Annotated in this window: 41 protein-coding genes, 3 tRNA genes and 1 pseudogene (1 of these 45 running past the window's edge); 26 read left to right on the plus strand and 19 right to left on the minus strand. The window is 71.0% G+C overall.

The features are described 5' to 3' along the window. Positions 1-84: 84 nt before the first annotated feature. Entirely contained in the window at positions 85-1,737 is a 1,653-nt protein-coding gene (locus ACT4N7_RS03965) for an ABC transporter ATP-binding protein (RefSeq protein ID WP_444827190.1), read from the plus strand. Further along, the gene (locus tag ACT4N7_RS03970) at positions 1,734-3,437 is read left to right on the plus strand and encodes an ATP-binding cassette domain-containing protein (RefSeq protein WP_444827191.1); all 1,704 of its coding nucleotides are present in this window, start codon (positions 1,734-1,736) and stop codon (positions 3,435-3,437) included. The genes ACT4N7_RS03965 and ACT4N7_RS03970 overlap by 4 nt, the downstream gene beginning before the upstream one ends. Position 3,438: 1 nt before the next feature. Here the strand turns inward: ACT4N7_RS03970 and ACT4N7_RS03975 are convergent, their stop codons facing one another. From ACT4N7_RS03975 to ACT4N7_RS03995, 5 genes are all read right to left on the minus strand, one after another. After that, complete coding sequence (locus ACT4N7_RS03975; RefSeq protein WP_444827192.1) at positions 3,439-3,687, minus strand: hypothetical protein; 249 nt, start codon at positions 3,685-3,687, stop codon at positions 3,439-3,441. Continuing rightward, positions 3,677-3,919 (minus strand): DUF6400 family protein, encoded by a 243-nt coding sequence (locus tag ACT4N7_RS03980; RefSeq protein WP_444827193.1) that lies wholly within the window; start codon positions 3,917-3,919, stop codon positions 3,677-3,679. Before ACT4N7_RS03980 ends, ACT4N7_RS03975 begins: the two co-directional genes overlap by 11 nt. Positions 3,920-4,116: 197 nt before the next feature. Next, positions 4,117-4,614, minus strand: a complete 498-nt coding sequence (locus ACT4N7_RS03985; protein ID WP_444827194.1) for a peptidylprolyl isomerase — start codon at positions 4,612-4,614, stop codon at positions 4,117-4,119. A gap of 73 nt (positions 4,615-4,687) precedes the next feature. Continuing rightward, the gene (locus tag ACT4N7_RS03990) at positions 4,688-5,527 is read right to left on the minus strand and encodes a hypothetical protein (RefSeq protein ID WP_444827195.1); all 840 of its coding nucleotides are present in this window, start codon (positions 5,525-5,527) and stop codon (positions 4,688-4,690) included. Then, a complete protein-coding gene (locus tag ACT4N7_RS03995) occupies positions 5,524-14,070 on the minus strand; it encodes a SpvB/TcaC N-terminal domain-containing protein (protein ID WP_444827196.1) in 8,547 nt (2,848 codons plus the stop codon). The genes ACT4N7_RS03990 and ACT4N7_RS03995 overlap by 4 nt, the downstream gene beginning before the upstream one ends. Before the next feature lie 390 nt (positions 14,071-14,460). On the opposite strand from ACT4N7_RS03995, the gene ACT4N7_RS04000 reads away from it, so the two are divergent. The 8 genes from ACT4N7_RS04000 to ACT4N7_RS04035 all read left to right on the plus strand — a co-directional run bounded on the left by ACT4N7_RS04000 (position 14,461) and on the right by ACT4N7_RS04035 (position 21,553). Next, on the plus strand, positions 14,461-14,664 hold the full coding sequence (locus ACT4N7_RS04000) for a cold-shock protein (RefSeq protein WP_444827197.1): 204 nt from the start codon (positions 14,461-14,463) through the stop codon (positions 14,662-14,664). A 111-nt stretch (positions 14,665-14,775) separates the two neighbouring features. Beyond that, positions 14,776-15,354, plus strand: coding sequence for a dihydrofolate reductase family protein (locus ACT4N7_RS04005; protein WP_444827198.1), 579 nt, complete (start codon positions 14,776-14,778; stop codon positions 15,352-15,354). 175 nt (positions 15,355-15,529) lie between these two features. Continuing rightward, on the plus strand, positions 15,530-15,979 hold the full coding sequence (locus tag ACT4N7_RS04010) for a hypothetical protein (protein WP_444827199.1): 450 nt from the start codon (positions 15,530-15,532) through the stop codon (positions 15,977-15,979). A gap of 203 nt (positions 15,980-16,182) precedes the next feature. Continuing rightward, positions 16,183-17,148, plus strand: coding sequence for a penicillin-insensitive murein endopeptidase (locus ACT4N7_RS04015; RefSeq protein WP_444827200.1), 966 nt, complete (start codon positions 16,183-16,185; stop codon positions 17,146-17,148). Between the two features lie 65 nt (positions 17,149-17,213). Next, positions 17,214-18,071 carry a hypothetical protein gene (locus ACT4N7_RS04020; RefSeq protein WP_444827201.1) on the plus strand — a complete coding sequence of 286 codons (858 nt, stop codon included), beginning with the start codon at positions 17,214-17,216 and terminating at the stop codon, positions 18,069-18,071. 11 nt (positions 18,072-18,082) lie between these two features. After that, entirely contained in the window at positions 18,083-18,748 is a 666-nt protein-coding gene (locus ACT4N7_RS04025) for an extensin family protein (RefSeq protein ID WP_444827202.1), read from the plus strand. Positions 18,749-18,820: 72 nt separating this feature from the next. Then, positions 18,821-20,281: a PhoX family protein gene (locus ACT4N7_RS04030; protein WP_444827203.1), complete on the plus strand. Its 1,461-nt coding sequence runs from the start codon at positions 18,821-18,823 to the stop codon at positions 20,279-20,281. A 105-nt stretch (positions 20,282-20,386) separates the two neighbouring features. Further along, complete coding sequence (locus ACT4N7_RS04035; RefSeq protein ID WP_444827204.1) at positions 20,387-21,553, plus strand: lytic transglycosylase domain-containing protein; 1,167 nt, start codon at positions 20,387-20,389, stop codon at positions 21,551-21,553. Positions 21,554-21,762: 209 nt separating this feature from the next. Here the strand turns inward: ACT4N7_RS04035 and ACT4N7_RS04040 are convergent, their stop codons facing one another. Together ACT4N7_RS04040 and ACT4N7_RS04045 are read right to left on the minus strand one after the other, a co-directional pair. Beyond that, positions 21,763-21,981 (minus strand): DUF397 domain-containing protein, encoded by a 219-nt coding sequence (locus ACT4N7_RS04040; RefSeq protein WP_444827205.1) that lies wholly within the window; start codon positions 21,979-21,981, stop codon positions 21,763-21,765. Beyond that, positions 21,978-22,835 carry a helix-turn-helix domain-containing protein gene (locus ACT4N7_RS04045; RefSeq protein WP_444827206.1) on the minus strand — a complete coding sequence of 286 codons (858 nt, stop codon included), beginning with the start codon at positions 22,833-22,835 and terminating at the stop codon, positions 21,978-21,980. Before ACT4N7_RS04045 ends, ACT4N7_RS04040 begins: the two co-directional genes overlap by 4 nt. Before the next feature lie 479 nt (positions 22,836-23,314). Between ACT4N7_RS04045 and tgmA the strand changes: the two genes are divergently transcribed. From tgmA to ACT4N7_RS04105, 12 genes are all read left to right on the plus strand, one after another. Continuing rightward, positions 23,315-23,659 carry a putative ATP-grasp-modified RiPP gene (gene tgmA / locus ACT4N7_RS04050; RefSeq protein WP_444827207.1) on the plus strand — a complete coding sequence of 115 codons (345 nt, stop codon included), beginning with the start codon at positions 23,315-23,317 and terminating at the stop codon, positions 23,657-23,659. Then, on the plus strand, positions 23,660-24,613 hold the full coding sequence (tgmB, locus tag ACT4N7_RS04055; protein WP_444827208.1) for an ATP-grasp ribosomal peptide maturase: 954 nt from the start codon (positions 23,660-23,662) through the stop codon (positions 24,611-24,613). Beyond that, the gene (locus tag ACT4N7_RS04060; protein WP_444827209.1) at positions 24,610-25,740 is read left to right on the plus strand and encodes a methyltransferase domain-containing protein; all 1,131 of its coding nucleotides are present in this window, start codon (positions 24,610-24,612) and stop codon (positions 25,738-25,740) included. Before tgmB ends, ACT4N7_RS04060 begins: the two co-directional genes overlap by 4 nt. Before the next feature lie 408 nt (positions 25,741-26,148). Then, a tRNA-Tyr gene (locus ACT4N7_RS04065) sits at positions 26,149-26,229 on the plus strand. 15 nt (positions 26,230-26,244) lie between these two features. Beyond that, positions 26,245-26,321 (plus strand) — tRNA-Arg (locus tag ACT4N7_RS04070). Positions 26,322-26,331: 10 nt separating this feature from the next. Continuing rightward, positions 26,332-26,405 (plus strand) — tRNA-Gln (locus ACT4N7_RS04075). Between the two features lie 302 nt (positions 26,406-26,707). Next, entirely contained in the window at positions 26,708-28,048 is a 1,341-nt protein-coding gene (locus ACT4N7_RS04080; RefSeq protein ID WP_444827280.1) for an FAD-dependent oxidoreductase, read from the plus strand. Then, positions 28,042-28,743 (plus strand): DUF6875 domain-containing protein, encoded by a 702-nt coding sequence (locus ACT4N7_RS04085; RefSeq protein WP_444827210.1) that lies wholly within the window; start codon positions 28,042-28,044, stop codon positions 28,741-28,743. The genes ACT4N7_RS04080 and ACT4N7_RS04085 overlap by 7 nt, the downstream gene beginning before the upstream one ends. Further along, the gene (locus ACT4N7_RS04090) at positions 28,740-31,949 is read left to right on the plus strand and encodes an amino acid adenylation domain-containing protein (RefSeq protein ID WP_444827211.1); all 3,210 of its coding nucleotides are present in this window, start codon (positions 28,740-28,742) and stop codon (positions 31,947-31,949) included. Before ACT4N7_RS04085 ends, ACT4N7_RS04090 begins: the two co-directional genes overlap by 4 nt. Continuing rightward, positions 31,946-36,358, plus strand: a complete 4,413-nt coding sequence (locus ACT4N7_RS04095; protein ID WP_444827212.1) for a non-ribosomal peptide synthetase — start codon at positions 31,946-31,948, stop codon at positions 36,356-36,358. Before ACT4N7_RS04090 ends, ACT4N7_RS04095 begins: the two co-directional genes overlap by 4 nt. After that, on the plus strand, positions 36,355-37,686 hold the full coding sequence (locus ACT4N7_RS04100) for an MFS transporter (protein WP_444827213.1): 1,332 nt from the start codon (positions 36,355-36,357) through the stop codon (positions 37,684-37,686). Before ACT4N7_RS04095 ends, ACT4N7_RS04100 begins: the two co-directional genes overlap by 4 nt. Continuing rightward, a complete protein-coding gene (locus ACT4N7_RS04105) occupies positions 37,661-41,818 on the plus strand; it encodes an amino acid adenylation domain-containing protein (protein WP_444827214.1) in 4,158 nt (1,385 codons plus the stop codon). The genes ACT4N7_RS04100 and ACT4N7_RS04105 overlap by 26 nt, the downstream gene beginning before the upstream one ends. A gap of 42 nt (positions 41,819-41,860) precedes the next feature. Here the strand turns inward: ACT4N7_RS04105 and ACT4N7_RS04110 are convergent, their stop codons facing one another. From ACT4N7_RS04110 to ACT4N7_RS04125, 4 genes are all read right to left on the minus strand, one after another. Next, positions 41,861-44,161 (minus strand): ATP-binding protein, encoded by a 2,301-nt coding sequence (locus ACT4N7_RS04110; RefSeq protein ID WP_444827215.1) that lies wholly within the window; start codon positions 44,159-44,161, stop codon positions 41,861-41,863. A 140-nt stretch (positions 44,162-44,301) separates the two neighbouring features. Continuing rightward, a complete protein-coding gene (locus tag ACT4N7_RS04115) occupies positions 44,302-44,496 on the minus strand; it encodes a hypothetical protein (protein WP_444827216.1) in 195 nt (64 codons plus the stop codon). 260 nt (positions 44,497-44,756) lie between these two features. Then, positions 44,757-45,272, minus strand: a complete 516-nt coding sequence (locus ACT4N7_RS04120; protein WP_444827217.1) for a hypothetical protein — start codon at positions 45,270-45,272, stop codon at positions 44,757-44,759. Between the two features lie 552 nt (positions 45,273-45,824). Beyond that, positions 45,825-45,965: a hypothetical protein gene (locus ACT4N7_RS04125; protein ID WP_444827285.1), complete on the minus strand. Its 141-nt coding sequence runs from the start codon at positions 45,963-45,965 to the stop codon at positions 45,825-45,827. Positions 45,966-46,142: 177 nt separating this feature from the next. Between ACT4N7_RS04125 and ACT4N7_RS04130 the strand changes: the two are divergent. The 3 genes and pseudogenes from ACT4N7_RS04130 to ACT4N7_RS04140 all read left to right on the plus strand — a co-directional run. Continuing rightward, positions 46,143-46,313, plus strand: a pseudogene (locus tag ACT4N7_RS04130) (helix-turn-helix domain-containing protein); the annotation flags it as partial. Positions 46,314-46,456: 143 nt separating this feature from the next. Further along, positions 46,457-46,627, plus strand: coding sequence for a hypothetical protein (locus tag ACT4N7_RS04135; RefSeq protein WP_444827286.1), 171 nt, complete (start codon positions 46,457-46,459; stop codon positions 46,625-46,627). A 67-nt stretch (positions 46,628-46,694) separates the two neighbouring features. Beyond that, a complete protein-coding gene (locus tag ACT4N7_RS04140) occupies positions 46,695-47,027 on the plus strand; it encodes a hypothetical protein (protein WP_444827218.1) in 333 nt (110 codons plus the stop codon). A gap of 244 nt (positions 47,028-47,271) precedes the next feature. Here the strand turns inward: ACT4N7_RS04140 and ACT4N7_RS04145 are convergent, their stop codons facing one another. The 8 genes from ACT4N7_RS04145 to ACT4N7_RS04180 form a co-directional block, all read right to left on the minus strand. Further along, complete coding sequence (locus ACT4N7_RS04145; protein ID WP_444827219.1) at positions 47,272-47,451, minus strand: hypothetical protein; 180 nt, start codon at positions 47,449-47,451, stop codon at positions 47,272-47,274. Positions 47,452-47,485: 34 nt separating this feature from the next. Next, a complete protein-coding gene (locus tag ACT4N7_RS04150; RefSeq protein WP_444827220.1) occupies positions 47,486-48,106 on the minus strand; it encodes a GTP-binding protein in 621 nt (206 codons plus the stop codon). After that, the gene (locus ACT4N7_RS04155; protein WP_444827221.1) at positions 48,084-48,530 is read right to left on the minus strand and encodes a DUF742 domain-containing protein; all 447 of its coding nucleotides are present in this window, start codon (positions 48,528-48,530) and stop codon (positions 48,084-48,086) included. Before ACT4N7_RS04155 ends, ACT4N7_RS04150 begins: the two co-directional genes overlap by 23 nt. Before the next feature lie 5 nt (positions 48,531-48,535). Beyond that, positions 48,536-48,973, minus strand: a complete 438-nt coding sequence (locus tag ACT4N7_RS04160) for a roadblock/LC7 domain-containing protein (RefSeq protein WP_444827222.1) — start codon at positions 48,971-48,973, stop codon at positions 48,536-48,538. Continuing rightward, positions 48,970-51,738 (minus strand): nitrate- and nitrite sensing domain-containing protein, encoded by a 2,769-nt coding sequence (locus tag ACT4N7_RS04165; RefSeq protein ID WP_444827223.1) that lies wholly within the window; start codon positions 51,736-51,738, stop codon positions 48,970-48,972. Before ACT4N7_RS04165 ends, ACT4N7_RS04160 begins: the two co-directional genes overlap by 4 nt. Next, on the minus strand, positions 51,725-52,909 hold the full coding sequence (locus ACT4N7_RS04170) for a hypothetical protein (protein WP_444827224.1): 1,185 nt from the start codon (positions 52,907-52,909) through the stop codon (positions 51,725-51,727). Before ACT4N7_RS04170 ends, ACT4N7_RS04165 begins: the two co-directional genes overlap by 14 nt. Continuing rightward, entirely contained in the window at positions 52,906-54,336 is a 1,431-nt protein-coding gene (locus ACT4N7_RS04175) for an ammonium transporter (RefSeq protein ID WP_444827225.1), read from the minus strand. The genes ACT4N7_RS04170 and ACT4N7_RS04175 overlap by 4 nt, the downstream gene beginning before the upstream one ends. Before the next feature lie 190 nt (positions 54,337-54,526). Beyond that, complete coding sequence (locus ACT4N7_RS04180) at positions 54,527-57,145, minus strand: CHAT domain-containing protein (protein ID WP_444827226.1); 2,619 nt, start codon at positions 57,143-57,145, stop codon at positions 54,527-54,529. Positions 57,146-57,275: 130 nt separating this feature from the next. On the opposite strand from ACT4N7_RS04180, the gene ACT4N7_RS04185 reads away from it, so the two are divergent. After that, positions 57,276-57,671 carry the start of a trypsin-like serine peptidase gene (locus ACT4N7_RS04185; RefSeq protein ID WP_444827227.1) on the plus strand. The gene runs 573 nt beyond the window's last position, so the window shows 396 of its 969 coding nt (coding positions 1-396); its start codon is at positions 57,276-57,278; its stop codon lies beyond the right edge, outside the window.

Consider the following 57,671-nt stretch of genomic DNA (forward strand, 5'->3'; position numbering starts at 1 on the left):
GGGGGGGGGGCCTCCGCGGGGCCCGGGGCGGTGGGGGGGGGCCGGGCCCCCGCGGCCCTGCCAGTGTCCCATCAGGAGTCCATAGTGACGACGTTCGGCGCGATCGCCCGACACGGGGGCGGCTGGCTGCCAGTGATCGGCGTCGCCGCGCTCGCGGGAACCGCGGGCACACTGGCCCTGCCGACCGTGCTCGGCCGCGCCGTCGACGCGATCGTGGCCGGTGCCGACAGCGGCGGCTGGCTCGTCGCGGCGGCCTGCCTGATCCTGCTCGGCATCCTCTGCGACCTGGTCGACACGTTCGCGGGCACGGCCTGCGTCGCGGCCACCACCGCGTGGCTGCGGACCAAAGTCATCCGCCATGTGCTCGCGATCGGCGCCCAGGGCGCGCGCCGGTTCGACACCGGCGACCTGGTGAGCCGGGTCTCGGGCAACGCGGTCGAGGCCGCGAACGCCGGACCCAGCGCGGTGACCATCGGCACCGCCCTGCTCCCGCCCGTCGGCAGCCTCGTGCTGCTCGGCTACATCGATGTCTGGCTCGCGGTCGCGTTCCTCGCCGGGCTCCTGCTCGTCGCGTTGGTGCTGCGGGCTTTCACCCGGCAGACGGCCGAGGTCGTCTCCGCCTACCAGCGGACCCAGGGCCGCATCGCCACCCGGCTCACCGAGTCGCTCGCGGGCGCCCGGACGATCGCCGCCGCGGGCACCCTCGACCTGGAGCGGCACCGGGTCCTCGAACCCCTGCCCGACCTGCGCGCCCAGGGCGAGCGGACCTGGCGGGTGCTCTCGCGCACCGTGGCCCAGGCCGCCGTGGTCGGACCGCTGGTGCTGGTCGCGGTGCTGACCGCGGGCGGGCTCGCCCTGCTCGACGGCCGGATCAGCGCGGGCGAGCTGTTCGCGGCGAGCCAGTACGCGGTGATCGGCGCCGGGCTCGGCGGCCTGACCGGCGTGTTCGGCAGGCTGGCCAGGGCGCGCGCCGGTGTCCAGCGGACCGGGGAGGTGCTCGCGGTCGAGCCGGTCGGCTACGGCGTGCGCGCGCTGCCCGCCGGTCCGGGCTGCCTGGAGCTGCGCGGGGTCACCGTGCGCGCGGGCGACGTCGTGCTGCTCGACGGCGTCGACCTGACCGTGCCCGGCGGCGCCGCGGTCGCGGTCGTCGGCCGCTCCGGCGCGGGCAAGTCGGTGCTCGCCGCGCTCGCCGCCCGGCTGCGCGAGCCCGACGAGGGGCAGGTGCTGCTCGACGGCGTGCCGCTCGCCGAGCTGAGCCACCGGGACCTGCGCGCGGCCGTGGGCTGCGCGTTCGAGCGGCCGCTGCTGGTCGGTACCACCGTGGCCGACGCGATCGCGCTGGGCCGCGGCCAGGATCGGGTGCGGGACGCGGCCACCGCCACCCACGCGCACGAGTTCGTCAGCAGACTCCCGCTGGGCTACGACACCGCGCTGGCCGAGGCGCCGATGTCCGGCGGCGAGGCGCAGCGGCTCGGCCTGGCCAGGGCCTGGCACGCCGACCGGCTGCTCGTGCTCGACGACGCCACCTCCAGCCTGGACATGGTGACCGAGATGCAGATCAGCCACACCCTCACCGAGGACGGCCCGCGGCGCACCACCCGGCTGATCGTCACCCACCGCGCGGCCACCGCCGCGCGCGCCGATCTCGTCGTCTGGCTGGCCGACGGCCGGGTGCGGGCGGTCGGACCGCACGACCGGCTGTGCGGGGACCCGGCCTACCGGGAGGTGTTCGCGTGAGGCGGGAGATCCGCTACGGGGTCGCCGCGCTGCGCCGCAAGCCGCTGCTCACCCTCGCCGCGTGGTCGCTGCCCGAGGCGCTGCCCGCCGCGATCTCCGGGCTCGCGATCGCCAAGGCCGTGGACGACGGGTTCCTCGCCGGGCGCGCGGACGTCGGACTCGCCTGGCTGGCGGGGTTCATGCTGGCCTCGGTCATCGGCGCGGCCGGGTCCCGGATGGTGTACCGGACGCTGGGCGAGCTGGTGGAGCCGTTCCGCGACGACCTGGTCCGCCGGGTCGTCGGCGACGCGCTGGCGCACGGGGTCGCCGGTCACCGCGACGAGGGCGCCATCGCGCGGCTGACCCGCCAGGTGGAGATCGTGCGGGACACCTACGCCGGGCTGATCGTGGTGCTGCGCGGGTTCGTCGTCACGGTGGTCGGCGTGGTCATCGGCCTGCTGTCGATCGCCCCGGTGATCGTGGTGCTGATCGCGCCGCCGTTCCTGCTCGGCTTCGCCGCGTTCGTCGCCACCCTCGGCATGTCCGCCGCCCGGCAGCGGGCCGCGGTGCTGGCCGACGAGAAGCTGGCGAGCACCGCGGGCGAGGTGCTCGCGGCGGGCCGGGACGTGGTCGCCTGCGGCGCCGAGGAGCACGCCGCCGCCATGGTGGGCGGGCCGATCGCCGAGCAGGCGGCCGCCGAGCGCGCGCTGGCCTGGGTCGCGGCGCTGCGCACCCTCTGCTTCGCCGTCGGCGGCTGGGTTCCCTTGCTGGTACTGCTGTTCGCGGGGCCGTGGCTAGTCGGCCATGGGCTGTCCGCAGGCGCGATCCTGGGCGGCCTGACGTATGTCCTCTTCGGACTCCAGCCCGCGTTCCAGACCCTGATCGCCGGGCTGGGCGGCAGCGGGCTGCGCTTCGTGGTGACCCTGGGCCGCATCCTCGACGTGGCCCCACCGCCCGAGGCCGCCACGCCGCGGGCGGCGACCCCGATGGCGGGCCACGAGCTGACCCTCACGCGCGTGACCTTCGCCTACGGGCCGCACGCCGAGCCGGTGCTGAGCGAACTCGACCTGACCGTGCCCGAGGGCGACCACCTGGCGATCGTCGGGCCAAGCGGCATCGGCAAGTCCACCCTCGCGGGCCTGCTGTGCGGGCTGCTCCGGCCGGACGCGGGCACCGTCCGGTTCGGCGGCGCGCCCGCCGCCGACCTGTCCACAGTGGAGCTTGCCAGGGCCAGAGTGCTGATCCCGCAGGAGGCATACGTCTTCGCGGGGTCCGTCGCGGACAACCTCCGCTACCTGCGCCCGGACGCCACCGCGAAGGAGCTGGACCGCGCGGTGGACGCGGTCGGCACCGAGGCGCTGCTGGCCCGGCTCGGCGGCTACTCGGCCGAGCTGGTCCCCGCCGAGCTGTCCGCCGGGGAGCGCCAGCTCGTCGCGCTGACGCGGGCCTACCTGTCCAGCGCGCGGGTGGTCGTGCTCGACGAGGCCACCTGCCACCTCGACCCGATCGCCGAACGGCGCGCCGAGCTGGCCTTCGCCGACCGGGGCGACACCCTGATCGTGATCGCGCACCGGATCAGCTCCGCCCTGCGGGCGCGGCGCATCCTGGTGCTCAACGGCACCGAGGCGGTCGTCGGCGACAACCTGACGCTGCTCGCGACCTCGCCGCTGTACCGGGACCTGCTCGGCCACTGGCACGTCGGAGTGCGACAGGTCCAGTAGGTCAGCGGCCCCGGCCGGGACGGCGGCCGTGCGGCCTCGACCGGCCCGGGCCGCGGGTGTCGACGGTCCACACGTGGGTGCAGCCGGGACACTGCATCGACACCCGGGTCGCCTGGTTGCTCAGCAGGTACTGCCAGTGGCTGGCGCAGTTGCGCCCGGCAAGGCAGTGCGCGCACGCGCCGCCGTGGTCGCAGTTCGGGCAGGGCAGCCAGGCGCGGCGGCCGATGTCGGCGGTGGGGTCAAGCGGCATCATCGCGCACCTGCCGATCGGGCAGGACACCCGCTCGGACCAGGAGGTCGTAGCTGCGCTGCTGGCCGGGGTCGAGCCCCGCGTAGAGCAGCTCGTAGGCCAGCTCCTCGTCGGCGAGCACGGCGGCCGGGTCCCAGGTGTCGCCGTACGCCTCGACGACGGCGGCGCGCCGCCGCAGTTCGTCGACCGTGAGATCGACGGAGAACTCGAATTCGTTCGGTTCACCGCTCACCGGATCACCCCTTCGCCGCACCCGACCGGAGAAGGTCAGGGTCGGCAACGAGGTCCCGAGATCACAATGACCCAGGTCACGTTCGGCGGGCGAACTTCGTCACTTCGGCGGCGTTGTCAGCGCGCGGTCAGCGAAATTACGGCAAACGGCCCCGACGGTGCCATCGAACGCCTTCGGGGCCGGTCCGCGAGAAACCCTCAGGCGACCTTGGCGCTGAGGATGGTGATGGCCTCGACCGGCACGTCCGACATCCCGGACTTCGTCCCGGTGCGCGCCTTCGCCATCTCGTCCACGACCTCGAAACCCTCGATCACCTTGCCGAACACGGCGTAGCCCCAGCCCCGCGGGGTGGGCGAGGTGTGGTTGAGGAAGTCGTTGTCGGCGACATTGACGAAGAACTGCGCGGACGCCGAGTGCGGGTCCGACGTGCGGGCCATGGCCACGCTGTAGCGCACGTTGAGCAGGCCGTTGGCGGCCTCGTTCTGGATCGGCGACTTGGCGGGCTTCTGCGCCATGTCCGCGGTGAAACCGCCGCCCTGCACCATGAAGCCGGCAATCACCCGGTGGAAGATCGTGTTGTCGTAGTGCCCCGCCTCGACGTACTGCACGAAGTTGTCGACAGTCTGGGGAGCCTTGTCCCGATCGAGTTCGAGCGTGATCGGGCCGTGGCTGGTGGTCAGGGCGACCAGGGTCATTTCCGTCCTCCGAGAACCTGTGGATTGTGGCCACACGGTAGCCGATGCGCCTGCCGCGGACCGGCCGCGGCGCTCACGGGGTCCAGTCGGGTGCGCGGGTCGGGCGGTCGGGCTCGGCCTTGGCGAAGAACAGTCCATCGCCGAGGTGTTCCCGCAGTCGCCGCTCGACCGCCGCGTACCCGGGAGTGCGCCACGCTATCGGATCGATGCCCAGCGACACCAGAGTCCCGCCGTCGACCGCGACCGCGAGCCCGTCGGGCACCGCCGCGAACCGGTCTCGGCCGACGAGGTCGCGGTAGCGGCGGCCGAAGAAGTTCGACCAGAACAGGCCCGGCAGAAAGCGCCCGAAGTCGCGACCGACCGCCTCGACGCGCGGCCCGTCACTCATCGCCTTCGCCCAGTACTCGCCGGGATGGCAGGCGCAGCCCCACGCGGGCGACAGCGCGCACAGCCGCTCGAACGCCTCGGCCAGCCAGGCGGGCGCGGGCCGCCGCTCGACGGTGGGCCTGCGGACCTGCACGGCGATGCCGTTGCCCAGCAGTCGCCGGGCACCCATCGGGGACAGCACCAGGTCGTCGAGGGAGACGACGACGACGAGTTCGGGTCCGGCACCGCGCAGCTCCGCGGACCCGGACACCCGCTCCAGCGGCGGCGTGCCGTGCGCCTCGACCAGTTCGCGGTATGTCTCGCCGCGCTCCCCCACCGCGTCGAACACCGCGCCGCGCAGCGCACCCGGCCGCGCCACCTCGATCGGCCGCTGGTCGCGCGGGCCCCGCCACAGCCGCAGCTTCGCCGACCACCTCGGGGCCAGTTCGCCCAGCAGGTCCTGCAGGGCGTCGAGCTCTTGGCCACCGAGGCGGCGGTCGAACACGACCTCGCCGTCGAGGTCGTGCTCGCCGAAGTCCGGGGTCATAGTGGACTGATTATCACCTGGCCGGATCTGATCCAGTTCACCAGTTCCCCGGACGCGGGCAGTCTGGCGTTGGTGAAGATCTCCAGCGGCACGCCCTGCCCCCTGGCGTAGGTGACCAGATCGCGTAGCTGCGGGGTCACCGACAGCTCCTGCACCGCCTTGACCTCGACCACGGTGCCGCGCGCGGCGATCGTGGCCGCCGGGTTGAAGTCCGGTATCCGGTAGCCACCCGTCCCGGAGCCCGGCACGGTCACCCGACCGGTGCCGACGTTGCGGGCGACACCGATCCGCGCGGCCACACTCTGTTCGGCGGCGACGCCGGACCTGGCCAACGCGGCACCGGTCTGCGAGCCGGTTCTGGTGGTGACCGCCGCGGCCGCCTGGGGCGCCCTGGCCAGCGCGGACGTGCCCAGCGAACCGACGACGGACACGCCGTTGTCGATCAGGTCCGCGGTCGGTTTGCTCACCCCGGTGGCCTGGATGGCCCTACTGGTCAGCGAACTCTCGTCCTCGCCGGAGATGAGTTGGCGCAGTCCGGTGGCGGCGACGTCCGCGCCGTGCACGAAGACGACCGCGCCCGCGACGGCGCCGACCCCGGTCCACGAGGTGGCCGCGCCGCCCGCCGCGCCCGCCGCCGACTCCAGCACGCCGCCGACCAGCTTGAGCCCGCCCACCACGCGGTTCCACGTACTGGTGCCGTCCGGGTCGGTCAGGCGCACCGGGTTGTTGGACGCGTAGCTGTAGGCGGCCAGGTTGAACGGCTGGAACACGCCGTCGTTGGGGGCGCCGTCGAGGTAGCCGTCCAGGATCGGGTCCGGGCTCTGCCAGAGGTTGTTCCTCGGGTCGTAGTACCGGGCGCCGAAGTAGTAGAGGCCGGTCTCCTCGTCGAGTTCCTTGCCGCTGAACTGATAGGGCACCGGCGTGGGCTGCGCCGGGTGTTCGTCGACCCAACTCTCCCCGAAGGCGAAGTACTCCAGGTGCTCGGTGAGGGCGGCGTGCTCGTCGGTCACGTAACTGGACGAGCCTAGGTGGTCCGCGTGGAAGAAGAAGACGTGGTTCTCGTAGGCGGGCAGCGGTTTCACGATCTTCGTCGCCAGCCGGGTCGCGCCGACGAACACGTGCTTGAACGAGGTGCCGTTGCGATCGCTGAAGTGCTGGTTCGGGTAGATGTGCTTCGGCCCCGCGTCCTTGACCACCCGGTTGCCGTCGGCGTCGTAGAAGTACCGCACCGTCGGCGCCTGACCGGGGGTCGTGCACGTGCTCGGGTTCTGCGGCACGGTGTCGTTGCGGTTGTGGTCCTGGTTGCAGGCCAGCCGGTTCTCCTCGTCCCACACCAGTTGCCTGCGCTTGCCCGGCGGCGCGGAGGTGACCTGGTCGATGAGGTTGCCGTTGGCGTCGTACCGCTGGGTGAGCGGGCCGACCGTGCTCGGCGCGTGCGGTCTCCCGCTCGCGTAGCCGTAGGAGTAGTTGTAGGTGGTGCGCTTCTGCACCTGGGCGTTCCCGCCAGGAGCCGCCGCCGAGGTGTTCACTGTGGACGGTGCGGTGGCCGTGCTCGCCAGCGGTGCCTCTTCCGGCAGCAGGGATTCCTCCACCGGCAGCACCGAGTCCTCCGCGAGCGGCAAGGGCTCGTCGACCGGTGCGGGCGCCACGAGGTCTTCCAGTGGCAGCACGGGCACGTCGAGCGGGACCGCCACCGGCGTGTCCGTGCTCGCCGCCTGCATCGACGCCGTACCGGACGAATTGACCACGACCTCGTGGCGCTGGTTCTTGACCGTGGTGTTGTGGATCGTGTCGTAGGCCAGATCCAACTGGTAGCGGTCGAGTTTGTTGTCCTTGTTGCGGTATTCGCCCGCGGCCGAGGTGAGCCGGTAGATGTCGTCGTAGGTATAGGTCTGGGTACTCGGCCCGCCGATGGGCTTGCCGTGCGGGAGTGCGATGTCGTTGCGCAGCCGGGTGATGTTGCCGACGTTGTCGTAGGTGTAGCTGATGTTCTGGAACTGGTGTCCGTCGGGCAGCCGGGACTTCAGCGTCGCGAGCTGGCGGTCGGCCGCGTCGTAGGCGTAGGTGGTCCGCACGCCGGTGCCGGTGTCCATCAGCAGCCGCTGCTCGAACTTGTCGTAGTCCATCCGGGCCAGGTAGGTGTAGCCGAACTCGCCCTTGACGCCCGCGGCGGAGGTCACCAGGCCGCCGGAGTCGTAGCCGTAGGTGAGCAGTTCCCCGTCGGGGTAGGTCATCTGCAGCACCCGGTTGAACGCGTCGTACCGGTAGGACGTGGTGTAGGTCCGCGCCGGTCCCGCCAGCACGTCGACGGTCCGGGTCTCCCTGGTCAGTTCGCCCAGCGGGCCGTAGGCGCGGCTGACCGCGCCCGCACCGTCGTCCACAGTGGACACCCGGTTGGCGGTGTTGTCGGCGGCACCGGGAGCGCCGTAGGTATAGGTGACGTTGTTGGCCGGGAACACCGGGTAGCGGATCGCCGCCAGCCGGTTGAACTGGTAGTCGTACTCGATCGCCTGGCCCGCGGCCCGCAGCTTCGAGGTGATCTTGGCGGTGACGTTGCCCGCCAGGTCGTAACGGCTCTCCGTGCGACCCGAATCCTGACTGTCCACAATGGTGCGTCGACCGAAGTTGTCGTAGGCCGAGGTCGTGGTGTTGTTCCGGTCGTCGACCACCGAGGTGATCTGGCTCAGCGGGTCGTAGCCGTAGCTGGTCCAGATGACCGGCTGGCCGCCCGCCGGGTTGAACTCCTTGACCGACGTGGTCAGCTTGCGCACGTCGGCGTAGGTGCGGCGCTGCTTGCCGTTCGCGTCCGTGACCACGCTCTCGAACCGGGTGGCGCCTGCGCGGTCCGGGCCGAATCCGAAGGCGACGGTGGACGCCGTGCCGTCCGGGATCTCGGTGCGGGTGGTGCGGTCGAGGACGTCGTAGGCCAGCCGAGTGGGCCGGACCGGGTCGACGGCGGTGTTGAAGGCGGTATTGGCGCCGCCCTTCGGTTCGGTGCTCGGATAGAACTGCTCGACGGTGCGGCCGACGAAGTCGAACACCGTGCGCCCGGACACCGTCATCACCGCCTGCGGGTCCGCCCCCGCGACGGTGGCCACGGTGGCGTCCTTTTTGGTCTGCAGCGTCCGCTTGAGACCGTCGGCGAACAGCACGGTGTCGATGGTGTCGCCGCGCACCTCGGTGGCGGTCCGGTCGACGTGCCTGGTCACCGCGTAGGGCACGGTGGCCTCGGGGTGGTACTCGAAGTCGATCGTCAGCCGGTTCTCGGCCGCCTCGTACGGGCCGGTGACCGAGTCGAGTCTGCCCACGGTGTCGTAGGCCATCCGCAGGCGTTGGCCGTTCTGGTCCGTGGTCGTGTCGGGCAGGCCGTACTTGAGGTTGTGCGTCTCGGTCGAGCGGTAGCCGAAACTGTCCACTATGGACTCGATGTGCACGCCGACGACGGTGTCGTAGCCGTAGGTCAGCCGATAGCGCTGACCGGTCTTGTTGGCGGGGCCGGTGGCGGCCGAGAGGTTGCCGTCGTCGAAGTAGGACAGGTCGGTCACCGCGGTGGCGCCATCGGCCAGGATCTCCCGCGCCTGCACGATGTTCGCCGACACGCAGTCCACCGTGGACTCACGATGCCGCCGGACGGTGCCGGTGCCGAACACCTGGACGAAGTTCGCGATGCCGACGATGTGCCGGTCGCGGCAGACCGGGTCGGCCGAGGAGTACCGCATGCGGGTCTCCAGGTCGTCGCCCGGTCCGTCGTCGGCGGCGTCCAGCGACCTGGTCAGGTTGCCGAACTCGTCGTAGTCCATCTCGACGTGGGTCGACTTGCCCGCCACCGCCTGGCCCTCGAAGAAGCGGCGGTCCGTGCGCGTCGGCGCCGGGAACACCGTGGCCGTGGTGCTGGCCGCGTCGGCGGCGGCACCGGTCGCGGTGTCGCGCAACTGGTAGGCGTTCACCGTCTCCAAGAACGGCCTGCCCGCGCCGTCGGCCATCAGCGTGCGCGTGACGAGCCCGCGCGTGTAGTAGCTGTCGGTGCGGTAGTCGCTGGTCGTGCTCCGATAGACCGCGTCGCCCGCGCCTGCGTCGCGCTGCTCGGTGACGACCCGGCCGTATCCGAAGAAGTCCCGCTCCAGCCGGTTGTACGTGCCGTTCTCGTAGCGGAACGTGGAACGCTGCACATCCTGGCCGTCGCCAGGGTGGCCGTCGAACACCGTCGACCGCGAGAGCACCCAGCGCGACTGCGGCGAGTCGTAGGTGTTGCCGTCGCGGGCGTAGTCCAACTCGATCCGGGCGCCGAGCGGCCGGGACACCGACCGCAGCAGGTTGGTGCGGCCGGTCTTGTTCTCCGCCACCACCAACTCGTCGTCCCGAGTGGACCGGACGTGGTCGACATAGCCGTCGCCGTTGACATCGCGCAGCGCGACCTCCGTGCGGCCGATGCCGGTAGAGACGTCGACCCCGGGGTTGAACACGATGCAGCCGAACAGGAAGCAGAACCCGAAGGTGAAGTACACCCCGCCGCCGAGCGAGGCGTTGACGTCGGAGTTGATCCCGCCGAGGCTGCCGCCGAACGGGGTGGGCGGGGCGAATCCGTTGCCGGTGTTGATGGCCACGGCGATCGGCGCGGAGCCGTTGGCGAAGACCCGGTCCATCAGGCCGTCGCCGTTCATGTCCATCAGCGACGCGTTGGTCTTGGCCGAGCCGACCGCGGCCGAGACACCGCCCGCGAAACCGTAGAAGTCGGTGTTGAAGCCCAGGTTGACCCCGGCGTTCCTGGTATCGCCCGCATTGACCGGGCCGCCCTGCCACGGCTCGCGGGAGGCGAACGAGTAGCCGAGGTTCAGCGCGGCGTCGCCGTTGTCGAACACCCGGTCCGGCAGCGCGTCGCCGTTGATGTCGATCAGGTCGTAGCCGGTGTCGGAGTCGCCGCCGCCGAGGTTGCCGCCCACGCCCAGCGCGGGCATCTCGACGCCGGACTTGGCTGTGTTGTTGGACTTCCCACCGGTCGGCACGTCCTGGCCGCGCGCGGTCGAACTGGTACGCGCCGGGCTGCCCGCGTTCCCCGAGACACTGTAGGACTGGGAGTCGGCCTCCCGAACGTTGCCGCCGACCGATCCACGGGTGTCGCCGAGACCGCCGACCATGTCCGAGTACTGCACGCCCGCCGAGCCCACGACGTCCGGGAAGCGGTCACCGTTGAGGTCGAGGAAATCGACCTGGCCGGTGCTGGCGCCCTTGGCCACGCTCGCCCCGGCGCCGATCGGGATGCCCGGGATGCTGACGCCGAGGGTGGTCGAGACCTGTTGGGTGCGACCCCGCCGGGACACGGCGGTGGCGCCCGCGAAGTCGATGTCGCGCGCGACATCGATGCTGTCCAGGCCCAGCCTCGAACTCGACGCGGAACCCGCCGCGACCCAGGTGTTCTCATCGCTGCCCGCCCAGCGTCCCGGTGCCGGTGCCGGGGCGAACACGACGATCTTCGGCGGAGTCACCCGCGGATCGCCGGTGAACCCGGGCACGTCGGCCTCGGTCGGCCCCTCGGGGAGCTGGTCGCGGTAGCTCTCGTCCAGCACGAGGTCGCTCTGCGCGATGGGGCTCGTCGCGCGAGCGCGGTTGCCCTGGTAGCCGATGGCCGCCCAGCCCCGGTAGGGCTGCGCGAACGCGCCCTGCTCGACCGAGGCGTGCAGCGCGCTGGGCGCCGCGGCGAAGGTGGTGCCGTCCGTGCTCACCGACACCGACTGCGCGGTCAGCCTGCCCAGCAGCGTGGTGTCCACAGTGGAGAAGTCGAAGAACAGCTCGTCGCCCGCCTCGACGCCCACGGTCGTGCGCAGCGCCGAGGGCGTGGGCACCTGGCCGTCCACGATGTCGATCACCCGCTTGGCCAGCAGCGCGCCGCGCTTCTTGACCGTGAACACGACCTTGGTGGTCGGCGTCTGGCCGGCGAAGTTGACCGCCAGGGTCGGCTCGACGACGAGCTGCCCGGTCTGGGTCGCCGTGTGGAACCCTTGCGGCGCAACCAAAGTGTTCGCCGGGTAGAGGTCGAGGTCATACGGCGGACTGATGGTCAGCGTCGGGTCGCCGTTCTCGTCGGTGACCGCGTCGACGCCCTCGGCCGCGGTGTAGTGCGCGCGCGGCACCCAACTCAGCGCGCCGACATCGATCGGCGAGTCGACCCGCAGCCGCCAGGACAGCACGTCGTTGGCCGTGACCGGAATGTCGAGTTCGATCGGCGCGCTGCCCGCCGCGCCGCCAGGCAGCGTCCTGGTGAACACCTCCGCACCGTTGCGGGTGATCACCACGGTGACGTCGTCACTGGTCGGACCGGTCTTCACCGCGTCCCCGGACAGGTGCAGGGTGCCCGTCAGCGGGACGGTCACCAGCGACGGCCTGCCGCCGAGGGTGAAGTCGCGCGCCGCGCGGTAGCGGTAGTGATCCAGGCCGTTGACGTCGGTACCCGCCGGGACGCCGACGTAGTTGACGTCGGGATCCCAGGCGACCTGGTCGTAGTTGCCGTCGAGCACCGACTGGACCCGGAAGTACAGCGCGTCACCGCGCCGGACCTGGACCGCGGCCACCCCGGTCGGCGCGAACTCGACGTAGTCCGCCGGGCCGATCCGCTGCGCCCACAGCTCGTCGTCACCGCGCTGGATCGCCACCCGGACGCCGTCCGCGGCCAGGTACTGGGCCCGCTCCGGGCTGGTGTCCTGCACCAGCCGGACCCGGCCGTCGACCCGTACGGTCCCGTCGTAGGGCGCGACCCAGCGCCGCACGCTGTCCAGCAGCGGGAAAGCGTCGACCTGACGCTCGAACTCGGCGGTCTGGTCGCCGACGATGGTGCCCGATGCGGTACCCGCGCCGACCGGGACCGGGGTGTCGGCGCTGTTGGCGGTGTAGGCGGGATTGCCGTTGGCATCGAGGTAGCCGAAGAGCACGCCGCCGTTGTTGACCAGGTCGGTGATGCCGTCGCCGTTGACGTCGGAGAAGTAGCGGTCGGACACGGTCGTGGTGGACACGTAGTCCAACTGGGCGGCGACACCGAAATACGACTCGATGCCCACGGTGCCCGAGCGGGTGCTCTCGGAGGAGATGGCGGGCAGGTTGGTCAGCCGGACCGGGGTGTCGGCGAAGCGGGTCGGCCCGTCCGGCCCGGACAGGTTGGCGCGGTAGAAGATGCCGCCGCCGGAGCGGAACACCTTGTCCGGCAGGTTGTCGCCGTTGACGTCGGCCAACGCGAGCAGGCCGTCCGACGAGCCCGCGTTGAAGCCCACCTTGAGCCCGGCGGAGTTCGACTTGCGTGGCGCGGTCGGGTTGTAACCGACGTAGAGGTGCCCGCCCGCGCCCTTGGACGTGTTGGCCGACAGCGCGCCCGCCTCACCGTTACCGCGCAGCCCGACCCCGAGATCGTCACCTGGCACGGACCAGCCGGTCGACGAGCCGAACGCCTGGTAGCCGCCGGAGGCGTCGCGGATGTCGTCGAAGTAGTCGAAGGTGTGGGTGTTGAACAGGTTGCCGTCCTCGCCGAACTGCGAGACCGAGCCCAGCAGCGTCTTGAGGAACGCGCCCGTGCGGTAGTTCAGCTCGTAGGCACGCACGAGTTGGTCGCCGAGCTTGACCTCGACCCGGCGCAACAGGTCGGCGGTGACCCGCTTGAACCCGCCGCGGGCGTCGATCAGCACATCGGCGCGACGGGGTTCGCCACGCTCGCGGTCGCGGATGAACGTGACCGAGTACGGGCCCTCGGTGGTGCCGTGGCCGGTGTAGGTGATCCGCCGCAGGTACAGGTTGCGCCCCGGCGCGGAGGCGTTCCGCACGCCGCCGTCGTCGACCCGGACGCTGTGGTAGCGCATGAAGTTGTCGTTGGTGTCGCGCAGTTCGCGCAGCGACCAGGTGGCGATGTTGCCCCGGTCGTCGGTGAGCGTGGCGTTCGGCTGTGGGCCGGTGTCCGGCGCGCCGCCGAAGAACATCCGGCTGCCGCTCTTGTCGGTGACCTCCCACCAGTAGTTCGCCGGGGTGTCGCCGTGCCGAACGATCCGGCGGAACTGGCCCTCGACGCGGGTGTGGAACACCTTCTCCGCCGTGCGGGCCAGCAACTCGGTGCGGTGCGCGACCGGGGTCAACTGCTCCCCGTTGAGCAGGTAGGTCTCGGTCTCCAGGCCGCCGTGGTAGCGCGGGACGCCCCAGCGGGTGTCGATCGTGATCACCGGGACCGGCAGGTCCCAGCCCACCCCGGTCCAGCCGTTGCCGCCCGCGGAGTTGTACTGGACCGCGACCTGTGGCGCGACCTTGGCCCGCCCGGGTGGCACCTCCAGCGGGTAGGTCAGCCGGGCGTCGCCCTGGTTGTTCGCCCCGGGCGCCTCGATCAGGTTGACCGCGGCGCCGGGATCGGCCGCCTTGATGTCCTTGATCAGGTTCGGGTTGAACGACGCGCCCTCGGGGTGCTCCGGCGCGGTGACCGCACCGTCCGCCGTCCCGGCCGCCGCCGTCGCGGGGACGCCGGGCCCCGCCGCGGGCCCCAGCCCGCCCGCGATCATGGCCAGGACGACGGCCAGCACCACCCCGGTGCGTCGAACATGGGACCTGCGACTGCCTGGGCGACCCCAAGACACCATGACGCGACCCTTCCTCACCGGATGGACTGCCGGACTGTGCGTCGCGGGCGGAGCGCCGAGGGTTACTGATAATTTTGCGTGACCGGACTCCGTTACCCGCCGCGACGGGCACCCGTCTCCGTCGGGTCGCCGAGTCCGAGTCGCGATCGATCGGCGGGTGTGGTTGACTGGACTCGGTCGTTGGTTTTGTGTCCGTGTTCATCCACGCTCGCGAAACGATGTTGCGGGCGCGTGAGTTTTCCTCCAGGTTCGGTCGGAGAGGTTCCCGCCGCAGACAGGCCCGGCACGTCGCATCGGCGACGTTCCGCCAGCGTCGTTAGAGGAAAACAGATAATGGCTCAGGGCATCGTGAAGTGGTTCAACGCCGAAAAGGGTTTCGGTTTCATCCAGCCGGAGGACGGCAGCGCCGACGTGTTCGTGCACTACTCGGAGATCCAGGGTGGCGGCTTCAAGTCGCTTGAGGAGAACCAGCGCGTGCAGTTCGACGTGGGTCAGGGCCAGAAGGGCCCGCAGGCCACCGGCGTCACCGTCATCTGATCCGGCCAACCCGGAACGGTTGAGCACCAACCAGCGGGCCCACTCCCCCGGGAGTGGGCCCGCTGGTCTGTGTCAGGCTCCCCGGGCAGCCGACGACAGGGAGCCAGCGCGATGCGAAAGATCTTCTCGTTCATCGGGACGACCCTCGACGGGTACTACGAGGGCCCGAACCAGGAGTTCGACTGGCCGGTCGTCGACGCCGAGTTCGCCGCGTTCAGCGTCGAGCAGCTCGACGAGGTCGACACGATCGTGATGGGGCGAGTCACTTATCAGGGGATGGCGGCCTACTGGCCGACGCCCGAGGCGATCGCCGACGACCCGGCGACCGCGACGAGGATGAACGACACCGCCAAGATCGTCGTCTCACGGACCCTGGACAAGGCCGACTGGACCAACACCCGCATCGTCACCGACGACGTCGCGGGCGAGCTGACCGCGCTCAAGCGGCGGCCGGGCAAGGACATCGCGGTCTTCGGCAGCTCCGACCTGACGGCGGGCCTCATCCACCTGGGACTGGTCGACGAGGTGCGGATCATGGTGAACCCGATCGTGCTGGGCGCGGGCAAGTCGCTGTTCCACACCTCGGACACCAGGATCAGCCTGACCCTGTTGCAGGTCCGGCACTTCAGCTCCGGCAACGTCCTGCTGTACTACCGGCCCGAGACTCCCCAGGGCAGCCCGACAGCGTGATGATCACCCACGGCGGCCGCCGTACCAGCCCGCCCCTGGCGGGGGACGATCCGGCACCCCGGCCCGGGCACCCATCCGGGGTGCCCGGCGCATTGTACGCTGTGCCAACGTTTTCGACGGGTCCCGCAGCCACGCGGGACCCATCCTCGACCGGAGGGAAGTCGAAATCGTGTCGATGACTCGGAAACTGCTGGCCGCGCTCGCAGGCGCCGCACTCGCGTTCGGCGCATTGACCAGCCCGGCGACAGCCACGGAGGCCAAGGGCGCCGACTTCTCGGTGCAGGGCTCGTGGGCATGCACCATTCCGACGGGCAAGACCTACACGCGGGCGCAGAACAACTACAACGTCTGTGCCCCGTTCGGCTGGGCGCACTCCTTCTACGTCGAGACTCCCTACAGTGGCCTGTCGGCGTGCCTCATCCCGTCCGGGTTCACCTACTCCAGAGCCCAGAACAACTACAACCTCTGCGCGCCGAGCGGCTGGGCGCACTCCTACGTCCTCCAAGTCCCCAGAAGCGGACTGTGGGTGTGTTTCGTTCCGGCCGGATTCTCCGCCTCGCGCACGCAGCGCAACTACAACGTGTGTGCTCCCAACGGGTGGGCGGACTCCTACCTGCTGGTCTGAACGGCCGAACGCCCGGCGCTGGTCCGATCGGACGAGCGCCGGGCGTTCCCATCTTTCCGGCCGGGAATTGTTTACACGCCGATGAAGGACATTGTTGACATTCGTCCGCCGGGCGGGTTGCCTACAGGATGTCGGATGCGCACCGCCACCTGCACGGCTCAGCCCCTTGCCCAGCTCATTCCCAGGCATGTCAAGGAGTTCGGATGCGGATTCGGCTCGGCCTCGTCCTCGTCGCGGTGGCCGCGATGGCGACCACCCTGATCACCCCGGCGCACGCCTTCGCGGGTGCGTTCTTCCCCACCCAGAGCGCGGGCAACCGCGGTACCGACGTGCTCGCCATGCAGTATCTGCTGCAGCACCACGGCAGGCAGGTCACCGCGGACGGGATCTTCGGCTCCGGCTCCGCCGCCGCGGTGCGCGACTTCCAGCAGGCCAAGGGATTGGCCGCGGACGGGGTGGTCGGTCCGGGCACCTGGGGCGCGCTGGTCGTGACGATCTCCCAGGGCGCGAGCGGCCCCGCGGTCCGCGCGCTGCAGGTCGAGCTGAATGCCAAGCGCCGCACCAGTTCCGCGGTGACAGGCACGTTCGACTCCGGCACCCGCAGCGCGGTGATCGCCTTCCAGCAGCACGCCGGGATCGGCGCCGACGGCATCGTCGGGCCGACAACGTGGCGCAATCTGCTGTGGCACTACGACTATCCAGACTTCGCCGCGGGGCTGTGCGACCAGAACCCCGACGGCAACGGCACCGCGGGCAACTGGGGCACCGCCGCGGCCGTCGGCCAGGTGGAGGCCGCGGCCCGGCAGTACGCGAGCACCGGGAACGGGCGGATTCCGTTGGGGGACATCGGGTTCGAGCACGGCGGCGACATCCCCGGGCACGGCAGCCACGAGGTGGGCCTCGACGTCGACCTCTGGCCCATTCGGACCGACAGCGCCCAGTGCACCGCGAGCCGGATCACCTGGCAGTCCTCGACCTACGACCGCGCCGCCACCCGGGCGCTCGTGCAGGCGATCCGCTCGACCGCCCCCGGGCACGTCAAGCTGGTCTTCTTCAATGACCCCGTGCTCATCAGCGAGGGGTTGACCACGCAATATCCCAACCACGACAACCACTTGCACGTGCGGTACTGCGAGAACGTGCACCCGAACAGCCTCTACGACTGCTGACACCGGTCCCCACCGAGGAGCTGATCGTGCGTTCATCCCCCTTTGACGACGGCAAAGCCCGTCGAATGACCCGCAGAACGTTCGTCGGCGCGGTCGCGGCAGCCGCAGGCACCGCCGCCCTCGCCTCCCCCGCGCTCGCCGCGCCGGGCAGACCGACACTGGATCGGGCTGTCGGTGTCATCGGCGGGCCGAGAGTCCTTGCCCTGGTAGGCCGAACCTGGGTGCTGGTCGACGAGAACGGCGCCGTCACCCCGACCCGCGGTCTCGGCAACGCCGTCGTCGTCGACGTGACCTCCGGGCCCGCGGGCCATGTGGCGGTCGGGTCGATAACCGTTGGCGCGGAATCGATAGCCGCCGTGTGGGAGTCCGCGGACGGCGTGTCCTGGCGGGAGGCGACGAGGCTCACCGGGGTGGACGCGGAGTTCACCACGGTCGGCGCGGGCCCCACGTCGGTGCTGGCCCTCGGCGCGCTGCTGACCACCGAACGCTCGCCCAGCAGGCGGATCGTGGCCCGGCGGATGCCGCGGGGCTGGGTCACCGTGCCCGTGCGCGGTCTGGAGTGGACAGACGAGCTGGCGGCCACCGCCGTCGCGGGCACCGCGGGCGGCTGGACGGCCGCCGCCGTGGACGCGTCGGGCAGCGTGCTGGCCAACTCGCGCGACGGGGTCACCTGGTCGACGTCCCCGATCGAGGCGCGGCTCACCGAGGTCGCCGTCAAGTCCCTGAGCTACGAGGGCGACCACCGCGTCCGGTGGATCGGCAACGGCATGGGCGGCTCGGCCCCGCTCGCGGGCGTCCTCGGCGCGGGCCGCACCACGGTGGCGGTCCCGGAGCACTCACACGCCGTCGGCGTGGTCCCCGCGGCCCGCCCGATCCGATCCTTCTGGCTGGCCGACGGCCGCCTCGTCGCATCGACCGGCTGAGGAGGCCACCAGTGATCACCTTCAGCAGCATCGACGGCACGCCGGTCTACTACTGGCGGTCCAACCGGGGCAACACCACGCCGCGCAACTGGCAGTGCACCCAGGCGTTCTACGACAAGCTCGTGCTCTGGGTCCGCGACCTGCGCTCGCTGTCGTCGGCCGCGGGCTACGGCAGCGTGACCTACCTGGTGTCGGCGGGTTTCTACGTCAACAAGCCGGGCGAGCACGGCGCCGGGACGGCGATGGACCTGGACTACGTGCGGTGGTCCGGCGGCCAGGTCAGCGCACCGCTGGACGGCCACCACGCCTCGGGCACGCAGTCGACCCGGCGTCGCTATCTTGCCGTCGACGCGGTGTGCCGCCGCCGCTTCCGCTACGTCCTCGACGGCTGGTACAACTCGGCCCACGCCGACCACATCCACGCCGATTTCGGTGGCCTGCCGACGATCTGCGTCAAGGGCTCGTCCAGCGACGCGAAGTTCGTCCAGGCCATGTGCAACAACTTCATGAACTCCGGCCTCGCGGTCGACGGCGTCTGGGGCAGCCTGACGCAGTCGGCGTTCAACACCGCGAAGTCGCGCCTCGGCGTCACCGGCGACCCGCACACCAGCAGCAGCGTCTGGATGGGCATGCTCAGCGGCGTGGCCGCGGACGGCTTCGCCAACCGGGCCTTCTAGCCGGGACACCGAAGCTGAACAAAAGGTGAACGGAAGGTTGCCATCGGCGGCATTCCGGTGTTGGATCTGGCGATGGTTCACCTGGATCGTCGTTCCGTCATGCGCGGCGCGGTCGCGGGAGCACTGCTGGGCGGCCCGTTCGCGGGCTTCGTGAGCCGTGCCGCCGCCGACCCCGCCGCGGCCACCGCGCCCCGCGCCCTCGGCCCCGTCCCCGACCTGCGGGACGGGGCCGTGCGGCTGTGGCTGCCCCCGGGCTTCCAGTACCGGTCCTTTCACGACACCGAGTTCCCCGTGGTGCTCGACGACGGGACCGCGCTGCCCGGCAGACACGACGGCATGGGCGCGTTCCGGGCCCGCAACGGCAACTACGTCCTGGTCCGCAACCACGAGGTGAACAACGCCGGACCGGCGTTCGGCGACGCCGCCAAGGCCTACGACCCGCGGGCCCAGGGCGGCACCACGACAGTCGAGGTGACGCCGTTCGGCGAAGTCGTGCGCTCCCACACCAGCCTCAACGGCACCCAGATGAACTGCTCGGGCGGCGAGATGCCTTGGGGGAGCTGGATCAGCTGCGAGGAGACGGTCAACGGCCCGGACGTCGCCCCCGACTTCACCGGCTCGCCGAACCTCACGCTGACCCAGCGGCACGGGTTCGTCTTCGAGGTGCCCGTGCGCGGCGAGTCCGACCGGGAGCCGATCACCGCGGCGGGCCGGTTCGCCCACGAGTCCGTCGCGTTCGACCCGAGGGGCGGCCACCTCTACCTCACCGAGGACAACTTCGGCTACCCGTCGGGCTTCTACCGCTACACCCCGCGCCACAATCCGATGCACACCGGCAGCCTCGACAACCGCGGGCGGCTGCAGATGCTCGCCGTGCGCGGCGTGCCGAACGCGAACCTCGCCGCCGAGCAGCGCGCCCACGCCACCTACCGCGTGCGGTGGGTGGACATCGACGACCCCGCGCCGACGTTCCCCTACACGCCGGGCCAGACCGCGCCGACCACCAACGACCAGGCGCTCAACCATGTCGGCAACCAGGGCAGGGCGCAGGGCGCGGCGTACTTCTCCCGGCTGGAGGGCTCGGCCTACGACGACGGCGTGGTGTACTTCTGCGCCACCCAGGGCGGCGGTCCCGCCGAGGCCGGGCTCGGGCCGATCGCGAACGGCTACGGCAACGGCTCCGGCCAGATCTGGGCGTACCACATCCGCAGTGCGACGCTGCGGCTCGTGTACCAGTCGCCGGGTCCTGATGTGCTCGACTTCCCGGACAACGTCACCACCAGCCCGCGCGGCACGCTCGTCGTGTGCGAGGACAACACCAACAACAACTACCTGCGTGGCCTGAGCCGGGGCGGCAGGCTGTTCGACATCGCCCTCAATCGGCTGGTGAGCAGCACCGGCACACCGCGCTTCGACGACGAGTTCGCGGGGTCGACGTTCAGCCCCGACGGGCACACCCTGTTCGTCAACATCCAGGCGAGCCGGGGCATGTCGTTCGCCATCTGGGGGCCGTGGCGCAAGATCGGCGTGTAGCCGACCCGGCCGCGGTTATCCGAACGGGCGGGATCCGTTGCCTTGGCGGGCACTGTGCGGTCGGGCCGGTCCCCCCGGGCCGCGCCCGGTGCTCTACTCGACGCCATGGCGCGCACCGACGATTCGACCGCTGTCCCGACCGGAACCGCACCGCGACGCGACTCCTCGGTCCTGAACCGCACCGCCGGGCTGGCGGGCGTGCTGCTGATGGCGTCCGCGATCGCGACACTGGGCACGCCCGCGCCCGCGCGGTCGACCGGGCCGGACGCCTCGGTGCAGGCCATCGTCGACGCACCGACGGTGGAAACCCGACCGGAGCCGGTGACCGGCGCGGACGGTGACACCGCGCCGACCGCGCCGCCGCCCCCGGCGCCGGGCCGGATCGAGCGCACGGCCGCCGCACCGGGCGAGCAGGCGCCTGCCGTGACGTCGAACGGCGTGCCGGAGTCGGTGCTCACCGCGTACCGGTTCTCGACGGTGGTGATGGGCCGCGCCCAGCCGGACTGCCACCTGCCGATGACCTTGCTCGCCGCGATCGGCAAAGTCGAGTCAGGACACGCCCGGGGCGGACAGGTCGACGCGCTGGGCACGACTCTGCGGCCGATCTTGGGCCCCGTGCTGGCGGGCGGTTCCGTCGCGGCCATCCGGGACACCGACGGCGGCAGGCTCGACGGCGACCGGTCGTGGGACCGCGCGGTCGGGCCGATGCAGTTCATCCCCGGCACGTGGGTGCGCTGGGCAACCGACGGCAACGGCGACGGCCGCGCCGACCCACACAACATCTGGGACGCGAGTCTGGCCAGTGGCCGCTACCTGTGCGCCAACGGCCGCGACCTGGCCACGGCCGCCGGGATGACCGCCGCAATCCTGAGCTACAACCGATCCACGTCCTACCTGCGGCTCGTGCAGGCGTGGATGGCCGCCTACAACCTCGACACCTCGACCGTGCCCGACAGCCAGACCCCCACGCCGCCCGGCGATCCCGCCGCCGCGCCGCCGCCGCCCGCGGCACCCGTCGCGCCCGCGCCGGAACCCGGCCCGCCGTCGGCACCGCCGAGCGCCGCACCGCCCAGCAGCACTCCCCCGCCGACGTCACCACCCACGGCCGAGCCGGGTCTCCCCCTGCCGCTGCCCATCCTCACCGACCCGATGACCGGCCTCACCTGCACCGTGGACAACATTCTCGACCTCGGTCTCGGGTTGATCGGCGGCCTACTCGGCCTGGCGCCCGCTCCGCCGCTGCCGATCTGCCCGGTCCCACCGCCCGCGTGAGTACTCGAAAAATACGAAGTGTTATTCAATGACATGGTCCTGCGATGGGTGATGCGCTCCGACTCATTGGGACGCTGACCAAGGCACGGCGGATTGAGGTCCGTGCGGCGCGCGACGGCGTGGAAAGGACGCTTGGACATTTCCGGGCCGGACATCGAATGAAGCGGGGCGGCTCGTGTAAGCCGCCCAAATCTGCCCGCATACCGGCGTCACTGAGCCATGTCAACGGTGCCAGCCTTGACAATTGCTCGGAACCCCGCCCACGTTGTCCCGGTGATCATCAACGCGTCGCCGTCCGGGTTTTTCGAGTCGCGAATTGCGACCCAGCGCGGCGTGGTGCCCAGTTCCACACATTCCGAACCCGTCTCGCTGCGGCTGCTCTTGCGCCACCGCACGGGCAGGTCGGAGGCGCGGTCTACGTGGTTCACGCCAGCTCCTTTGCGATCTTCCGAATGAACAACAGTGATTTTTCAGGGGTGAGTGCCGAACTGGTCAAATGGTGGAATTTGGTCTTCATTCTCCGAACCTGCGCAGGCTTCTCGGGGTAGACGTTACCAGCGGCGCAATCGACATAGCCGATCTCCGGGTCGGTTGGTTCCGCGAACTCCACAAGGGTGAACGGTCCGCTGGCCGCCGCATGTGCGCCTGCTTCGAACGGCAGTATCTGGATGGTGATGTTGGGGCGTTCGCTCATGGCCAACAGGTGCTCGACCTGCGTCCGCATCGTGTCTGCCGCCCCGATCCTCCTACGCAACACTGCCTCATCGAAGATCGCCCAGAGTGACAGCGGATCGGTCTCGCGGGACAGCAATTCCTGGCGCTTCATTCGGAGGCTCACGAGCCGTTCCAACTCCGCGTTCGGGCTCCCGGGGTCGGCAGCTCGAATCCACGCGCGGGTGTAGTCCTCGGTTTGCAGCAGGCCGTGGACGACCGACGTCCCGAACACCAGCAAGGACGCGGCGGCTTGCTCGATGCTCAGGTAGAGGTCGAGGCCTGCGGGTAGAACGTCGTCGAACTCCTCCCACCAGCCGTGCTCTTCAGCGAGCGCGGCGAGTTGGAGCACTTTGTGTCGGACTTCGGGCGGGGCGTCGTAGGCATCGAGCAACGCGCGCACGTCCTTCGCGTACACCACGTTGTGCCCGGTCTCCAGACGCGACAGCTTGCCTGTGGACACCCCGGACTTCTTCCTGGCTTGATCGTTGGTGAGACTCGCCTTCTCGCGCAACGCCTTCAGCACACCGCCCAGGCGTCGCCGCCCCATCGTCGGGGTGACTCCAGGCATGTCGCCTCCATCGGTCCGTGATCGCGGCAAGTCTGCTGTCTGAGCCCACTAAACGCTAGCCCGTGACAGTCACAGACCGTGTTCATGCTTGTCCATCAGAAAATCTGGTGTAAGTTCCACAGTAGAATATACATCGCGAATGCGGGTCGCGACGGAAGCCGATCAGCTCTCGGGAGGCATGGTGCGAGACGCAGAGTGCTCACATCGAGCACCCAGTGGTCTGGCTGCCGGGGTTCTTCACCGACCGATTGCACAACGTAGTTCCGCAGCAACCGGACCTGGTGTTTCACCACATCCCGATCCTGTGACCGCCGCGCACCCGTTGCGGTGTTCGACCACGACGGGGTCGCGCGGACGGTGCGAGGGGCACCGCGCGGCTCGCCAGGCAGTGGACAGATGGAGGGGTGGTCAGTGACCGATCCGAGTTGAGCGAAGCAGCCTAGTTCTTGATCGAAATTGCCTGGACGAGAGGATCGCAGATGTCTACCGCTGTCATGGAACGATTCGCCGACGACCCCGTAGCGTCGCACAGCGCGCAGGTCCCGCTCGGACGCATCAGCGGGCAGCCTGACACCAGCGCACCGTCGCCCGCGGGCCTGCGTCCCTGGGGCCTCAGCGCCATGCGCCCGGCGCGTCACCAGGGCGACCCCGTCCGCGAAATATTCACCTACGACCACGACCTCCAGGTCGCGGTGACCGGTGACGGCGTACCACTGACGATCACTGCGGCTACCGCCAACAAGGTCACCAACAACGACGGAGACGAAGGGCCGTCGGAGGACTTCACCTACGACTACTGCCCCGACTCGCCGAACACGGTCTGAATGTCCGTTCTGATCCTCGCAGAGGACATCGATGCGACTGCCGACAACATGGTCCGTGCGCTTGCGGATCGCGATGTCATCGTCCATCGGGTGAACACTGCCTGGTTCCCCACGCAGCTCAGCGTCTCTGCTGAGCTGCGTGGGGGACGTTGGACCGGCCAGATCCGCACTCCCGCCCGAGTGATCGAGTTAGCAGGAATCACTGCAGTTTGGTACCGCACACCGCGGGCCTACAAGTTCCCCGTCGCGCTGACCCCGGCCGAGCGCGCACATGCAAACCTGGAGGCGAAGTACGGGCTGGGCGGCGTACTCAGCTCAATGCCCGTGCTGTGGGTGAATCACCCGGCACGACTGGCCGACGCCGCCTACAAACCAGTCCAATTGGCCACCGCATCTCGGTGCGGACTTCACGTGCCCGACACCCTGATCACCAATGAGGCCGACTCTGTGCGCTGGTTCGCTGCGGTCGGCAAGACCGTGACCAAGGTGTTCGGCAGTAACACGATCTTGGAAGAGGGCGTCCGCAAGATCGGTTTCACCAGGTTGGTCGATGACTCCGATCTGGCTGACCTGCGCGGCATTGAGGTCACCACGCACATGCTTCAGCGCTGGGTGCCCAAGGCGTTCGAAGTACGAATGGTCGTGATCGGCGAACAGATCAACGCCGCCGCGATCCGCACTACCAGTGCGGCGGGCTACCTGGACTGGCGATCCGACTACGACAGCCTGACCTACGAGCTGATCGATACACCCGAAGATGTAGCCCACGGTGTACGACGCCTGATGGCGACTATGGACCTCGCCTACGGGGCGCTGGACTTCGTGGTTCAGCCAGACGGGGCATGGACATTCCTGGAAATCAACGCGGGCGGACAGTATGGCTGGATCGAAGATGAGACCGGCGCGCCGCTGACAGACCAACTCGCACATCTACTCGCCAAGGGAAAGCAGTGACCGCGATCGACATGGACTGGACTGGGCACGCGCAGCGACTCTCCGAAGCGCTGCTCGAAGCCGGTGACATCAACTCCCCACAATGGCACCACGCGGTAGCCGCTGTGCCGCGACACCTACTGGTGCCCGCCGCCTACGACCAGGACAACACCGGGGCGTGGCGGCAGTTCGACACCGAGCACGCGCTTGAGCGGGTGTACTCCCGAGAGACCCTCGTCACCGCCGTGGCAGACATCGGCGACGGCCACCAGGTCCCGGTCTCCTCAAGCACGAAGCCTGACCTGATGGTGCGGATGCTCGAAATCCTCGACATACACGACGGCCACCGGGTCCTCGAAATCGGCACCGGCACCGGCTACAACGCCGCCCTGCTCGCCCACCGACTCGGTGACGACCACGTATTCTCCATCGACGTCGGCGAAGGTCTCGTGGCACTCGCCCGAGAACGACTCGCCTGCGCCGGATTCCGGCCCACGCTTGTCGCCATTGACGGGGTGCACGGCCTCCCCCAGTACGGACCGTACGACCGGATCATTGCCACATGCTCCGTGCCCGCAGTGCCCTGGGCATGGGCCGACCAACTCGCTGACGATGGTGCCGTCCTGGTCGACGTCAAGCTCGCCACCAGTGCTGGAAACCTCGTCCACCTCCGACGCGAGGGCGCACGGCTTCAGGGACGCTTCACCACCCGATGGGCGGCGTTCATGGCGATGCGCCACGACGACGATCCGCCGCCCGCCGCCCGTGCCCAACGGGCGCCAGGCGGCCAAATCCGGTCTACCGAAGCACCCGTCCAGCCATGGAACGATGCCCCTGTCGTCTGGTTCCTCGCCCAATTGCGCCTTCCCAAGGGCATCGCCATCGGATTCGACCTCGACCCGAATACCAGGCAACCTACCGACGCAACCATGTCACTCCCGGACGGCTCCTGGGCACGAGCCAACCTGACCGACCGCACGGTCACCGAAGCAGGCCCAACCCGCATCTGGTCTGCGATCGAATGGGCACACCAGCAGTGGATCGCCGCCGACCGGCCCACGTGGGACCGCCTCGGGCTCACAGTCACACACACCGAACAACGCCTCTGGCTGGACGCCGCCGACAACGGAATCGGCCATTTGCCGTAACGCCGCTGTAGTGGTTCGAACGAGCTCGGCGCACCGTGCAGGGTGAGCCAAGCCCGTCCGACGCACAACGGCCTGGCACCCGCGCCCGCTCTGCCGCTGCCGATCTGCCCGATCCCGCCGCCCACGTAAGTACTCGAAAAATACGATTGACGCCTCGCCCGTGAATTGGCCATGATTGCCCCACATTCCGAGCGAGGGAGTCGACATGGCGAGCAGGTGGAATCGGGGAACGCGGCAATGCCCGCGCACCACGGCCGTCGCCCCGCGCTATCGTGGCGTCTCCCGCCGGTCGATCCAGGCGCTGACCAGCACCGGCTCCCCATCTTGAGGTAGACACCTCACTCGGGAGCCGCCCATCGGGAAACCGATCCGGGCGGCTCCGCTATTTCGGGACCAAAATATTTTCGAGGTGGGGCAGGGCTGCGGAGCCCAACCCGGCTGTAACCCGGGCGCCGTCAGGCACAGATGGTTCGACTCCATCCCCCACCACCGATCGCCGACCGAACCCCGATAGCTCAGGTGGACAGAGCGCGCCGCTACGAACGGCGAGGCCCCAGGTTCGAGTCCTGGTCGGGGTACCAGCACGACCGATCCCGGTTGGTGTAGCGGCAGCACGGCGGATTTTGGATCCGTTCGCCCAGGTTCGAACCCTGGACCGGGAGCCAATTCATACGCCGAATGCCACTCCCGTTAGCCCTTTAGGCGCATTGCCAAGGCCGTCGGTGGCACCCGGAAGGACTAACTTCGGCCACCGATGTACGTATCCCCGGTCAGCGCGCTCTTGTTCCTCGGCAATGCAGGTACTCCCTTCACCGCCGGGCGTTGGGCCGAAAGACGGTGGCGGGATTCGATGCATTTGGGGGAACGGTTTTCACCGTGGATTCATGCATACTTGCGCGAGCTTCGAAAAACGACTCGCGCTATTGCGAGGCGATGCGCGACGAACGGATCGACTGTGGGCGATGAGGTGGGCGCGACTACGGTCGCTGTCGTCGGTGCGGGGTTGTCGGGGTCGCTCATGGCGGTCCTGCTGGCGCGCCGCGGATATCGGGTCGAGGTGTTCGACCGCAGGCCGGACCCGCGGGTGCGGTCGGCGGCGAGTGGCCGTTCGATCAACCTCGGACTGTCCCAGCGCGGGGTGACCGCGCTGCGGCACGCGGGGTTGCTCGACCAGGTGCTGGCGCACGCGGCTCCGATGCGGGGCCGGGTGGTGCACCGCCCGGACGGGCCGCACGCGTTCCAGCCCTACGGCACGCGCGAGGACCAGATCCTGCGCTCGGTGCTGCGCGAAGACCTGAACCTGGTGCTGCTGAACGCGGCGGCGGCGCTGCCCGGGGTCCGGTTCCACTTCGAGGCCAAGCTCACCCGGCTCGACAAGGGCGACGACGACACGCGGCCCGTGTGCTGGTTCGGCGACCGCCGGGTGGAGGCCGACACCGTGGTGGGCGCGGACGGCGCGTTCTCCACGGTGCGCGAGCAGATGCAGCGCGGCGAGCCCGCCGACTACCACCGCGAGTTCCTTCCCTGGGGCTACAAGGAACTGGCCATCCCGGCGGGCCCGCGCGGGTTCCGCGGCACCGACCCGGAGGCGCTGCACGTCTGGCCAGGACACGACGGCCTGATCGTGGCGCACCCCAACGCGGACCGCTCGCTCACCGGGACGATCTTCCTGCCGCTGACCGGCCCGGACAGCTTCGCCACCCTGAACACCGTGTCCGATGTGAAAACACTGCTGTGCCAACGGTTCCCGGACCTGCTCGACCTGGTGCCGGACGCGGCGGAGCAGTTCGTCGACCAGCCGGTCGGCCACCTGGTCACGGTGCGCACTTCGGCGTGGCACCACCGCGGCCGGGTCGTGCTGATCGGCGACGCCTGCCACGCGGTGTATCCGTTCTACGGCCAGGGAATGAACTCGTCCTTCGAGGACTGCGTCACCCTCGACGGCTGCCTCGACCGCGCGGGGGACCACGGCACGGCGTTCGCGGACTACCAGCGGCGCCGCAAGGAGCACACCGACGTGCTCGCCGACCTGTCCGCGCGGAACTTCGTCGAGCTACGCGACCGGCTCGCCTCGCCGCTGTTCCTGGCGCGCAAGAAGGCCGACCTCCTGCTGAACCGGCTCTTCCCCGACCAGTGGATCCCGCTCTACACCATGATCTCCCACACCACGATGCCCTACGCCGACGCGCTGCGCCGCGCCGACCGCCAGCAGGCCGCCCTCGGCTGGCTCGCGGGCACGGTCGCCGCGGGCTGCGGCCTCGCACTAGCCACGACGCTCACGCGCCGAGCCAGGAGAGCCCGATGCTGACCCATCCGAGCAACGACGCTCGAATACTGCTGGAGACCAGCGATCTCGCCCGCGGCCCGCTGCCGACCGCGCTGAGCGCCTACGCCGCGCAGCTCGCCGCCATCGTCGACTGGGCCCACCGCTACCTCGCCCGACCGCACGAGAGCTTGGGACGCAAGGGAAACGTCTGTCCGTTCGTGCAGCCCTCGATCGACCGCGGCCAGTTCTACCTCGCGGTCTACCCGGGACGGCCGGACACCCCGGACGAGGTCGCGCGGGCCCTGCTGCCCTACCGCGACTGGTTCCTCGCCCTGGCACCGAAAGGACAGCCGACCGCGCAGCTCACCACGATCCTGATCCTGTTCCCCGACCTGACCACCGCCGACCTCGACCGGATCATCGACGGCACCCAGGAATCGCTCAAGTCCGAGTACGTCGAGCGCGGCCTGATGATCGGCGAGTTCCACGACGGACCGCCCGCCAAGGGCGGGCTGTGGAATCCTGACTTCCGGCCGCTGCGCAGCCCGGTGCCGCTGCTCGCGATCCGGCACATGGTGCCGACGGATTTCCCTTTCCTGCAGGGAAAGCACGACCACATGATGGCCTACCTGCGGCAGTTCGCCGCCCAGGTCCCGACGCCGATCCGGGAAGCGATCGTGCGCGGCCTCGGCCACCCGCACACCGGCTCGGACGACCTCAGGATCGGTGCCTCATGAGCGTGTTCCCGCCGTCGTTCGGCCAGCAGCGGCTCTGGTTCCTCGACCGGTTCAACCCGGGCTCCCCGCTGTACAACGTGCCGATGGTGCAACGGCTGCGCGGCCCGCTCGACACCGACGTGCTGCGCGCGAGCCTCGACCTGATCGTCGCCAGGCACGACGCGCTGCGCACCGTGTTCGAGGCGCGGGACGGCAGGCCCGTGCAGGTGGTGCTGCCCGCCGCGGCCGCCGCACTGTCCATTGTGGATATCACGGAAAGTGAAGTACCGGAACGGGTCGCGGCCGAAGCCAAGGCGCCCTTCGACCTCGCGACCGGTCCGCTGCTGCGCGTCCTGCTGCTGCGCACCGCCCCGGACGACCACCGGCTGATGGTCACCCTGCACCACATCGTGTCCGACGGCTGGTCGCTCGCGGTGCTGCTGGAGGAGCTGAGCGCCGCGTATTCGGCATTGGCAGGCGGCGCCCGCCCGGACCTGCCGGAGCTGACCCTGCAGTACCCGGAGTACGCACAGTGGCAACGCGACCAACTCGACGGGCGCGCGGGGGCAATGGCCCTGGACTACTGGGTTTCCCACCTGCGCGGCGCCCCGATGCTGCTCGCTCTGCCGACCGATCGGCCGCGCCCCACCACCCAGTCCTACCGCGGCGACGTGCACAGCTTCACCCTGCCCGCCGCGCTCGCCGACGAGGTCCGCACCGCGGGCATCACGCTCGGCGGCACGCTGTTCATGACCCTGCTCGCCGCCTACCAGGCCTTACTTTCCCGCTACAGCGGCCAAGACGACATCGTCGTCGGCACCGCGGTCGGCGGACGGTCCAGAGTGGACGCCGAGCCGCTCATCGGCTTCTTCGTCAACACGGTGCCACTGCGCACTTCCCTCGCGGACAACCCGACCTTCCGTGCGCTGGTCAGCCGGGTCCGCGACGTCACCCTGGACGGCATCGGCTACGCCGACGTCCCGCTGGAGCGGATCGTGGAGACACTGCAGCCGGAGCGCAGCACCGCCCACGCGCCGATCTTCCAGGCCCAACTCACCCTGCAGAGCACCCCGCCGCCGAACCTGGACCTGCCCGGGATCTCGGTGTCCGAACCGGACTTCGTCTTCGCCGAGACCTCGAAGTTCGACCTGACTCTCGGCGCGAACGACCACGGCGGCAGGCTGCACGTGGATCTGGAGTACAGCACCGATCTGTTCGACGCGGACACGATCGAGCGGTTCGCCGACCACTTCGTCCGGTTCCTGTCCGCCGTGGTGCGCGACCCGGACGTCCGCGTCCGGGACGTGTCCCTGCTGACCGACGCGGACCGCGACCGCGCGCTGATCCAGTGGAATGACACCGCTTTGCCGCCCGCCGCCGCGGCGAGCACGCTCGACCTGTTCGCCGCCCAGGTAGCCCGGCGGGGCGACGCGGTGGCGGTGGCCGATCCACAGGAGACACTCAGTTACACCGAGCTCGACGCGCGCGCGAACCGGCTCGCCCACCAACTCCGCCTGCACGGCGTGGACCCGGAGACCCCGGTCGCGCTGTGTATGGAGCGGTCCGTGTCGATGGTCGTCGCGCTGCTCGCGGTGTGGAAGGCAGGCGGCGGGTACCTCCCGCTCGACCCGACCTGGCCGCGGGAACGGCTGCGCTACATGCTTTCCGACGCAGGCGCGCGGATCGCCGTGGTCGACGAGCCGACCCGGTCGCGGCTGGCCGCGGCACTCACCGGGTTGGACCACGTCGTCTGCGTCGACCGGGACGCGGCCGCGGTGGCCGCCCACCCGGGGTCGCCGCCGGAGGGGTCGGTGCGCGGCGACGACCTCGCCTACGTGATCTACACCTCCGGCTCGACCGGCCGCCCCAAGGGGGTCGTCGTACCGCACACCGGGGTGCTCAACCAGTTGCTCGCGTTCGACAACCTGCTCGCATTGTCCACTGAGGACGTCTGGGCGGCCGTCACCACCCTGTCGTTCGACCCGTCGGTGCTGGAGTTGCTGCTGCCCTTGGCCTGCGGCGCACGCGTACAGGTGCTCGACAGCGCCGAGGCCGCCGACCCGGTCCGGCTGCGCGCGCGGCTGACCGAGTGCGGCGCCACCGTCCTGCAGGCGACCCCGTCGCGCTGGCGGATGCTGCTGGGCGCGGGCGGCGTCCCCGCGACCGTCCACACGCGACTCTGCGGCGGCGAGGCGCTCACCCGGGAGCTGGCCGACCAGCTCATCGCGGCGGGCTCGACCCTGTGGAATGTCTACGGGCCAACGGAAACCACGGTCTGGGCGGCAGCGGGCAAGGTCACGTCCGCGCCGATCGAGATCGGTCCCCCGATCGGCAACATGCGGATCTACGTGCTCGACGAGGCGCTGCGCCCGGTCCCGGTCGGGGTCGTCGGCGAGATCCACATCGGCGGCGCGGGCATGACCCGCGGCTACCACGGCCGGGACGACCTGACCGCCGAGCGGTTCGTGCCCGACCCGTTCGGCGCGCCCGGCGAGAAGCTGTACGCGACCGGCGACCTGGCCAGATACCGGCCGTCGGGCAGGCTGGAGTTCCTCGGCCGCGTGGACCAGCAGGTGAAGGTACGCGGGTTCCGAATCGAACTCGGTGAGATCGAGGCGGCGCTGCGCGGTCACCCGCGGGTCCGCGAGGCGGTGGTGACCGCGTCGACGGTCGGCGAGGACGACACCCGGCTCGCCGCGTACCTGGTCACCGATTCCGCCGAGCCGAACGGGTTGTGGCCGCAGGTGCGCGCCTATCTCGCCGACCGGCTCCCCGAGTACATGGTTCCCGGCGCGTTCGTCGCGCTGGACGCGCTGCCGATGACCCCGACCGGCAAGGTCGACCGGTCGGCGCTGCCCGAGCCGAGCTGGGACAGCCTGCGCGACACTTGCCGCGTCGCACCGCGGACCCCGGTGGAGCGGGCGGTCGCCGAGATGTGGCAGGAGCTGCTCAACGTGCCGGAGGTCGGCGCGCACGACGACTTCTTCGTGCTGGGCGGGCATTCCCTGCTCGTCGGCAGGCTGTTGGCCCGGGTACGCGAGTACCTGCTGGTCGACGTGCCGATGCGGACGATGTTCGACGCCCGCACGGTGGCCGCGTTCGCCGCGGCACTCTCCCGGTTCGAGACCGCGCCGGGCCAGGTCGCCGCGGCAGCCGAACTCCGCGCGGAGGTGGCCGCACTGCCCGCGCACGAGGTGGCGAAGCTGCTGGCGGGCGAGGGCGCATGACCGACGAGGCAAGGGATCGGCTGTTCGCCCTGCTCGCCGCCCGCCGCGGCCTCGACGGCGCGGGCGCGGGAATTCCCCGCAGGGAACCCGATGCCGACGTCCCGCTGCTGCCCGGCCAGCGGCAGCTCTGGATCCTCGACCAGCTCGGCGTCCAGCACGGCGTGTACACCATGGCCCAGTCCTGGCGGCTGGTCGGCGAGCTGGATCTGGCCGGTCTGCGGCACAGTCTGGCCGTGCTCGTCGATCGGCACGAGGCGCTGCGCACGTGCTTTCCCGACATCGGCGGCGAGCCGGTGCAGCGGATCGCGTCGAGGGGCGTCGAGCTACCACTGTCTATTGTGGAGGGATTGGACGCGCTGGGGGCCGAGCTGGACCGGCCGTTCGACCTCGCCACCGCACCACTGGCGCGGGCGGTCCTGGTGCGCGTGTCGGAGCGCGAGCACCTGTTCGCCTTGTCCGTGCACCACATCGCGTGCGACGGGCCGTCGCTGTCGATCCTCGTGGGCGAGCTGGGCGAGTGCTACAGGGCGTGGCGGGACGAACGGATGCCCGCGTTGGCCGAGCCGCGGGTGGCCTTCGGCGACTACGCGGCCTGGCGCCACGAACAGTCCACACCGGACGCCATGGCCGAGCACCGTAGGTACTGGACCGCTCGGCTGACGGATGCGCCCGACCTGCTGGAGCTGCCCACCGATCGGCCCCGCCCGCCGACCCAGAGCTTTCGCGGCGACAGCCATCCGTTCGCGTTGTCCGCCGCCGTCAGCCAGGCGGTCGCCGAGTTCTGCGCGCGGACCGGCAGCACCCCGTTTCCGGTGCTGCTGACCGCGTTCGCCATCGTGCTCGCCCGGCACAGCCGGGCCGAGGACATCGTCGTCGGTGTGCCGATGCGCGACGAGTCCGTGCCGGGTATCGGGCAGTGCGTCGGAATGCTGGTCAACACGGTGGCGCTGCGCACCACACTGACCGCGGACTCAACCGTCCGCGAGGTTCTGGACCACGTCCAGCGCGAAGCGGTCAACGCGCTGGAACACCAGGGTTTCCCGTGGGACCAGGTGGCGGGGCTGGTGCGGCCGACCCGGGATCTCAGCCACAATCCCGTGTTCCAGACCATGTTCGTGCTCAACCCGGAGGGTGCCGAGGTCGAACTGCCCGGCCTGCGGGTCGAGCCGCTGATCCCGCCGACCACCACCGCCCGGTTCGACCTGACGCTGGCGCTGACCCAGTCCGGCGGGATCTTCCTCGGCCAGCTCGACTTCGCTACCGACCTGTTCGACGCCACCACGATCGCCCGGTTCGCCGTCCACCTCGGGCAGGCAGTGGCCGCCGTGGTCGCCGATCCGAACGCCCGGGTGACCGACATCGAGCTGCTGACCGACGCGGAATGGGCGCGGGTGCGCTCGGGCGGCCACGACACCGAGCCCGCCGCGCCGGACACCGCCACGCCCGTGCACGAGCTGATCGCGGCCCAGGCGGCGCGCACCCCCGACGCGCCCGCCGTGCTGGCCGACGGCGAAGACCTGAGCTACGCCGACCTGACGGTTCGGGCGCACCGGCTGGCCTGGCACCTGCATCGGCGCGGCGTGCGGCCGGAAACCGTTGTCGCACTGGGGTTGTCGGCCAGTCCGGCGGCGATGGTCGGGCTGCTGGGCATCCTGTCCGCGGGCGGTGCCTACCTGCCGCTCGATCCCACCCACCCCGCCGACCGGCTGGCCGTCCTGCTGGCCGACGCACGGCCGCCCGTGCTGGTGACCACCAGCGCGCACCTGCCCGCGTTCGCGGCCTTCGGCGGCGAAGTCGTTCTCCTGGACGGCGACCTGCCCGACTGCCCGGCCGGACCACCGCCGGTCGAAGTCGGTCCGAGCGACCTCGCCTACCTCATCTACACCTCCGGGTCGACCGGGACACCCAAGGGCGTGCTGGTCGAACACGGCACGCTGGCCGCGCTGACCCGGGCTTTCGTCACCGAGCACGGATTCGGCCCGGGTGAGCGGGTGCTGATGGTGCCGCCCTTGAGCTTCGACGCGTCGGTCGGCGACGTGTTCCCCGCGCTGGTCGCCGGGGCCGCCCTGCTGCCGTGTGCCGATCCGGCGGCGCTGTCCGGCCACGACCTGCTCCGACTGTGCCGCGAGCGGCGGATCACCATGGTGGACACCGCGTCCGCGTTGTGGCAGAAGTGGACAGACGACCTGGCGGGCACGGTCGCGCCCACGGACTCGCCGCTGACCACGATGATGGTCGGCGGCGAGAGCGTGCCGCTGGCCACGGTACGCGCGTGGGCGGAACGCACGGGGTGCCGAGTCCGGCTGTTCAACCACTACGGGCCCACCGAGGCGACCGTGTGCGCGACCACATACCAGACCGTCGACGGGAGCGAACTGGGACAGGCGGCCCACCTGCCGATCGGCGCACCGCTGCCGCATACTCGCGTGTACATTGTGGACGATCGACTTCGGCCGGTGCCGCTGGGGGTGCCGGGTGAGCTGTGCATCGGCGGCGCGACCCTCGCGCGCGGCTACCTCGGCCGCGACGACGCGACCGCGGACCGGTTCGTGCCGGATCCGTACTCGGCCGTGCCCGGCGCACGGATGTACCGGACCGGCGACCTGGCGCGGTGGCGGTCCGACGGCCGGATCGACTTCCTCGGCCGGGTCGACCGCCAGGTCAAGATCCGCGGCCACCGGGTCGAGCCCGCCGAGATCGAGGCCGCGTGCCGCAGACACCCGGGCATCCGGGACGCCCTGGTCATCGCCCGCGATGGATCGTCCACTGTGGATCGCCGACTGGTCGGCTACCTGATCCCGGTTGCGGACGCCGGGCCAACTCCGGCAGAGCTTCGGACGTTCCTGCGGGCCGCGCTGCCCGAATACCTGGTGCCCGGCGCGTTCGTGCTGCTCGAATCGTTCCCCTTGACCAGCAATGGAAAGGTCGACCACACCGCACTGCCCGAACCGGTCGAGACCACGGCGATCCACGTCGAGCCCAGCACCGACGTCGAGCGGCGGATGGCGGCGGTGTGGGCGGACCTGCTCGGTCGCGACCGGGTCGGCGCCACCGACGACTTCTTCGTCCTGGGTGGACATTCACTGCTGGCCGCGACCCTGGTCACCCGAGTCCGCGCCGAGTTCGGCGTCGACCTGCCGCTGCGCGGCGTGTTCGAGGCGAGTGTGCTCGCCGACTTCGCCGCCTTGGTGGAGACGGGTTCGGTTGCCGCGGCACGACTCGACCTGTGGACGGAGGCAGTGCTGCCCGCCGACATCCGGCTACCGGACGGCACGGGCCCCGACGACGTGGCACGGGCCGTGCGCAAGGCGGCCGCGCCGGACGCGGTCCTGCTCACCGGGGCGACCGGGTTCCTCGGCAGCTATCTGCTCGCCGACACGCTGCGGCACACCGACGCCCGGGTGCTGTGCCTGGTGCGCGCGGGAACGGAAACCGGGGCCGCGGGCCGGATCGAGCGGACCCTGCGCGGGTACGGGCTGTGGCGCGACGAGGACGCCACGCGAATCGTGCCGGTGCCGGGCGATCTGGCCGCACCCCGATTCGGCCTGTCCCCCGAGCGGTTCGCCGCGATGGCAGCCGAGGTCGACCTCATCCTGCACTGCGCGGGGCTGGTGAACTTCGCACTGTCCTATTCGGACCTCAAGCGGGCCAACGTCGGCGGCACGGTGGAGGCGCTGCGGCTGGCCTGCCTGAGCCGCGTCATCCCGGTGCAGATGGTGTCCACGCTGGGCGTCTTCCCGCTGGACCGCACCGGAGTGGTCACCGAGCGGCACGCGCCCGACGAGCCGGACGGACTCGACCGGGGCTACGAGCAGAGCAAGTGGGTGGCCGACACGCTCGGCCGCGCGGCGCGGGCACTCGGGCTGCCCGTGACCATCCACCGGCCTGCCAGAGTGACCGGCGACAGCCGCACCGGCATCGGCCCCGCCGAAGACCTGTTCGGCCGAGAACTGCGGACAGTCGCCCTGTTGGGCCTGATGGCCGACGTGGCCGACGAGGAGGACATGGCCCCGGTGGACGAGATCGCGGCGGCCATCGGCCGACTGTCCCGCACACCGGCCTGCCACGGCGGCGACTTCCATTTCCACAATGGACAGACGATCGGCACACACGCCATCGCGGCCGCCCTGCGCGCATACGGCTATCCCGTGCGAATGCTTCCCTACGTCGACTTCTACGCCGAACTGGTCGCCCGCGCGGCCGAGTCCGCCGACACCGCGCTCGCCACGATCGCCGCGGTCGCCGAGCCGACCCCGAGCAGCCGCAGGCGGATCTTCGACTGTCGGGCCACCGAAACCGCTGCGGGCCTGCGCTTTCCGGCCGCCGCCGACCTACTCGACCGCTACCTCGACCACTACGTCCGGTCGGGTCATCTGCCCGCGCCCGAGCAGGCGGGAGTGCGCCGATGAACGGCGGCCTCGGCCGGTTCGTGCTGATCTGGCTCGCCCAACTGGTCTCGCTGGCGGGCTCCGCGATCACCGGCTTCGTGCTCGGTGTCCGGGTCTACCAGCTCACCGGGTCGGCCACGCAGTTCGGGCTGATCATGCTGAGCGAGGCGGTCGCGGCGATCGCGGTCGCACCCATCGCGGGCGCGGCGGTCGACCGGTTCGACCGCCGCCGAATCCTGGTCGCCAGCGACGTGATCGCGGCGGCGGCGACCGGCATCCTGCTGCTGCTCCTGGCAGGCGGAGAACTCCAAGTCTGGTACGTGTACCCGGTGGCGGTGATCACCGCGGCGTGCGGCACCTTCCGGTTGATCACCTTCACCACCATGCTCCCGATGCTCGTCCCACCCGAACACCTCGGCCGTGCCAACGGTTTGGCGCAGGCGGCCATGGCGGTGCAGATCGCCGCGCCGCTGGCCGCGGGTGTGCTGCTGGGCACCCTGGGACTGCGCGGGGTGATCGTGGTCGACCTGGCGACCTACGGCTTCGCGCTCGCGATCACGATCGCGCTTCCCTTGCCCGCGAAGGCCCGCCGCGGCCCGGGCGGCACCGCCGAACAGCCAGGCGCGTGGGCAGAGTTGCGCGGCGGCTGGACCGAACTGCGCAAGCGGCCCGGACTGGTGCCGCTGCTCTGGGTGCTCGGCGCGTTCGACTTCTGCTTCGGCGTGGCGGGCGTGCTGATCCAGCCGCTGATCCTCACCTTCGCCTCCCCCGCGACCCTGGGCCTGCTGATGTTCGCGGGCGGCGGCGGCATGCTGCTCGGCAGCCTGGTGATGAGCCTGTGGGGCGGCCCGCGCAGGCGGATGACGGGCGTCTCACTGTTCCTGGCGGTCGGCGGGATCGCGCTGGCGCTGCACGCGCTCGCCCCGTCACCGCCGCTGATCGGCATCCTCGCGCCCGCGTTCCTGTTCACGCTGCCGGTCGTCACCGGCTGCGTCATGACCCTCTTGCAGTCCAAAGTGGAGCCCTCGGCGCTGGGCCGGGTGATGGCAAGTGCGCGCATCGTCTCCCAGGCCGCGACCTCGCTCGCCTACGCCATCGCCGGGCCGCTGGCCGACGGCGTGTTCGAACCGCTGCTCGTGTCGGGGGGCGCACTGGCCGACGGCGTCGGCGACCTGATCGGGGTCGGCCCCGGCCGCGGCATCGCACTGATCTTCGTCGTGCTGGGCGCGCTGCTCGTCGCGCTGGCGGTGGTCGCCGCGCGGGCGAAAGCGCTGCGTACCGTCGAAGACCTGCCCGACCTGCTGCACCGAGAAGGAGAGCCCGATGCCGCTGAACTTGCCGCAGGCTGAGCGGGACGCGTTCGAGACCGGCGAGGCCCCCGCGCCGCATCTGGACCTGCTGCACGCGCTGGCGTTCCGGGCGGCGGGCGCCGCCGTCCGACTGGGCCTGTTCGACGCCCTCGGCGACGATGCCCGGCACGCCGACGAACTGGCCGACGCGCTCGGCGCGGACCGCCGGGGAGTGCGGGTCCTGCTGGACGCGTTGGTGGGCTTCGGATACGCGAGCCGCGACGAGCACGGCGCCTACCAGGCGACTCCGGCGGCGGCGACCTGGCTGCGGTCAGGCACCGGCTACACGACAGTGTTCTCCTTCTGGCACCGGATTCTGTTCGATCTCTGGCCGAGCCTCGAACAGTCCATTGTGGATGGACGCCCGGCGGTGGATTTCTACGCCTGGCTCGCGGCGCATCCAGTGGCGCTGGCCGAGTTCCAGTCGCTGTTGGCAGACCTCGCCGACGCGGTGCTGCCCGACGTGCTGGCCGCCGCGACACCACCGCCGGAGGCACGTCGCCTGCTCGACATCGGCGGCGGGCACGGCCGGTACGCCGCGGCGTTCTGCCAGGCCCATCCGAACCTGCACGCCACCGTGCTCGACCTACCCGGAACCCTGGACGCGGGCCGCAAAACCGTGGCGGCCCAAGGGCTCGACGAGCGAGTCGCCTTCCGCGAGTCCGACTGGGCGACCGGCGAACTGGGCGCGGACCAGGACATGGTGCTGCTGTTCAACGTGCTGCACTGCCTCGACCCGGACCGGGCCCGCGACCTGCTGCGCCGGGCGGGCACCTGCTTGCGGCCCGGCGGGATGGTGGTGCTCCTGGAAGAGATCACCGAGGTCGCCGAGGACGCGGGCGTGACCGGGGCGGCGTGGGTGCCCGCGTCCAGCCTCAACCTGTTCCATACCCAGGCGGGCCAGATCTACTCCGCCGACGAACTGGACAGCTGGCTCACCGAGGCAGGATTCGTCGACCGGCAGCGGTTCCCGGTGCCGTCCGCGCCCACGTTCACCGTGCTGGTGGCCAAGGCGCCGGGCGCACCCGCCCCGCGGCGCTGGCTGCCGACCGCCGGGCAGCGCCAGATGCTCCTCTTCGACCGCCTGGTGCCGAATTCCGCCTGGCACAACGTGCCGCTGCACACCCGGATCACCGGGCCGCTCGACGTCGACGCGCTGCACCGCGTGCTGCGCCGGATCTGGCGCGACCAGGAATCGCTGCGCACAGTGTTCGACACCAGCGCCGACGAGCCGCTGGCCGTGCTCTCCGACACCGAACCCGTGCTGGCACACCGGGATGTGAGCGACCTGACCGCGGGCGAGCGAGACACGGCGTTGGCCGAGATCCGCGACACGGCCCTGCGCGCCCCGTTCGATGTGACGGCGGGACCCCCGCTGCGGGCGACCCTGGTCCGGCTCGGGCGCGACGAACACGAGCTGATCCTGGTGCTGCACCACATCGCGGTGGACGGGCACTCGCTCACCGTGCTGCAACGGGAGATCCTCGACGGCTACCGCGACGCCCGCGCGGGCGTGTCGGCCGAGCCGGTCCGGCACTCGATCGCCGAGTTCGCCCAGTGGCACCACGACTTCGCCGCGCAGGCCGAGGTCGTCGGGCAGCTCGACTACTGGCGCGGACAGCTCGCCGACGCACCCGCGCCGGTCGAGTTGTCCTTCGCCGCCACGGGCACCTCGCTCGCCGCGGACCACGTGTCCTTCGAACTGCGCGACGACCTCGCCGCGCAGGTGCGCGCGCTCGCGCGGGCGAAGCGCTGCACCCCGTTCATGGTGCTGCTGACCGCGTTCGGTGTGCTGCTGCGCCGCTACAGCGGCGCGCGCGAACTGGTCATCGGCACGCCCATCGCGGGCCGGGACCGGCCGGAGGTCGAGGACCTGGTGGGCTACCTGGTCAACATGGTGCCGCTGCGGCTGCGCCTGGCCGCGGCGGGCACCTGGGCCGCCGCGCTGGGCGAGGTCCGGGAGGTGGCGCTGGACGCGTACGAACACTCCGACGTGCCGTTCGGCCGGGTGGTCGAGGCCCTGGCGCCCGCCCGGTCCGGCGAGCGGCACCCGCTGTTCCAGATCGTGTTCGCCGCTCCCCCGGCGTTCGCCGGACCGTCCATTGTGGATGGCACAACGTTCGCTTTCGACGGCGGCACGAGCACCGAGTCGCTGTTCGATCTCGAAGCGCAGATCACCGACGACGGCCACGGCCTGCGCGGATACTTCAAGTACCGCACGGAGTTGTTCACCGCCGCGCACATCGACATGATCGTCGACCACTTCCTGTATCTGACCGAGCGGATGGTCGCCGACCCGGACGCCGACCTCGCCGACCTCGCGCTGCTGCGGCCCGAGCAGTGGCACCGCGCCGTCGTAGAGTGGAACCGCACGGGCACCGACTATCCGCGGGAATCGTCCCTTGTGGACCTGGTGGAAGGGTGGGTCGACCGCGCGCCGGACGCGCCCGCGGTCCGCTACGGCGACCGAGAGCTGACCTACCGGGAACTGGACGGCACGGCCAACCGGCTGGCGCACCGGCTGCGCAGGCTCGGGGTCGGCACCGAGAGTAAAGTCGGGCTGTGCCTGGGATTCGGCGCCGACTGGGTGGTCGGCGCGCTCGCCGTGCTGAAGGCGGGCGGCGCCTACGTGCCGCTCGACCCGGCCTACCCCGCCGACCGGCTGCGGTTCATGTGCGCCGACGCCGACGTCCGGGTCGCGGTGGTACACCACGAGTTCCGCGATCGCCTGCCCGACGTGCGGGCGGTGGTGCTCGACCGCGAGACCGCCGCGCTCGCCGCCGAACCGGCGTCGCGCCCAGCGGTCGCGTGCCGCCCCGACGGGCTGGCCTACGTGATGTACACCTCCGGCTCGACCGGCCGCCCCAAGGGGGTCGCCGTGACCCACCGCAACATCGTGCGGCTGGTGTGCGACACCGACTTCGTCGACCTCGGCCCCGGCGACACGGTCGCGCAGGTGTCGAACCTGTCGTTCGACGCGGCCACCTTCGAACTGTGGGGCGCGCTGCTCAACGGCGCCCGCCTGGTCGGCCTGCCCAAGGACGACCTGCTCTCCGGCGGCGCGCTGGCCGAACACCTGCGGTCGCACCGAGTCGATGTCATGTTCCTGACAACTTCGCTCGCCCGCCAGCTCGCCGACGAGGCACCCCGCACCATCGATTCGCTGCGGTGCCTCATCTTCGGCGGCGAGCAGGCGGACGCCCGAATGGTGTCCCGCCTGCTGTCCGCCGCGGGACCGCGGCTGGTCAACGGCTACGGTCCGACCGAGACCACCACGTTCGCGCTCACCCACACCTGGCTCCCCGGCGACCCGGTCGACCCCGTGGTTCCCATCGGCCGCCCCATCGCGAACACGACGGCCTACATCCTCGACGCGTTCGGCCACCCGGTGGCCCCCGGCGTCGTCGGCGAACTCCACATCGGCGGCGACGGCGTCGCCCGCGGCTACGTCGGCCACCCCGCGCTCACCGCCGAACGGTTCATCGCCGATCCCTTCGGCCTGCCGGACGGCAGGCTGTACCGAACCGGCGACCTCGGCCGCTACCGCGCCGACGGCGTGATCGAGTGCCTCGGCCGGATCGACCGCCAGGTCAAGATCCGCGGCTTCCGCGTCGAACCCGGCGAGATCGAGGACTGTCTACATGAGACAGGGCAGGTCCGGCAGGCGACCGTCCAGGTGCGCGGTGAGGGAATCCTGGTCGCCTACGTCGTCCCCACGGACCCGACCGCGTCGATGGACAACCTGCGCGACACCCTGCGCGAACGCCTCCCCGAGCACCTGGTCCCGGCCGCCGTGGTCGCTATGGAAGCGTTGCCGGTCAACGAGAACGGCAAACTGGACGCCTCCGCCCTCCCCGACCCCACCCATCCCGTCGATTCCTCCCCCACCGCCCCGACGACACCGATCGAACACACGGTGCACGCCATCTGGCAAGAGGTCCTGGCCCTGCCCACCCTCAGCGTCCACGACGACTTCTTCGCCCTCGGCGGCCACTCCATCAAGGCGGGCCAGGTCATGTCCCGCATCCGAGCCCAGCTGGGCATCGCCGCCCCACTACGGCTGATCTTCGACAACCCGACCGTGGCCGCCCTCGCCGCGGCTCTCCCGCCACCCCCGAAACCCAGCACATGACTGTCCCGCGAGCCTGCTGTTTGCGGGAGCACCCATGGCATGTCAGTCGTTGAGCGATGTCCGGTCCGGGTGCGCAGTGCTCGGCAGACTCGGGGCGAGTCCGTCCGCAACTGCCAGCCGCACCCGCGACTCGCCGACCATGAGCGGGTTGAAGTCCGGGTATCCGGCGTGAGCCAGGCGCCAACAACGGTCCGCCTCGTCGGTTTGGCCGAGTGCCGACGCGGCATTGCCGAGGCCGGTCTGCGCCCGAGCCGACTCGTACCGACTGCCGCAGCCGTCGCTGACGGCCAACGCCTGCCGGTAGGCGGCAACAGCCTGTAGGTAGTCGCCTGCGCGAAAATGAGTCCAGCCAAGGCAGTTGAGCGCCATCGCGGCGTCGAGTTCGAGACCGAGTTCGTGAAACATGCCCAGCGCGCGACTCGCGGCGTGAATCGCTTCGTCGTACTCGCCAAGTTCGGTCTGTACCAACGAGACGCCGCGCAACGTGATGGCGACGTTGCGACGACTCATACTCTGCTCATAGAACTCCAACGCCCGCGTCAGATTCTCCAGGGCGACCGAGTACTCACCTCTGTAGTGGTATATCCACGCATAGTTCGCCAGTGCGTCGGCGGTGCCGTGCTCGTCGCCGATCTCCCGGAACAACGCCAGCGCCGCACTGTAGTGGGTGGCCGCCGCGTCCAGGTCACCTCGATCACCGTGGGCGATGCCCAAGTTGTTCGACGACGCGGCTTGCGCCCAGCGGTCGCCGATGATCCTGGCGGACCCGACCGCCAGTAGGTGCGTCTCGATCCACGGGTCCCAGAGTTTCGCGAAGAAGAAGAACCCGCGCAGGGTGAACGCCAGCTGCCAACAGCGATCGTGCGCGCCCCGACCTGCGGCGAAACCGCACAGTGCCACCAGGTTCGGCCATTCCGCGATCAGCCACGCGAGCGCGGCGCGACTGTCGACGAACGTGGTGGCCACCGCGGGCAGGTCGTGGAAGAGCAGGGCCGGACGGTGGCGGTGCGGAGTGAGCACGATGTCGGCCAGCTCCGCCGCGTGCAAGGAGTAGTCCAGCAGTCGCCGGACCGCGACCGCCTGGTCTGCCGCCGCCAGTTCGGTCAGCGCATGGGCCTGTGCGAAGACCCGCAGCAGATCGTGGAACTGGAAGCGGCCCAGCGCGTGTTGGATGACCAGGTGGGCATCCAACAGCCTGCAGAGCAGTCGCTCCGCCTCGAACAGCGGGATGTCGGCGAGAGCGCCTGCCGAGCGGGCATCGATGTCGGCACCGGGATACAGCGCGAGCAGGCCGAACATCCTGCGTTGGTCGGCAGGCAACTCCCGATAGGACAACAGGAACGCCCCCGCGACGCTGCGCTCGCCGTCGTCCAGTTCGGTCAGCAGGACCGCCTGGTCCGCCAATCGCCGCGCCAGATCCGCTGTGGTCCAGGTGTCGTTGGCGCGGAAACGGGCCGCGGCGATGCGGATGGCGAGCGGGAGATACCCGCACCTGTCCACTATGGAGCGCACTGCCGGATCGCCGTCGACCAGCGACCGGTCAGGGCTGACCACGGACCTGAACAACGAGACGCCCTCGTCGGACGACAACTGGCCGAGGGCGACATGGCAGGCGTCGTCGAGGGCATTGAGCCGGTGCCTGCTGGTCACCAGCACCCGACAACGGGGCTCGGCGGGCAGCAGCGGTATGACCTGCCGCGCGCTGCGGGCGTTGTCGAGGACGATGAGCATGCGCTTGCCACGCAAGCGATCCCGATACATCGCGGCCCGATCGTCGGTATCCGGTGGGACGTCCTGTCCCGACACACCGAGTACTCGGAGAAATCGGTCGAGCGCCTCATCCGGCGGTACCTCGCCCAACGACTCGCTGTGTCCCCGAAGATCGAGGTACAGGCAACCGTCGGTGAACCGCGCCGCCAGCCGGTGCGCGCTGCGGACGGCGAGCGCAGTCTTGCCCACGCCCGCCATCCCGTTGACCGCACACAACGCCGTGACCTCGGCCGGATCGTCCAGCAGCGCGTCGCGGATCCGTTTCAGTTCGACCAGCCGACCGGTGAAATGCGGCGTCACCGCCGGAAGACCGGACGGAGGAACTGGAGGGCCATCGGCCCGCGCCGACTGTCGTCGGCCGTCGGCGGGCACGAGGTCGATCAGGGAGCCGTTGGTACCAAGTTCGAGTTCACACAGCGCGGCAAGGGCACGGTTGGGTGCGGTCACGCCGTTCTCAACTTTGCTGAGGTAACCCTTGCTGTAGTGGATTCGCTCCGCAAGTCTGGACAGGGAGAGCCCGGACGCCAAACGCAGCCTGCGCAATTCGACGCCAAAGCCGCTCTGATCACCCATTCCGGCCACACCCGCAAGTATGGCCGGGGAGTCCGCAACGGGGAACCCTTGATCGTCGAACACACGGCCGAGTCCGACCGACCGACGAAGACTGGTCATCGACCCCTGTGCTGTGACCAGCACCCCACGAACCGCCGGGATCACGTGCGCCCGCACAGCGCGGTCGCCTCGGCTCCGGCGGTGCTGTGGACACACGCCGCTTCGGTCACCATGGGCACTCCGTCGGCGCCTGCCGGATCACCACCACGAGCGAGGCTGACGCCCAACACGATCCCGACAACGGTGAGCCAGAACGCGATCCGAACTAAGGCGGCAAACGAAACCAGGACTGTCACCACGGTCACCCTTTCAGTCGGAACCGACCCAGCGGGAAGGACATTTCCATGATGTGTCGTCCACATCGGCGCTACAACGGGTTTCCTGTTGCCGGGGAAGGTGGACACCGGAAACTCGACCGCGGTTTCCGGCAGCTTCGCCGAATCACCGACGCGGGCGCGACCGCAGAACCAGCACCAGCAGACAGCGCCCACCAGGAGCACACCGATGCTGAGTGCCCACCACCCCGACCGATGTGTCCACAGTGGATCCTCCTGGCCTACCGGCCCCAGGCTGCGCAGATCGGTGGTCGCCGCGTAACCCCAACGTGCTGGGACGATCTCCACCACTCCCACCCGAACACCACCGCGTCGGCGGGTCCCGACCGGATCGAGAACACCACAGTGGTCAGCGTTGTCGCCTGGATCAGGCAGACCACGCCGAACACCGCGGCCTTGGCGACCACGTGCGCGCCAGGACGCAGCCCGGCGGCCCGTTCCCGAACGAAGATCGCACGTTCGCTGATCACCTCGCGCGCGGCCGCGGCACCGCCTATGAACGCCGCGCCGACGCACAACAGCACCAGAAGCTGTCCCGGCTCACCGGGTTCGGCTGGGCTCGGGCGGCTGAGGCCCGCACCCCGGGGACAGCCAAGGCGACTCGGTAGCGGTACAACGGAAGCGCCCCCGATCGCCAGCCCGCCGAGGCCGAAGACGAGGACCAACGGAACCGCGGAGTCCAGCAGTGCGGCCAGAATGACGGCACCGAAGACCACGGCCCGCGCCACGGTGAGCACCAGCCCGCGCGTTCCTGCCGAGACTGTGCAGGTTCAGCGGGATGAGCCGCTCGTGGTCGCCGCAGTACACCTCGACCGGGCTCAACTCGCCGGTGTCACAGGGTTCGAGCGAACAGCTCCGCGCGGGCAGCGGGGTCTCCTCGCCGAGTTGGAGCAGGCCGGGCGCGGAGTCCGGCGACACCGGAGGTTCGGATCGGCGGCTACTGGATCGGGGCCTGGCTTGGGATCTGGGCTGGGATCCGGGCTGGTCGGGCTGGGCTCCGGGTCGTCGACGGCCGGACCGTATGGGCCGGTCTGGCCGCCGAACGCCGGATACGGGCTCCCCGTGCGCACTACGCGTGGACTCATCGCCGCACCGCCGATCTCCCCGACGATCTCCCCGACGATCTCGCCACCGAGGGGGACGGCGGCGCCGGGCGGGCTTCCGGGAGCGCACCGGATGCCTGCCACGCACAGCGTCGCCGTCCCGAGTGGACCGGCGGTGGACCGGTTGTGGACCGACCGTGCCGGGGCCGACAGCGCGAGTCGCACCCCGACACGGTGATCGCCGGGCTACGGCGCGCAGCCGATCCAGCCGTGGCCGGTGACGCACACCGGAGGGCCGTCCGCGCTCGCCACGGAAACAGCGCCGAAAGCGGTGCCGAGAACGGTCAGCGCGCTCAGCAGAAACATCGCAAAAATTCGCCTGGACATGACGTCTCCCTCATTCTGGTGGATTGGCGCCGAATATGTTTCGATTTCTTGCGCCGTCCCCAGAATTGCCCGGAGAGATCTGTCGAACAATGGGTTTCCATTGCCCTGAACAAAGAGGAAACAGGAAACCCCACCCACTGCGCCGCGTTCGCTGGCACGACGCGGCGCACCGGACCGATGTCAGGGGATGTGGAGACCTTCGGTGGGCGCCTGCGCAGGCTGCGGCTGGCCGCCGGGCTCTCGCTGAGCGCGCTGGCGACCCAGACGCACTACCTCAGCAAGGTGGAGAACGGCGCGAAGCCGCCGACCGCCGACCTGGCCCGGCAATGCGACACCGTGTTGGACAGCGCGGGCGCCTTGACGACGTTGGTGCCGGTCCGGCCGCGAGGTGCCCCGCGTCCCGGCCACCGCGGTGCGCGCGCGAACCCGCTTCGGCGTCCGCCGCGTCCTGGTGCGGGTCGACCTCGGGGACGCCGAGGGGGGCCCGCGCGATGCTGGTGGAGTTGTTGTCCGACATCGAGCGGATCGGCAGCGCGACCGTCCGCGTCGATCTCGGCCACCTCGCCCGCCGACTGGCCAACCTGCACGGGCGATCGGCGGTCAGGGACATCTATCCGAGCCTGCGTGACACGCTCCGAACAGTCGACCGACGGCCGCTCTAGCGTCGAACACACGTTCGAACACTGTGGTAGAATTCTGCCGTAAAGGAGATTGGGGTGAAATCTGGGGATGTCGACAGTGCCAAGCCGAGTGATCAGGATCTACCACCCGTGGCCCGCGCCCGTGCAGGCCGCGCGCTACAGCGACCCGGGCGCGCTGCCGGAGATCCGCCTGTGGGTCACCAGCCTGCGCGCGCAGGGCCGGATCGCGCCCGATGTCGACTTCACGATCCACCGGAGCCAAGGGGTCGAGGTAGGACTACTGCGCGACCGGTCCGGCGCTCACGAGTTACCCCCGAGCGCCTTCCTGGTCTTCGGCCGCGACGGCCTCCGCGTGCTCGACGCGCACGCTTTCTGGCGCCAGTACCACGATCCCGGAGGTCTGGACCATTGCGCGAACTGAACACAGACGCTGGCGGGGCGACCCTCGCCCGCGGGAGGGGAGGCCAGCCACTCGCCCGCGGGTAAGGGGAGGCCTGCCATTCGCGGGCAGACGTGGCCGGACGTCGAAGATCAGGACTGCCCCGCGAGTGGGTGGGAGGGCCGGCAATAGCCTGCGCATCGACACCACCCGACCGCGGACCGCGCAGCGGCACTTCCCGGCGAGCGCAGATCCGCACGGCAGCACCGTCCCGGCGAGCGCAGGCTCAGTCGCGCGCATCGGCACCGTCCCGGCGAGCGAGTGGTTTGCCGCGCACCAACAGCGCGGGCACGGCAGGCCGGTGCCCGGCAAAGTGGACGCTGAACACAGCGGGCTGGTACTCGCCGAGTCCGATCGGGCTCGCGGTGCGGCTCAGCGCGACGGCGAGTCCGACGGTGCCGAGCATGATCAGCGCCGTCCCACCGGCGGCGGCCCCGGACTCAGCTCCCCAGTCGAGACGCGTCGCGGGCGCGGCCCAGCGAGGTGTCCAGCACCGCGAGCAGCGCGTCGCGCACCGACAGCCGCTCCCGCGCGTCGAACGCGATCACCGCGGTGGACTCGTCGATGTCGAGCGCCCACCGGATCGCGTTCAGGTCGTGCGCGGCCAGCCCGTCGAACAGGTTGACCGCCACCACGAACGGGAGCTGCAACTGTTCGAAGTAGTCCACGGCCGGGTAGCAGTCGTCGAGCCTGCGGCTGTCCACGATGACGAGCGCACCGAGCGCCCCGGTGGCGAGGTCGTCCCACATGAAGCCGAAGCGGTCCTGCCCGGGAGTGCCGAACAGGTAGAGCTTGAGCGTCTCGTCGATGGTGATGCAGCCGAAGTCCATCGCCACCGTGGTGGTGTGCTTGCCCGGCACCAGGCCGGGGTCGTCGTGCCGCGCGCCGACAGTGGTCATCTCGGCCTCGGTGGTCAGCGGCTGGATCTCGGAGATGCTGGTCACCGCCGTCGTCTTGCCGACCCCGAAGCCGCCTGCCACGACGATCTTGACCGGCAGCGGGGGCCGCCGGTACTGCGGTGCGGCCTTCGCCGCCGGTTCAGGAAATTTCCCGGAGACCACGGATCACCCTCTGCAATATGTCGATGTCACGGGACGCCTCCACCGGGGCGCGGTAGACGACCAGGTCGCCATCGGCGTTGAGATCGCTCACCAGGACGCGAACCACACCGATGTGCAGGCTCAGCCGAGCGGCCACTTCGGCCACCGAGAGCGGTTGTGTGCACAGCGCGACGATGTCGCCGTACTCGAACGGAAGCGCCTGCGCGCGGGTCAGCCCCGCCGCGGTCGAGACGACCTGGGTCTCGATGGCGAGGTCGGAATCGGCGACGACGCGGCCGGAGGTCAACAGGAACGGCCGCAGCGGCGGCGGCGCGCTCGCCCGGGGCTGTTCCTCGCGCACTTCCGCCCACGCCTTGCCGAGATAGGGCCGAACCCGTCCGATGTCCCGTTCGGGATCGTCGGGGTCGTACCCGCGGGAATCCATCGCAGCTATCCGACCGAGCTCTTCAGCTCGGCGATCAACTGCGGGCTGAGCGCGACACCGACCCGGTTGGTGAACAGCGTCATCTCGTACGCCACGTTGCCCAGGTTCGCGGACTTGGCCGCGACCACCCCCAGCACCGACCCCGAGCTGATCGCGGTGACCAGCAGGTAGCCGTCGGACATGTCGATGATGACCTTGTTCAGCATGCCGAGGTCGTAGGTGCGCGCCGCCCCGCCCGCCAGGCTGGTCAGCCCCGAGACGATCGCCGCCAGCCGCGCCGCGCGCGGCATGTCCACCGCGGTCGACACCGCCATCAGCAGACCGTCGGAGGAGACCGCGACCGCCTCGATCACCCCCGGCGTCTCGTGGGCGAACTTGCCGAGCAGCCAGTTGAAGTTCCTGGCCTCGGCGCTCAGCGGCGACGTAGTGCCGTCCACGGTCATGAGCTGGTTTCCTCCGGTTTCCGGTGCTGGCCTATATCCCTGGTCGCGCGGTCGATGCCCGCCTCGAAGTCGAGTACGAGATCGCGGGCGGCCTCGGGGTCGTCCGGCTGTCCGATGCGGACCTTGGTGCGCTTCGCGGCCTCGGGCAGGCTCGCCCCGCGCACCCGGCGCCGCAACCCCTCGGCGCCCGGCGGCGGCGGCCCGGACTGCCCGGCGCCCCCCGACGATGCGCCCGGCGCACTGTGCTGCGCCGCGGGCCGCTGTGCCGCTCGCTCCGCGCCGCCCGTGAACCAAGTCGGCGGCGACGGCTCGCCGTCCCCGTTGCGCCGATCGGACATCGACGCCAGGGTGTCCAGCGCGAGCTGCGCGGTGTGTCGGAACTCGTTGACCCACATCTGGACCGTAGGCGGACCCGGGTCAGCCTGTTTGCCGCGCGCCGCGGCCGGTTCGGCGGGCATCGGCGGCTTCGCGGACCGAGCGGGCGGTGCCTGCGGTGCCTGCGGTGCTGACGTTTCGACGGGTCGGGCAGGCGCCGCGTGCGGTTGCTCGGGCAGCCGGTTGGCGCGCTGCACCCCGGACTCGAACTGCTCCACCAGGGCACGGGCGGCATCGGGCGAATCGGCGGGCTCCCACCGCGGCCGCCCACCGTCGGTCCGCTCGGTCTTGGGTAGCTGCGCGCCGCGAACCCTGCGGTTCAGCCCCGCGATCGCCGGGCCCGCGGACTGGGACTGCCGCGACGTCGCGGCGACACGGTCGAGCGGCGCCGCGGCAGCGGGCACTCGGTCCGATCGAGGCGGAGCAGGCGGCGCCACCGCGCGGTCCGGCCGAGACTCGGCGGTGGACACAAGCCGAGACTCGGCGGGCGACACAGCCGGGACCGGACGGTCCGACCGCGCGACCGGCGCGACCGGCGCGTCGCTCGACACCAGCAGTGCCGGGGGCAGCAGGATCTCGGCGGTGACCCCACCCTCCCGCGTCGGGTGCAGCGTCACCTCGATGCCGTGTCGCCTGGCCAGCCTGCCGACCACGAACAATCCGAGCACGTTGGTCGGCGCGATGTCCAGTCGCTCGCGGCTCACCAGCCGGTCGTTCTCCTGGGCGAGCTGGTCGGGGGCCATGCCGATGCCGTGGTCGATGACGAACACGCGGCAGCCGTCCGGGTCGAGCACGGCGGTGACGTGCACCTGCGTGGTCGGCGGGGAGAACGACGTGGCGTTCTCCATCAGCTCGGCCAGCAGCAGGGTGACGTCCGAGGTCGCGTCGGGCTTGAGCCGCACCTCCGCGGCGCGCCCGATCACCACCCGCTGGAAGTCCTCGATCTCGCCGAGCGCCGAACGCGCGAGATCGCCGACAAGTTGGGGCGAGGCGCCCAACTGCTGCTCGACGGCGCCGGAGAGCACCAGCAGGCTGTTGGCGTTGCGCCGCAGCCTGCTGCTGAGGTGGTCGAGCCGGTAGAGCCGCTGCAGCAGTTCGGTGTCCTGCTCGTTGCGCTCCAGGGAGTCGATCAGGGACAACTGCCTGCCGACGAGGTTCTGCGTGCGCCTGCCGACGTTGCCGAACATCACCGCGACGTTGCGCCTGCTGACCACCTGGCGCTCCAGCAGCAGCGCGGCGACGGCCTGCACGCGGTTGATGGCGGCGGCCAAGTCGCCGATCTCGTCCTCGGTCCGCACGTCCACCGCCGCCAGCCGGGGCGCGACCTGCTCGTCGGCATCCTCGTCGGCGACCCGGACCAGTTCGGCGTTGGCCAGCTCGGAGACCCGGTCGGCGGCCAGGGTCAGCCTGCGCAGCGGCCGCGACACGGACCGGCCGATCGCGACGCTCAGCGCGAGGATCGCGATCACCAGGCCGATCGCGATGGTGCTGAACACCACCGCGGCCACGATGGCGCCCTCGGCCTCGTCGGCCGCGGCGGCGGCCAGGTCGTCGGCGATCTTGTCCTGGACCAGCCCGCGCAGCCGGTACCGCGAGTCGACCGCGCTGTACACCTGCGGCAGCAGCGTGTCGACGGCCGACGAGGTCGCGAACGCCGCCGGGTCGGCCAGGAACCGCGCCTGCAACTCGGCGACCTGGCGGGCCGCGGGCCCGCGCTCGGCCTGGCCGAGCAGGCCGCGCTGCTCGGGTGAGGCCAGCCGGTCGAACTCGGCGAGCTGGGTCCGCTCGACCGCCAGCGCGGTGCTGACCGAGGTGGCCGCGGCGGCCGCCGAGCTGGGGTCGCCGACCGCCACCAGCACCTCGGCCGCCGCGCTGCTGCTGCGCTCACCCGCCTGCACCAGGGCCAGCAGACCGCGTTCGCGCGGGCCGCCGACCAGGTCGAACGAGTCGATCACCGCGGTGATCGACTGGGTGAACTCGGTGTTCACCGCGCTGCCGGTGACACTCCGGTCGAGCACCTTGGCGCGGACGCCGTCGAGCGCGTCGACCCCGGCCAGCCCGGCGGCGAGCCGCGGGGTGAGCAGCTTGCCCATCGCCGCGCGGGCGTCCGCGACGCCGTCGCGCACGGTCTCGCTCTGCGTCACCAGCGGCGCGGTCCGGCCCTCGGGGAGTCCCAAGTAGACGATCGCCAGCAGCCGCTCGCGCTCCAGTTCCCGCACGACGCGGCCGAACCTGGCCGCGGTGTCGATCCGGGACGCGACGGCGGCGGACTGGCGGGCGTCGTTGATCTGGATCGCGACCAGCGGCACGGCGGTGGTCACGATCGCGACGAGCGGGACGATCGCCAGCAGGTTGAGTTTCTCCCGGACGAGGAGCCTACGAAAGATCATCTTCCGGTTCCTGACGAGTGCGACGCACGGCCCGGCCGACCCGGATGAGCTGGTCCGAGCCGAGCAGCTCGCGGGCGTCGAGCAGGACGAGCGACTCGTCGGCCCGCACGGACTCGATCGGCAGGTCGTCCTCGTCGTCGTCCGGGCGGTCCGCCGAGTCGGTCCAGCGGTCGCGCCGCGGCATCGGCAGCAGCGACCACAGCACCCAGCCCGCGCCCAGCACACCGAGCCCGGTGGCGACGATGACGGCGGTCCGCCGGTCGGCGATGTCCTGCTCGCGCAGCGACAGCAGGTTGGCCAGCTCGACCAAGGCCGCCTTGTCGAACTCCAGGCCGACCCGGTCGACCTGCTCGCGCAGCCTGCCCAGGTCGGCGGGCGAGATCGGCCGCGCCGCCGGGTCGGCGAGCTGGACCAGCGGGGCGAGCGCGGTGACCGTGGCCCGGAAGTCGTCCAGCCGGGCGATCAGCGCCGGGCCGAGGTCGCGGTTGTCGGTGGCGTCGATGCTCTTGCGGATCGCGTCGTCCGCGGCGGCCGCCGACCGGCCGACCCGGTCCCTGGCCACCGCGGCCTGCGCCTCGTAGCCCGCCACCAGATCGCGCGGGGCGTTGTCGGCGAGGGTCACCAGGTCGGTGTAGCGGCCCGCGTCGACCAGCACCGGTGGCAACCGCAGCAGCGCGGTGTCCATCAGGTAGTAGGAGTCCAGCTCCGGGTCGAGGATCAACTGCGAGGTGTCGCCGACCTTGGCCATCAGGGCGACCGAGAGGTCGACGACCTCGCCGTAGGCCTGATAGGCCGCCGAGCCGCTCGGCGGCCTGCCGAGCACCTCGGTGATCCGCTCGCGCAGCGCGGTCCACCTGGTCGTGGTGCCGAGGTCGGCGCCGAGTTCCGCGTCGACCCGGTCGACGTCCCGGACGGCGGCGGTGACCGCGTCCTGGCTGACCGCGGCGCCGCGGACCGCGGCCGACTGCGCCACGGTGAGCGCCCCGACCAGGGACACCGCGGGCCGCAGGTACCGCACGCCGCGCTGCTCGGCCTGGACGGTCTCGATCTCACGGCCGTTGGCCAGCCAGAACTGGCTGACGATGAACCCGAGTGGCACCAGCACCAGCAGCGTCGCGGCGAACGCCAGCAGGACCCGGGTGCCCCTCGATCGCGGCGCTGTGGTCGTCATCGGCGGTCCCGGTGCACGCCGACGGCGGAGCGTTCGGCATCGGACGGACCGGGCCTGCGCGGGCCGTCCGGCGGCCGCGCGCCCGGCGTGGCGCGCTGATCAGGCGGTGCCGGTCTCCCGGCCGGACGCTGTTCGGGCTGGTCAGTGGCACTGGCATGGCCACTGCGGGCCAGCACCTCGGTCTCGTAGGCGGCCTCGCCGTGCAGCGCGACGTCGAGCCCGGCGCGCTCCTGCCGCGGCGTCACCCGGTTGCCGACGATCTTGCCGACCAGCGTCCCGATGAGCAGCGTGACGACGAACGAGTAGCCGATCGTGGCGAGCACGACGAGCCCCTGCTTGCCGAGCAGCGAGTAGCCGCCGCCGTAGAACAGGCCGTCGGCGCCTGCGGGGTTCACCGACGTGGTGGCCAGCAGGCCCACCGAGAGCGAGCCGACGATGCCCGCGACCAGGTGCACGCCCGCGACGTCGAGGGAGTCGTCGTAGCCCAGCCAGGTCTTCATCGCCACGGCCAACGCGCACAGGGCGCCCGCCAGCAGGCCGACCACCACCGCGCCCATCGGGCCGATGAACCCGGCGCACGGCGTCACCGCGACCAGCCCGGAGATCACCCCGGACGCCGCGCCCAGCGAGGTGGGCTTGCCGTAGCGGATCTTCTCCACGGTGATCCAGGCCAGCATCGCGGTGGCCGCGGAGGTGTTGGTGTTGACGAACGCGTAGCCCGCCAGCGCGTCGGCGTGCAGGGCGGAGCCCGCGTTGAAGCCGAACCAGCCGAACCACAGCAGCCCGGCGCCGAGCAGCACGAACGGCAGGTTGTGCGGGCGCATCGGCTGCTCGGGCCACCCGCGCCTGCGGCCGAGCACGACCGCCATGGCCAGCGCCGCGGCGCCCGCGTTGACGTGCACCACGGTGCCGCCCGCGAAGTCCAGCGCGCCCATGCGCGCGGCCCAGCCGGTCGGCGAGAACACCCAGTGCGCGACCGGCGAGTAGACCAGCACGGCCCACAGCGCGATGACTGTGGTGAACGCGGCGAACTTCCAGCGGTCGGCGGTGGCGCCGGTGATCAGCGCCGCGGTGACCACGGCGAACATCATCTGGAAGCCGACGAACACGACCGGCGGGATCACCTGGGCGGTCTCGCCGGTGAATCCGGGGACCGCCTCGTCGAGGTTGGCCAGGCCGGCGAAGTGCAGGTCGCCGATGAAGCCGTTGCCCTGGCCGAACACCAGGCTGTAGCCGAGCACCACCCAGATCACGCTCACGATGGCCATCACCGTGAAGTTCTGCATCAGCATGCCGAGCACGTTCTTCGCCCGGACCATGCCGCCGTAGAAGAACGCCACTCCCGGGGTCATCAGCAGCACGAGCGCCGAGCTGGCGAGCACCCAGGCCGTAGCGCCGGCGTCCACCGTTGCCAGGTCGAACGGCATCGATCCTCCAGACAGGTGCGCGTCAGCGCGGTTCGGCCACGATCGAGGGAACACCATACCCACCCGGGCGCTAGTCAAGTGGCTTAGGTCACATACTGTCACCAGTGTTACCAATTGACCGAAGCCCGCGTGGTGAAGTGAATTTGTACGCGATGCGGACCCAGGATGGCCAGCGACCCGGCCGAAGTCGTCATGCACCGATACAGACGAACCCCGCCGCGCCCGCGCGAGCCGTCGCGCCCGCGTCTCTGACCTGCAGTTGAGCGCGCGCCAGTGCCCGCGCCGCGGGCAACCCCGCCGCGAGCCCCCGCTGGAGGGCGACCATGAGCGGCATCGTCTCCAGGTCCGGGATGGGCACCACGGACGCCACCACCTGGGCGGTCCCCCGGCCGACGAAGGTCGCGGCCAGCCCGAGCAGTTCGTCACCCGCGCAGACCACCGACCGGCCGGTGTCGCAGGAGGCGAGCACCACGGTGTGCGGCACGCGCGGCAGCCGCTCCAGGTCGTAGGCCACCAGCGGGCCGTCGTGCAGCAGCAGCGCGGAGAACAACGGGTTGTCGACCGCGAGCCGACCGTGCGCGGCCAGGTGGATGACGTCGGCGGTACCCAGGGCGGCCAGCACGGCGTCGACCGTGGCCTGGTCGCCGACCACCGCCGTGGTGCCGTGGACCGCCGCGACGGCTTCGGCCTCCGCGCGGGCCCCGGGCAGGGTCGGACCGGCGACGACGGCCACGCGGGGGCGCTCCACGGTGCGCACCGAGCGGGCCGCGAGCCACACCGTCGCGGACGGGGCGACGGTGACCGCCCGGCCGACGCAGCTCGGCAGCGCCGACCACGGCACGCTGTGCAGCGCGCCGGTCGGCACCACCACCAGCGGCAGGTCCGCGACCTCGGGCAGGTGCCCGAGCACCAGGGCGTCCAGCGCCGCCGCCGCGCGGTCGAGCAGGGCGATCGAGGGCGACCGGGCCGCGGCACGGTCGCCGGAGGCCAGCCTGCGCAACGCGAACAGCACCCGGTCGAGCAGCTCGGCGGCGTGCGCGACCGCCCCGATCCGGCGGAGCCGGAGCCTGCCATCGACCAGGGTCAGCGCGTGCAGGTCGCCGTCGAGCTGGAAGTACTCGACCATCGCCTGTCCGCCCAGCGCCGCCCGCACCGCCGCGGGTGACGCCGGGCGGGTCCGACCGTGGCCCGCGCCGGGGCGCAGCCGGTCCAGGTCGCGGATGCGGTGTTCCAGCGCCACCTGCCGCTGCCGCAGCGTCGCCTGCCCGGGGTCGCCCCGGTCCAGCCGCAGGGACACGACCCGCACCTGGGCCGTCAGGTCGGCGAGTTCCGGGTCTCGCGGGGGCAGCACCGGGCGGGCCGAGAGCCAGTTCGCGCGCCCGCGCTCGGCCCACTCGAAGACCCGGCCCGGTTTGCCCTCGCGCAGCGCCAGCCGCAGGCCCAACTCGGTCAGCTCGGCCCGGTGCACCGCGGAGTGCGCGCGCAGGTCGGTCGCGCCCAGGGCCGCGTGGTGTTCATCGAGGATGCGCAGACCGGCGCGGACGGCGCTCAGCGCGCCTGCCCGGTCGCCGTCGTCGTCGCGCAGCAGGGCCTCGGCGTACCAGCCGCGCGCCCGCAGCGCGGCAGGCCCCCGCCGACGCGCGGCCGAGCCTGCCTGCGCCAGATGCGCCCGCCGCAGCGCCCGCTCGCCGCGCGCCGCGGCCACCCGGGCCGCGACGAGCCGGGCCTCCACCGCCGCCGCGGGCCACCCGGTGCCCGCCAGCGTGTTCACCACGGCCGTGACCTGCGCGAGGCGGATACCCCGGCCGCCGTCGACCGCCAGCCGGGCGCGCAGCGCGGTCAACCGGGCCAGGGCCGCCCAGGCGGACCGGTCCTGCCGGTCGAACTCCCTGGTCGCCAGTTCCGCGTGCGCCCGGCCCGCGACCGGGTCGCCGCCGAGCAGCGCCGCCTGGGCCAGCAGCATCCGCAGCTCGGGCACCTTGAGCGCGCGCTTGTCCCGCTCGAACGCCCGCACGGCCCGCTCGGCCACCGCCGCGGCCTCGGTCGCCAGCCCCGCCGACAGCAGCAGCTCGCCCCGGTCCTGCAGGACGGGCGCGACCTGGCCGCCGTGCCGGACGATGTCGCGTTCCGCGCTGTCCAGACAGCGCAGCGCGGCGGGCACGTCCCCGCGCAAGGTCTCCACGAACCCGCGGTTCTCCGCGATGATCCCCACCACCAGGTGCCTGCCCAGCTCCCGCGCGATGGCGTCCGCCTCGGTGAGGTCGGCAACGGCGGCGGCGAACTGGTGCCGCTCGGCAAGCAGGATGCCCCGGTTCATCAGGGCGCGCTGCAGGTTGAGCCGGTCGTCGGACCGGCGCAGCAGCGGCACCGCGACCTGGTAGTCGGCGAACGCCTCGTCGAGCCTGCCGATCTGGTAGGCGATCACCGCGCGCTGGGCCCGCGCGACGGCGCCCGGGGTGCCGTCCAGCGTGCGCAGCGCGAGGCCGATGGTGCGCAGTGCCGCCTGCGGCCGCCCCCGCTGCACCATCGCGTAGGCCAGCTTCATCCGCGCCTCGCCCGCCAGCGCGGCCGAGCCGGCGGCACCCGCGAACCGGACGGCCCGGCGCAGGTGCACGATCGCCTCGTCGACGTCGGCGCACTGCAGCAGCGAGTGGCCCCACGCCTGCTCGGCCAGCGCCACCGCGACGCGGTCCCCCGCGTGGCGCCCCAGCCGCGACGCCCGCTCGGCCGCCGGGATCGCCCGCCGCGGGTCGTGGTCGGCGAGGCTCATCGCCGCACGTGCCTGCCGCAGCGTCGGAGTGGGGGCCACGATCGCCAAGGGTCCCGGCAACTCCCCCGCTCCGCCAACCCGATTTGTGCACCCGATGTATCAGCGACGGCGGCCTGTCACTCAGACAGGTGACCACTCACGAGTGGCAACAGGGAGAGGAAGTCATCCTATGAACCGTCGGAAGTTACTCATCCTGGCGCAGGCCGTCGCCTGCTCGGCAGCGATCGCGCTGACGTCGGTGAACACCGCGACCGCGGCGCCGGACAAGGCGGCCCCGCCGACGGCCGCGGACTCGGTCGTCATGGTGAACGGGGCGGGCAAGACCGTCACGCTGCCCGGGGCGGCCGCGGCCACGCTGCAGAGCGCGAGCGCCGGGGTGGGCAAGTCGGGTTACGCGGGCCGAGCGAGCAAGGGACCCAAGGTCGGTGCCGCGAAGGCCGAGCCAGGCGGCGTCGGGGTCAACTCGGTCATCGGCGCGGACGGCCGGGTGCAGGAGTCCGGGCCGTCGACGTATCCGTGGGGCGCGATCGCGCACCTGGAGACCAACCAGGGCGGCTGCACCGGT

The organism is Actinokineospora sp., from assembly GCF_052390155.1.
Classification (GTDB): Bacteria; Actinomycetota; Actinomycetes; order Mycobacteriales; family Pseudonocardiaceae; genus Actinokineospora.

Coding starts and splice junctions, on each gene's coding strand:
- ACT4N7_RS04140 (WP_444827218.1), top strand. CDS start 46,695: ATGTCGACAGTGCCAAGCCGAGTGATCAGGATCTACCACCCGTGGCCC.
- ACT4N7_RS04155 (WP_444827221.1), bottom strand. CDS start 48,530: ATGGATTCCCGCGGGTACGACCCCGACGATCCCGAACGGGACATCGGA.
- ACT4N7_RS04125 (WP_444827285.1), bottom strand. CDS start 45,965: ATGTCCAGGCGAATTTTTGCGATGTTTCTGCTGAGCGCGCTGACCGTT.
- ACT4N7_RS03990 (WP_444827195.1), bottom strand. CDS start 5,527: ATGACCCCGGACTTCGGCGAGCACGACCTCGACGGCGAGGTCGTGTTC.
- ACT4N7_RS04090 (WP_444827211.1), top strand. CDS start 28,740: ATGAGCGTGTTCCCGCCGTCGTTCGGCCAGCAGCGGCTCTGGTTCCTC.
- ACT4N7_RS04170 (WP_444827224.1), bottom strand. CDS start 52,909: ATGACGACCACAGCGCCGCGATCGAGGGGCACCCGGGTCCTGCTGGCG.
- ACT4N7_RS04085 (WP_444827210.1), top strand. CDS start 28,042: ATGCTGACCCATCCGAGCAACGACGCTCGAATACTGCTGGAGACCAGC.
- ACT4N7_RS04135 (WP_444827286.1), top strand. CDS start 46,457: ATGCTGGTGGAGTTGTTGTCCGACATCGAGCGGATCGGCAGCGCGACC.
- ACT4N7_RS04045 (WP_444827206.1), bottom strand. CDS start 22,835: ATGCCTGGAGTCACCCCGACGATGGGGCGGCGACGCCTGGGCGGTGTG.
- ACT4N7_RS04035 (WP_444827204.1), top strand. CDS start 20,387: ATGGCGCGCACCGACGATTCGACCGCTGTCCCGACCGGAACCGCACCG.
- ACT4N7_RS04020 (WP_444827201.1), top strand. CDS start 17,214: ATGACCCGCAGAACGTTCGTCGGCGCGGTCGCGGCAGCCGCAGGCACC.
- ACT4N7_RS03975 (WP_444827192.1), bottom strand. CDS start 3,687: ATGCCGCTTGACCCCACCGCCGACATCGGCCGCCGCGCCTGGCTGCCC.
- ACT4N7_RS04145 (WP_444827219.1), bottom strand. CDS start 47,451: ATGCTCGGCACCGTCGGACTCGCCGTCGCGCTGAGCCGCACCGCGAGC.
- tgmA (WP_444827207.1), top strand. CDS start 23,315: ATGTCTACCGCTGTCATGGAACGATTCGCCGACGACCCCGTAGCGTCG.
- ACT4N7_RS04160 (WP_444827222.1), bottom strand. CDS start 48,973: ATGACCGTGGACGGCACTACGTCGCCGCTGAGCGCCGAGGCCAGGAAC.
- tgmB (WP_444827208.1), top strand. CDS start 23,660: ATGTCCGTTCTGATCCTCGCAGAGGACATCGATGCGACTGCCGACAAC.
- ACT4N7_RS04175 (WP_444827225.1), bottom strand. CDS start 54,336: ATGCCGTTCGACCTGGCAACGGTGGACGCCGGCGCTACGGCCTGGGTG.
- ACT4N7_RS03985 (WP_444827194.1), bottom strand. CDS start 4,614: ATGACCCTGGTCGCCCTGACCACCAGCCACGGCCCGATCACGCTCGAA.
- ACT4N7_RS04000 (WP_444827197.1), top strand. CDS start 14,461: ATGGCTCAGGGCATCGTGAAGTGGTTCAACGCCGAAAAGGGTTTCGGT.
- ACT4N7_RS04015 (WP_444827200.1), top strand. CDS start 16,183: ATGCGGATTCGGCTCGGCCTCGTCCTCGTCGCGGTGGCCGCGATGGCG.
- ACT4N7_RS04030 (WP_444827203.1), top strand. CDS start 18,821: ATGGTTCACCTGGATCGTCGTTCCGTCATGCGCGGCGCGGTCGCGGGA.
- ACT4N7_RS04100 (WP_444827213.1), top strand. CDS start 36,355: ATGAACGGCGGCCTCGGCCGGTTCGTGCTGATCTGGCTCGCCCAACTG.
- ACT4N7_RS04110 (WP_444827215.1), bottom strand. CDS start 44,161: ATGGGTGATCAGAGCGGCTTTGGCGTCGAATTGCGCAGGCTGCGTTTG.
- ACT4N7_RS04105 (WP_444827214.1), top strand. CDS start 37,661: ATGCCGCTGAACTTGCCGCAGGCTGAGCGGGACGCGTTCGAGACCGGC.
- ACT4N7_RS04010 (WP_444827199.1), top strand. CDS start 15,530: ATGACTCGGAAACTGCTGGCCGCGCTCGCAGGCGCCGCACTCGCGTTC.
- ACT4N7_RS04095 (WP_444827212.1), top strand. CDS start 31,946: ATGACCGACGAGGCAAGGGATCGGCTGTTCGCCCTGCTCGCCGCCCGC.
- ACT4N7_RS04005 (WP_444827198.1), top strand. CDS start 14,776: ATGCGAAAGATCTTCTCGTTCATCGGGACGACCCTCGACGGGTACTAC.
- ACT4N7_RS04165 (WP_444827223.1), bottom strand. CDS start 51,738: ATGATCTTTCGTAGGCTCCTCGTCCGGGAGAAACTCAACCTGCTGGCG.